This is a genomic window from Thermococcus sp. P6, assembly GCF_002214525.1.
Taxonomy (GTDB): domain Archaea; phylum Methanobacteriota_B; class Thermococci; order Thermococcales; family Thermococcaceae; genus Thermococcus.
Genome location: NZ_CP015104.1, coordinates 57,672 through 112,523, shown reverse-complemented (window position 1 = coordinate 112,523; position 54,852 = coordinate 57,672). Strand labels below are relative to the sequence as shown.

Genomic DNA, 54,852 nt, shown 5'->3' with positions numbered 1-54,852 from the left:
TTCTTCGAGGAGTGAATCCGGAATGAAGACATGCCAGGCCATTTCCGTCATCCTTACGCTATGCTAACTTCAACGCTGAAGGGGGGTCTATGGAGAGCCTTTAAAAGGCTTTCGAACGCTGCAACCCTTTTTTGAGTTCGAGGGTATACAATTTTTTTGCAAAAACCGGCGTAAAGATATCCGGGGTGATGCCGTAATAATCTATTATGAATATACCCAAAACCCGCGGGGATCTATGGGGAGAGAAAGGTAAAAAAGCTCAGCGCTTCATGGTGGAGAGAACCTTTGTGGTGATGTCGTTGCCTTCCCTGTCGTAGATCCTGTAGTAGGCTCCGTAGGGGAGCTTCATCCTCGCCCTGTGCATGGCACCGAGGGCGAAGTTAAGGTGGTCCTCGTTGACCCAGACGCTGAGTATCTTCTGATCCTTTCTGACGCGGGCGGCAAGGCCTATGGGCTTTCCAAAGGGCCTGCGCATACCGTTTCCGTAACGGTCTGCCTTCCTTCCCGTTGCCATCGGGTTCTCCCTGAGAACCTGGAAGGGATAAACCCTGATCTTGAAGTGGTAGTTGCTCCTTCCAACGTTCTTCTGGAGGTATCTGTTCACCTGAATACGCAGGGCCTCAAGGGCGTTCTGCCTTATCTGCATGGCCTGCTCAGCGTGCAGACTGACCTCGTATTCGAACTCTGCCGAGAGGTTGCCCATGTCGAAGATCGTTATCTTCGGACCGGGCGCACCGCGTATGTATTCCCTCCTCGTGTAAGCCGGTTTGTCAACGTCCCTATCTATCTTGGCCGGTCTAAGTCCCATAATCTCACCTCCGGATGAGCGTAAGCCGGTCTAAACTTAGCTTGGCGTGGCTTTTATAAAAGTTTTGGAGGTCACCCCCGGGATCTTTCCCCCTTGACCCCAAGGGCCTCCCACAGCAAGAGCAGGGATACGGGAGCAAAAGTCAAAAGGGCCAGATTCATGGAAACGAAGAGGCGAATCTCCCCGAGGGAGTAGGCAAAGCCAAAGAGCATCCCCCCGAGGAAGGTGGATAGATTCTGAACCGCATTGATCCCTCCGATGGCAAGGGAAGAGCGATGGTAGGCAGAGAGAACCTTTCTCGATATCGGGCGGAAGCTCTGAAAGGCGAAGAGGGCCAGAAATATCCCGAGGAAGACCGTTGGGGTGGTCTTTATGGCCGCGAGGAGGGGTGAGGCTGCCGCCATGGTTGATGTTAGAATAACCGTTCTCCTCTCGTTTCCGACGTCGGCCATCCACGAGATGGGGTAACTCAAAATCGCCGCTAAGAAACCCGCCCAACCGATAAGGGCTGCGGTGGTTGATTTTTCCATTCCAAGGGCCTCCGAGACGTAGACGTAGGTTATCTCGCCGGAGGTGAAGGCCACTATCATGGCCATCAGTGATGCCATGATCAGGATTTTCCCCGGATCAAGGGCCGGAGCTTCTTTTCCATGGGTTTTCTCCCTTCTCGGGACTATCCGGTCGTGGAGCAGGAGGTAGGCGAGGGCCATAACCGCCCCCGTCAGGAGAAAGAAGATCGAGGAGATCCACATCTGAGCAGTCAATCCGAGGTCAACCGTGAAGGCGTAGACGTAGTTCCCGAGGAGGGAAGCCACGCTACCGAAGAGGAAGTACACCGCTGTGACCCTCGCCCTCATCTCCTTAGGCGTTGCGACGGCTATCACGAACTGGGCCATCGGCCAGCTCAGACCGTTGAGGAACCCGTTCAAGAGCTTTACACCGGCCACCTGAACCCACGTCGAGGTAAGGGGATAGAGCTGAACGGTCAGGGCGTTCCCCATCATAGCGAGGGAACCTATGTAAACGAACTTCTTACCCCTTTCGAGGATCAGCCCCCCGAACAGGGAAGAAAGGGCCCTCGCGATGACGAAGGACATCGAGACTATCGAAACGGAAAGCATGGAAGCCTTTAGTATGTCGCGGGTGTAGAAGGCAACCGCCGGGGTTGCCAGACGGAAGGCCACCGTCCCTGTGAAGGCCGAAACGACGAGCAACGTTATTCCGGCGAGACTTCTGGACTCCATTAGATCACCTTCTGAACGTTCACGTGATGCTTTTAAACTTAAGCCCCCGGGAAGTTTGAGGTCTAAGGGGCGAATCCTTTTTATATCCCTCGTCAACCTTCAATTGAGGTGAACGTTGATGGAACTCCGGTTCGACATGGAGTATGAGGAAGCTTACAGGGAGGTTTACGAGATCGTCAGACCGAAGTACAGGCTCTTTACGGCCGGCCCCGTCGCCTGTTTCCCCGAGGTCCTCGCGATAATGGGAGTTCAGATGTTCAGCCACCGTTCGGCCGAGGCGAAGGAGGTTCACGTTGACACCCTCTCACGGCTTAAGGAGTTCCTCGAGGCGGAAAAGGGAGAGGTAATCCTCTTCCCGAGCTCCGGAACGGGCTTCATGGAGGCTGCCGTCAGGAACACCGTGCCGAGGGGGGAGAAGGTGCTGGTAACCACCATAGGGGCCTTCGGAGACAGGTTCAGGGACGTTGTCGAGACCAACGGCAGGAAGGCGGTCGTTCTTGAGAAGGAACCCGGGAAGGCCGTTAAACCGGAGGAGCTCGACGAGGCCCTCAGAAAGAACCCCGATGTCGTTGCCGTAACGGTAACCTATAACGAGACCTCGACCGGCGTGCTCAATCCCCTGCCGGAGCTGGCGAAGGTCGTTAAGGAACACGACAAACTCCTCTTCGTCGACGCCGTCTCTGCAATGGGCGGGGCCGATATAAAGTTCGATGAGTGGGGAATCGACATCGTCTTTGCCAGCTCCCAGAAGGCCTTCGGCGTCCCGCCCGGACTTGCCGTGGCCGCGGTAAGCGAGCGCGTTTTCGAGATAGCCGAGAAGATGCCCGAGCGCGGCTGGTACTTCGACCTTCCAAGGTACAGGAAGTTCAACGAGAAGAAAAAGGGAACCCCCTCGACGCCCCCGCTTCCCCAAATTCTGGGCCTGAACGTGGTTCTCAGAATGATAGAGAAGATGGGAGGTAAGGACGTCTGGCTCGATATGTACAGGAAGAGGAGCGAGAGGATAAGGGAAGGGGTCAGGGAGCTGGGCCTCGGAATACTCGCGGAGGAGGGCTACGAGAGCCCGACCATTACGGCAGTCGTCGTTCCAGAGGGGATGAAGGGCGTCGATGTCTACGAGGCCATGCGCAGGCGCGGTTTCGAGCTTGCCAAGGGGTACGGAAGCGTCGCCGAGAAGACCTTCAGGATAGGCAACATGGGTTACATGACGTTTGAGGACATCGAGGAGATGCTCGAGAACCTGAGGGAGGTCATAGAAGAGCTCAGGGGCTGAGCTTTCATCTCTTCCCCTTTTTAGAACCCTTAACCCACGCCGGCGCTAAGAACCAAAAAAGCAGGAGAAGGCTAAGCGATAGCCCTCAGTTCCCCGTCCTCCACTTTGTATATGCGGTTTACCTTCCTCATTCCGGTTCTCCAGTCCCTCCAGAGCTCCACAACGATGTCAAACCTGCCGAAGGTCTCACCGCTTATTCCGAGCCAGTGTTTGACCTCCTCCTTTATGTCGTCCGTGAGGGCAAGGGAGGTCACGATGAACGCGTAATCCTCTATGAGCTCCCGGAAGATCCTGCTAACGTCAACCGTGTGGACGGTGTCGATGACAACGTAATCCGGATTCAGAGCCCTGATCTTTGAGATAACCTTCGATGTGCGCTGCTCCAGAGGTTGACCATCGAAGCTGGTGTCTATCAGGATTACGTTTGGCCTGAAGGCCTTGAACTCGCCGTAAGCCGTTACAACAGCCACCTTCCGGTCGTCGGGTATGAAGTGAATAAGGGCCTCCACCAGCTTGGTCTTTCCCGAACGACTGGAGCCAACGATCAGTATATCCTTTCTGGAGAGGATTGCTTCCTTCAGCCTCTCGAGCCCTTCGGGGGTAGCGGAGCCGTAGCGTACGAGGTCCTCCGGCTTGAATAGGTACACTCCCATGGTTTGCCACCGTGTAGGGTACCCTGCGGACGTTATAACTGTATCGTCAGGTACGGATGGAGGTTCCCCTTATTTATTGTCGTTTGTTCAGATTTAGCCAATATTTAACGTCTTATTCTGACCAAAATCCAATAATTTTTGCATAAAAGTCATAAGGGAATGGGAGAACCGGAGTCGGTGATGCCAATGAACGCCCTGCAGATCGTTACCAGAGGGATCGAACCTATCATGGAGGTCCAGACGAGGGTCGTAAGTTACATGACGGACTATATGGTGAGGAGAGGGTTCAGATGGCTTCTTCCGGTAATGCTCAGCTCCGTCACGGATCCGCTCTGGCCGGAGCCGTCCGCCGAAAGGGTCATGAGGCCGCCTGAGATCCGGGCTTACGGTTCAAGGCTTCGCCTCACCCACAGCATGATACTCCACAAGCAGATGGCCGTCGCCATGGGGGTTGACAGGCTCTTCGTCCTCTCGCCGAACGTGAGGCTCGAAGACCCCTCGGCCGACGACGGAAGACACGCCTACGAGTTCACCCAGCTCGATTTCGAGATGGCCGGTGCGAGCATGGACGACGTTATGGCACTCATCGAGGGGCTCTTCAGGGGCCTCTTCCTTGAGATGAGGGAGGTAGTGGGTGAGGTGTTCGGCAGGGAGGTGCCGGAGGTAAGGACCCCCTTCAGGCGCTTCACGATGGAAGAAATCAGGGAAGAGTTCGGCGATGAGGAGAAGGCGAGCGAGGCGATGGATGAACCCTTCTGGATAGTCGATATACCGAGGGAGTTCTACGACAGGGAAGACCCGGAAAAGCCGGGCCACTTCAGGAACTACGATCTGATCCTTCCCGAAGGTTACGGGGAGGTCTCGAGTGGCGGCGAGAGGGAGTGGGAGTACGGGGTCATAGTCAGGAAGATGAAGCGGGCCGGGTTGGACCCCGAAGCCTTCAGGCCATACCTCGAGGTGGCGAAGGCCGGCCTTCTAAAGCCCTCCGCCGGAGCGGGGATAGGGGTGGAAAGACTCGTGAGGTACCTTGTGGGTGCAAAGCACATCGCTGAGGTCCAGCCCTTCCCAAGGATACCGGGCGTTCCCGCGCTTATCTGAGTTTCCCTTTTCTTCGGCGGGGTAGCCCGATTACTCGAGGATTCCAAGGTGCTCGAACTTCTACGGCAAAAGGCATATATAAAAGGGGGAACTACTTGGAGTACCGAAGGAATCGTAAGGTGGTGAAGTTGCGGCTCCTGAAGCGGATCTTCCGGAGGGGGGAGAACACGGAGGTGGCCTCGAGGGAACCCGTGGGCAGGTTCAGGGTCGAGGAATCCCTTAAAACCCCCTCCGGGCCGGTTCTCGTGGGGGAGGTGGTCGAAGGGCTCATATACCCGGGCTACAAGGTGAGGGGGAAGGGAGTAAGCCCTATAATGTGGATGGAACTCGACGGCCGGAGGGTGGACTTCGCGGTTGAGGGAGACAGGGTTGCCATAACGCTTGAAAAATGGATTCCCTGTGAGGAGGGGGAGGAGCTTGAGGTTTACAGATCGTGAGGTGATGGCATGATAATCTGGGACAACCACTTCCACGTTGATCCCTTCAAGGGGCTGTTCCTCGATTCCGTGAGACAGTTCCACAGGGCCGGCGGGACGCATCTGGTGGTGGTTTACAAGAGCGCCCACGACTACGGCTTTGGTGGAGCGAGGGCGGAGGACTTCATGAGGGCCATGGACTTTCACCTTGAACTCGTCGAAAGGATCAACCGGGAAACGGCCGTGAAGGCTTTTGCAGCCGTTGGCGTTCATCCCGCCGAGTTCGTCCATCTGGCCGGAGAGAAGGGAATCGATTACGCAAAAAACGAGGTCATGAAAGCCCTTGAATATGCGCAAAAGCTCTGCCTCGAGGGAAAGGCCATAGCCATCGGTGAGATAGGCAGGCCCCACTACGAGGTCCCGGCGGAGGTATGGGAGGCGAGCATCGAGCTGATGAAGTACGGTATGAGTCTGGCCAGAGAAGCCGACTGCGCGGTTCAGCTCCATACGGAGAGCTTTGACGAAGCCCGGTTCAGAGAACTGGGGGAGTACGTCAGGGAGGTTGGGATAAAACCCTTCAGGGTCGTCAAGCACTTCTCGCCACCGCTCGTCAAAATAGCGGAGGAGGTCGGCGTCTTTCCGAGCATACCGGCGAGCAGGAAGAACATCAAAGCCGCGATAGAGCAGGGGAACAGGTTCCTCATGGAGACCGACTACATAGACGACAGAAACCGGCCGGGGGCCGTTCTCGGTCCAAAAACCGTGCCAAAGAGGACGAAGGCCTTCCTCCAGAACGGGCTTTTCAGCGAGGAAGATGTTTATAAGATCCACGTGGAGAATCCAAAAAAGGTCTACGGGATTGAGCCCGGGGACTAAACTTCCGCCCTTCTTACGACCCTTATGACACCGGGTTTGCCGGGTTCTCCCTCCACCTCGAAGGTCCTCCCGAAGAACCGCTCCGTGACCCAGACGTTCGTAAGGAGATGGTTCGTGATCTCGCTGACGCCGACCTCCCCGCCGGCGAAGGCAAGGAAGGGAACGATCTGGTCCCCCAGGAACCTGTCGAGGGCTCTTCCGGGTTTTAACTGTTCTATGAGCTCATCCGCCGCTTCCCTTCCGACCGTTTCCGCCGGTTTGCCCCTTTTTCCGAGGGCGTCCCCACCGAGCCTCAAAGAGTCGGTTTCGGCCCACACCACTATCCCGCTTCCCGGCCCGAGGGAACGCGAGACCTCTTTAGATATCTCAACCGGAACGTCGTAGAGCTCCTTAATCCTCTCTTCGGCAGCCCTCGCCTGTCTTTCGGCCACGTGGGAGGGAAGGTTCGTGGCGTGACTTATCCCCCTTACGTACTTTATTCTGCCCCATTCGAGGGCCCTGAGGGGTTTCCGCTCTTCCCAGCGTTCAACCTTCCCGGTAACGAGGCCACCACCTTCAGGATAGTGGCCGCGCCGTTTTAAGCTGAGCTCCACCTCAAGGCCCATCCTTCCGAGCGCGTGCAGTGTTACGTTCTTCAGGTAATCCACCGGAGGACTCCACGGGACGTCGGTTCCGCCCGCTACCTCGAAACTCCCGCCGGTGAAGGCCATGGCCGGGAGAAGGGCCTGAAGGACGAGCGTTACGCTTCCGGCGGTCTTTATCGGAACCCTGATATCCCTTGGACAGGGCTTCCCGGGGATGAACTCGAGGAAGGTAGAACCAACGCTCGCGCCCCTGACCCTTGCGTTGCTCAGCTCCTTCAGTGCCAGAATTCCGTGGAGGTGCTGGGGTCTCAAACCGGGTTTTGGCCTTCCGGCCCTTATTCTGGAAACCCTGACGGGTCTTCCGGTGATAACCGAGAGGGCCACGGCCGTCCTGAGTATCTGTCCCCCGCCCTCCCCGTGGGAACCGTCTATCTCAACCCACTCCATCCTCTCACCTTAGGGTAAAAGGAAAAGACCATCTAAAAACCTGACGAAACCCTTTTAGCATTATCCCGGAACTTCGGATGGTGGGGACATGGACGGGCTCGAATTCTGCGTGAAAAGCCTTAGCTATCCTCTGGGAATGGTGCTGGAGGGCCTTGAGAGGAGGAAGGGGGCCAGGATAAAGGTCGGAAAATGCGTTCTGGATCTCCCGGAGCTTCCGTTCCCGGCCCTCTGCTACCTCACCACCGTAGCCCTTTTCGATGCCCTTGACATGGTGAATAAAAAGCGTCTTCAGGACGATTACGCTGCCGTTGAAAGGTTCCGTAAAAGGCTCCTCAATTCCAGAGCCGGGGAGGGGCTGAGACCCTACCTCGAAAGCCCGGGAAGGTACGTGTCCCCCGGGGAGAGGGTTTCAATCGACTGGCTGGAGTTCGAGAGGAGGAGGGGAGCGATCGTTCAGGACCTTGAGAGGATCGTGGAACTCTGGAAGTCCAGAAGCAGAAGGGACTTCCTCGAAAGAACGGCGTTCCTCTCGGAGGTAACCGCTGATCAGGGCCTTCTCATCCTTTATCTGGTGGGTGAAGAAAAGCTGCGGGAACTCGTGAGTATGGCCCTCGGCAGGCACAACCGGGAGTTCAGGGAGAAGGTGCATCTCCACTTCAAAGCTCTCCGAGGTTGAGCCTCACCGCAAGGCGGAGGGCTTCATCGGGGGAAAGACCTCTGCGGTCCATCAGGGCCTTAACGAGGTCCGCGAGGGCCTTCACGTTTCTCAGGTTGAGCCTCTCGGGAGGATAGCCGGCGAAGTGGTCCGGCTCAACGTGGAAACCCAGCCTCTCCGAAAGCTCAGCTACAAACTCCTCCACCGTGAGGGGAGGGAGGCGGACGATGGCCGGGAAATCCAGAGAGGAGTAGGTTTCTGCGTTCTTCGTCTCCACCACCACCGGGGAATCCCTTTCCTCCCTGAGGATTCTCCAGAGTTCCCCCGGATCGGGCTCCCTGAGGAGTATGGAGCCCTCTGGAACCACCTCCTCGAGCTCGATACCCCTCAGGTTCTCCACGATGACGTCAACCCCGAGGGAGAGGACATCAAGGGCATTGAAGTCCCCCTTTCTCTCCTCTCCCCCGGGTTTTCTGGAGAGCTTTTTGTATAGGTCCTCGCTGACGAGCGTGAACTGGTAGAGCCTGTCGACGCCTTCGAGATATAGAACTCCGTTGGAGAGGAGCTTCAGCCCGAGCCGGCCAAGGAAGGAACTCAGCTCTGCCTCGCCCGCCGTGGTTATGGCCTTCCTGTCCCCCACTTCCTCGATACCGCTGCTCACTATCAAGTAATCGCTGGGGAAGAGGCCCCCTGCGTTGAAGAAATCTCTGAGGGTTTCTCTGGCCCTTTCCTCGCTGACCGCGTAGACCTTGATGAACTCCACGCGTTCATCCCTGTCAACGCCCACCATCACGACCGCATCGGTCCTCTCCTTCGGGACGAGAATATCCCCGGGATCCATGAGGTTCCTCCCCTACCGTTAGAGGCTCATGGCCCCTAAGAGCTCCCCGGTGTCGAGGTTGACTATCCTCACTTCCCTCTTCCTCGTGTCGAGGAAGGCCACGCTCCTGACGCCGGTGACGTAACCGCAGACCTCCCCCGGGTTAACGAGTACCGTGCGCCCCTCCTCGCGTATCTCGTAGCGGTGGGTATGGCCGACCACGACGACGTCGTAAAGGTTGCTCCTCGTCAGTGCACGGACGATGCGCTCGTCCGTTCCATGGGTTACCACGATCTTCATACCGTCCGCTTCCACCTCGAGTATCTCGTCGTATATTCCAAGCGCCTCGTAGAGGCCCTTCCTTTCGCCGTCGTTGTTGCCAAAGACCCCCTTTAACGGGGCCTCGAGCTTTCTAAGCTCTTTTGCAACGAAGGGCGCCACGAAGTCGCCCGCGTGGAGTACCAGCTCGACGTTGCTCCCGTTGAACAGGTTGACGGCCTTCCTTATGGCCGGCAGGTTGTCGTGGGTATCGCTCATTATCCCTATCAGCATGCTCTCACCGGGATGTATTTGCAGTAATGACTTATAGGGTTAACCGTTCCGGATGCCTATAAAGTTAAAAGCATTCGATGATACCATCCTTAAGACGGTGATGGTATGTTCACGGGCAGGGCGAGAATAGCGGTCAAGGTCCTCAGGCCCTTCGGCGACTGGAGTAGCGGGGACGTGATTCTGGTCGAGGACTGGAAGGCAAGGGAGCTCTGGGAGAGCGGGGTCGTGGATGTGGTGGATGAAACGGATAAGGTGATAGGCGAGATAGACAGGGCGATAGCAGATGAGATGAACAACGAGCCCCTGATGCCCCTGCCGGCGGGACTGTACGACAGGGCCGGGTTCTACATCTACTACCTCGAGAACTACGTCAAAAGGAACGCCGGGGAAGGGATAGAGACGATAAACGTCAAACTGACGAAGCTCGCCAACCTGAAGAAGAAGCTGGAACATCTGAAGCTGATCCGCTTCAACAAGATACTGAAGGCCGTCCTGCTGAGACCCGGCAGTCTGGAGCTCCTATCGAGGCTATCGCCCGGGGAGAGGAACGTGTACCTGCAGCTTTCAAAGATCAGAAACGAGTGGCTCGGTGAGGAATGATGGAAAGGGAGGAGATGATAGAGCGTTTCGCCCGCTTTCTGAGGGAATACGTTAGCGACGACGGGGACGAGGTTTACCTTAACAGGCTCAGGGACCTGCTCACCCTGACTCCGAAGCGCTCCCTGACGATTGACTGGACGCACCTCAACTCCTTCGATCCGGAGCTGGCCGGGGAGCTCCTTAAGAACCCCGAGGAGAGCATACTCGCGGCCGAGGATGCGATCCAGATAATCCTCCGCGAACCACCCCTCCTGAGGGAGGAGGAGTTCAAGGTTCACGCAAGGTTCTACAACCTTCCCCGGACTCTCCTCGTGAAGGAACTGGGGAGCGAGCACATAAACAGGTTCGTTCAGGTTGAGGGCATAATCACCCGCGTGAGCGAGGTGAAGCCCTTCGTCGAGAGGGCCGTCTTCGTATGCAGGGACTGCGGTAACGAGATGGTGAGACTCCAGAGGCCCTACGAGAACATAGTTCGGCCGACCAAATGCGATTCCTGCGGTTCGAGGAACATAATCCTCGACGTCGAGAAGAGCGGGTTCCTAAACTTTCAGAGCTTCCGCCTTCAGGACAGGCCGGAGAGCCTCAAAGGGGGCCAGATGCCACGTTTTGTCGATGCGATACTCCTCGATGACCTCGTTGACACGGCCCTTCCGGGAGACAGGGTTCTGGTCACCGGGATCCTCAGGGTCATCCTCGAGCAGAAGGACAAGAGGCCCATCTTCCGGAAGGTTCTGGAGGTAAACCACATAGAACAGATCAGCAAGGAGATAGAGGAGCTCGAGATATCACCGGAGGACGAGCAGAAGATCCGGGAGCTTTCCCGGAGAAAGGACATAGTGGATGCCATAGTGGATTCCATAGCCCCGGCCATCTGGGGCCATAAGACCGTCAAGAAGGGCATCGCTCTGGCGCTCTTCGGCGGCGTCCAGAGGGTCCTGCCGGATGGCACGAGGCTGAGGGGCGAGAGCCACGTCCTGCTCGTCGGGGACCCCGGCGTTGCCAAGTGCGTTGACCATGACACAAGGGTCCTCCTCGCGGATGGAAGCCTGAGAAAGATCGGTGAAATTGTCGAGGAAGCGGTTGAGAGGGCGAGGAGAAGGGGGAACCTCGGGAAGGTCGATGACGGCTTCTACGCACCCCTTGACCTCGAGCTTTACGCCCTCGACGCCCGGACGCTGAAGGTCAGGAAGGTCAGGGCGGATCTGGCGTGGAAGAGGACGGCCCCGGAGAGGATGTACCTGATAAGAACCCTGAGCGGGAGGGAGATCAGGGTAACGCCGACCCATCCCTTCTTCACGCTTGAAGGGGGCAGCTTCAAGACGAGAAAGGCCCGGGAACTGAAGGTGGGGGACTTCATAGCCGTGCCCGGAACCCTGCCGGTAGAGGGTAAATCCGGAAGGTACTCCAGCACACCTTCCGCGCCGCTTAAAGGGGAGGAGCTTCCCCCGGAGCTCTTCGTCGCCGGAAGGGAGGAACTGAGGGAGTTCCTGAGGGGCTACTTCGAGGAAAGGGGAAGCCTGAGGGAAGGAAGTATCGTGGTGGAAGACGGTGTAGAAACCCTCAAAGGAATAATGCACCTGCTCCTGCGCTTCGGCGTGAAGTCCCGGATCCGGGAGATTAAAACCGGCGGAAAAACCTCCTACCGGCTTTCCATATCCGGAGAGGATGCGATCCTGTTCATGGAGAGGATAGGGTTCCGCAGGCTTTCCAGAGCCGAAGTCCTCGAAAGACTACCTCCGGCTCCAGGGAACGAGCTGGAGGACCTCATCCCGGGGGTTGAAGAACTCCTCGAGAAGGTGGGGGTAAAAGGGAAGGCACCGGGCAAAAGGGAACTCAAAAGGATCGTGGAAAGGCTTGGAGAAAAGAAAACCCCCGAACTTGGATTCCTCAAACTCCTCGCTGAATCGGACATCTTCTGGGATAGGGTTGTGGAGAAGGAGGAATACGAACCGGAACGCCCGTGGGTTTACGACCTGCAGATTCCGGAGCACCACAACTTCATAGCCAACGACGTGTTCGTTCACAACAGCCAGATCCTCCGTTACGTGGCCAACCTGGCACCAAGGGCGATTTACACGAGCGGCAAGAGCAGTTCGGCCGCCGGTTTGACCGCGGCAGCCGTCAGGGACGAGTTTACAGGCTCGTGGGTGCTGGAGGCGGGGGTTCTGGTTCTCGCTGACGGCGGCTTCGCCCTCATAGACGAGTTCGACAAGATGAGCGAGAGGGACAGGAGTGCTATACACGAGGCTCTGGAGCAGCAGACGATAAGCATCTCCAAGGCCGGCATAACTGCAACGCTCAACGCAAGGACAACCGTCATAGCGGCGGCGAATCCAAAATACGGACGTTTTAACCGCCATAAATCCCTCCCGGAGCAGCTTGAACTGCCTCCAACGTTGCTCAGCCGTTTCGACCTCATCTTCCTCCTCCTCGACGAGCCCGATGAAAAGGTCGATTCGAGCATAGCCGAGCACATCCTCAGGGTGAGGCGGGGAGAGAGCGAGGTGGTGACGCCGAAGATACCCTACGACCTGCTCAAGAAGTACATCGCCTACGCGAGGAAGAACATCCACCCGGTTATGAGCAGGGAAGCGATGGAAGAGCTGAAGAGGTACTACGTCAGGATGAGGAAGGGCTTCAGGACATCCGGGGATGAGGAAGGGGTTCAGCCGATCCCCATAACGGCGAGACAGCTCGAGGCCCTGATAAGGCTCAGCGAGGCGCACGCGAGGATGAGGCTGAGCGAAACCGTGGAGAGAGAAGATGCCAGGGCCGCCATAGGAATAATCGAGGAGATGATAGGGAAGATAGCCGTTGACGAGGAGGGAACGCTTGACGTCTCCATACTCGAGGTGGGGAAGAGCTCCAGAAAGATAAACAGGATAGAGCGTATCATCGACATCATAAAGAAACTCGAGAGCGAGGGCGAGTTCGGGGCCCCCGAGGATGAGGTGATAGAGGCGGCCAAGCAGGCCGGCATCGGCTCGGAGAGCGAGATAAAGAAGCTCCTGAGCGACCTCAGGCGTGATGCCCGGATATACGAGCCGAGGGCCGGGTTCTACAGGGTGCTCTGATTCCCCCCACTCCAAAAGGTTATAAACGCAACCCCGGAGTTAGGATGGAGGTGAGGAAAGTGAGCGAGAAGGAGGTTGACTTTTACGATTTCGAGGGTCTGCTTGAGAAGGCTTACGGGGAGCTCCCGGAGAACGTCAGGCATCACGATTCCCGTTTCGAGGTCCCGGCGGCGGTCGTTACGATAGCCGGAAGCAGGACGATAATCGAGAACTTCGTCGATGTGGCGGAGGCTATGAACAGGGACCCCAACCACCTGCTCAAGTTCATACTGCGCGAGGTCGGCACGGCCGGCGCCCTCGAGGGAAGACGTGCGATCCTTCAGGGACGCTTTACGCCCTACCTTATAGGCAACAAGATGAAGAGGTACCTCAAGGAGTACGTCATCTGCCCGGTCTGCGGAAGCCCGGATACAAAGATCATCAAGCGCGGGCGCTTCCACTTCCTGAAGTGCGAGGCCTGTGGTGCCGAAACGCCGATCCAGCACCTCTGAAGCCTTTTTTCTTTTCCGGAATTTCGCGGGTATGAAAACTCTTTTAAACTTTACAAACTACAAGTGGGTTGATACTCTAAGGGTCAGGGGGAGTTCTCATGACAATGGAGGAAAAGGTCAACGACCTGTACGAGAGAAGGAAGAGGGTTATGGGTATGGGTGGCGAAAAGGCCATCGAGAAGCAGCACGCCAAGGGCAAGCTTACCGCAAGGGAGAGAATAGAAAAACTCCTCGATCCCGGAAGCTTCGTTGAGACGGGCATGTTCGTGAAACACCGCTCGACAGAGTTCGGAATGGAGAGGCGGGAGCTCCCGGCGGACGGCGTAATCACCGGCTACGGCACGATCGACGGGAGGCTCGTTTTCGTTTTCGCTCAGGATTTCACCGTCATGGGCGGTTCCCTTGGGGAAATGCACGCCATGAAGATCAAACGGATCATGGAGCTCGCCATGGAGGCCGGAGCCCCTGTTATAGGCCTCAACGACTCCGGAGGGGCGAGGATTCAGGAGGGCGTTGACTCCCTCAAGGGCTACGGTGAGATATTCAAGATGAACACACTGCTGAGCGGGGTGGTTCCACAGATAACGGCTATCATGGGCCCGTGTGCCGGTGGGGCCGTTTACAGCCCTGCGATAGGGGATTTCATCCTCATGGTGGATAACCCTGCCAGCTTCATGTTCATCACCGGTCCCCAGGTGGTCAAGGCCGTAACAGGGGTTGAGGTTACCCCGATACAGCTCGGCGGTGCCATGGTTCACGCCCAGCGTTCCGGACAGGCCCACCTTATCGGGAAGAGCGATGAGGAGGTCCTGATGCTCATAAGGAGGCTCGTGGGTTACCTTCCGTCCAACAACATGGAGAAGCCGCCGAGGGTTAAGAGCAACGACCCCCCCTTCAGGAAGACCCCGGACCTCTACTCGGTGGTACCCGACGACCCGAACAAGGGCTACGACGTGAGGAACGTAATCCGGGAGATCGTGGACAGGGACGAGAACGGAAACCCGGATTTCCTCGAGATACTGCCCCACTTCGCCCCCAACGCCGTCGTCGGGTTCGGAAGGATGAACGGCCGGACGGTGGGTATAGTGGCCAACAACCCGATACACCTTGCGGGTGTTCTGGACATAGACAGCTCCGACAAGATCGCCCGCTTCGTAAGAACCTGCGACGCCTTCAACATTCCGATAGTCACCCTCGTTGACGTTCCCGGCTACCTGCCCGGCACCCAGCAGGAATACGGCGGGATCATAAGGCACGGTGCGAAGGTCCTGTACGCCTACTCGGAAGCCACGGTCCCGATGGTTACCGTGATCCTCAGAAAAGCCTATGGAGGGGCCTATCTGGCGATGGGAAGCAAGCACCTCGGTGCGGACTTCGTCTTCGCCTGGCCGACGGCGGAGATAGCGGTTATGGGACCCGAGGGGGCCGCAAACATCATATTCAGGAAGGAGATAGCGAACGCCGAGAACCCCGAGGAGGTCCGCCAGAAGAGGATAGCCGAGTACCGCGAGCGCTTCGCCAACCCGTACGTTGCCGCCTCGCGCGGTTACATAGATGACGTTATCGACCCGGCCGAGACGAGGGCGAAGGTGATAATGGCACTCGAGGCAATGGAGAGCAAGCGCGTCAAACTGCCCCCGAAGAAACACGGCAACGTACCCCTGTGAGGTGTGAGAAATGGTGTCCATGGCGGAGTTCATTGAGGGGCTGGACATAACCGTCCTCGGGGTGACGGTGGTCTTCATCGTCCTCAGCGTACTGGCACTCGTCCTTTACTTCGTTGGATGGCTGGAGAGACGGCTTGTAGAGAGGGAAGCGCCTGGACCTGAAGAAGGGGAGGTTGAGGCCAAGGTGGAGGAAAGGGCCTCCATACCCCCAAAGGACCTCGCGGTAATAACCGCCGCGATTCTCGCCTATGTCTCCGAGAAGGCCTCACAGCTCAGGCCCCTGCCCTTTAGGAGGAAGGTTTCAGACGCCTGGCGCCTCTACGGCGTCCAGTCTGCAATGAAGGACGTTGAGGACTTCAACTACGAACTTGGGGAGTGGTGAAGATGAAGGTTAAGGTCATCTACGAACTTGGGGAGTGGTGAAGATGAAGGTTAAGGTCATCGTCGATGGCGTTGAATACGAGGTTGAGGTTGAGGAAATCGAAGCCGGAAGGTTCAGAGTGGCCTTTGATGGAAAGGAGTACAGCGTTGAGGCAAAGGACGTGGGGATCAGCCTTGGAGCCATCGGTCCTGCCCCCGCTTCTGCCCCAGTTACGGCTCCTTCTCCTTCTCCGGTTCGGGAGTCTCTTTCGGTTCCGGAGCCGGTTCAGGCTCCTTCCCCGGCGGGAGAGGGTGTTGTTACCGCTCCAATGCCGGGTAAGATACTGAGGATTCTGGTGAAGGAGGGGGAGAGTGTTAAGACTGGCCAGGGGTTGTTGGTCCTCGAGGCCATGAAAATGGAAAACGAGATTCCAGCGCCGAGGGACGGGAAGATTAAGAGAATCCTCGTGAAGGAAGGAGACACCGTAAACACCGGCCAACCACTAATAGAAATAGGGTGATGGTAATGACTGGAATGGAGCAGGCGATAATGGACTTCCTCAACAACTTGGGACTGCTGCACCTCACGGTCGGCAACCTTATAATGATACTCGTGGGTCTGACGCTGGTCTACCTGGCCATCAGGTACGAGATGGAGCCCCTCCTGCTGCTCCCGATAGGCATCAGCGCGGTTCTCGTTAACCTGCCTCTGGGCCACCTCGTCAACTGGCCCGTGGCACCCCAGCTCCCCCCCGGAATGGAGGACAACGTATTCGCAACCCTGGGTTATTTGAACCAGCATTACGGCCCGCCGGGGCTCTTCGACATAATCTACTACCTCCTGATAAAGACCGAGATAGTGCCGCTGTTGATATTCTTCGGTCTCGGAGCGATGACGGACTTCGGGCCGATGATAGCCGATCCAAAAACGGCACTCCTCGGTGCGGCAGCACAGATAGGCGTTTTCGTGGCCCTGCTGACGGCGGTTCTTCTGGGTTTCACCCTGCCGCAATCAGCTTCGATAGGAATCATAGGCGGTGCGGACGGACCGACGACGATATACCTAACCACCAAGCTCGCCCCCGAGATCCTCGGGGCAACCGCTGTGGCAGCTTACTCTTACATGAGCCTCGTCCCGTTGATCCAGCCCCCCATTATAAAAGCCCTCACAACGAAAGAGGAAAGGAAAATAAGAATGGAACAGCTCAGACCGGTTTCCCGGAGAGAGAAGATACTCTTCCCGATAGTCAGCATGACAGTCATAGCACTACTCGTTCCCACGGCAGCGCCCCTCATTGGAATGCTCATGATAGGCAACCTCTTCAGGGAGAGCGGTGTAGTTGAGCGTTTGAGCAAGGCGGCACAGGAGGAGCTCATGAACATCGTCACCATATTCCTCGGGCTCGGCGTGGGCTCGACGATGAGGGCGGACAGCTTCCTCACGGCTCAGACCATTGAGATCCTTGGGCTCGGGATAGTGGCGTTCGCCAGCGCCACCGCCGGTGGAGTGCTCCTCGGAAAGGTTATGATGAAGCTCTCCGGAGGAAAGATAAACCCGATGATCGGTGCCGCGGGAGTTTCGGCCGTTCCGATGTCGGCAAGGGTCGTCCAGAGGATGGCCAGCAAGGAAGACCCCGGGAACTTCATACTAATGCACGCCATGGGTCCGAACGTTGCCGGCGTCATAGGCACGGCCGTTGCGGCTGGAGTGCTTCTGGCCGTTCTCGGGTGATCGTCCTTCACATTTTTTCATAGAAAGTTTAAAATAGGGAGAGATGGCCTTACCTTAAGGCGGTGATGAGAGGTGCGTGTGAAGACCCTGATGACAGCGGACCCGGTTGTCATAGAGCTCCCGGCAACGAGGAACTATGCCCTCAGCCTCTTCAAAAAGCACAGGGTGAGGTCGTTTCCGGTTATCAACAGAAACACCAAGACCCTCGTCGGGATCATAAGCATAAAACGTGTTCTGCTCCACCCGGACGAGGAGCAGCTTGCCATGCTGATAAGGAGGGAAGTGCCAACGGTCAAACCCGACGATGACCTCAGGAAGGCCGTCAGGGCCATGCTCAGGATGGATTACAGGCGCGTGGTGGTGGTCGATGATGAGGGGCACGTTCAGGGAATCTTAACCGTCGGGGACATCGTAAGGCGCTATCTGGCCAAGAACGAGAAGCTTAGGGATGTGACCATCGAGAACTACTACCAGAAGTACACGGGCGTCGTGTGGCAGGGAACGCCGATAAAAGCAGCCCTCAGGGCCCTCCTCCTGTGCAACGCCATGGCGATCCCTGTTATAGACGACGAGGGTAACCTCGTGGGAATGGTGGACGAGACGGACCTTCTCAAGGACAGCGAGGTCGTCAGGATTATGAAGCAGACCACCCTCTCGGCATCGAGCGAGGAAGAGTGGGTGCTGGAGAGTAACCCCACGCTCCTCTTTGAGAAGGCGGAACTCCGGCTGCCCAAAAAGCCCGTCTCCGAGATAATGAGCCGTGAGCCCATCGTGGCAACGCCCCACATGAGCATTTACGACGTCGCCCAGAAGATGGTCCAGTACCGTATCGAGCAGCTGCCGGTTATACGGGGAGACGACGAGCTGGTCGGAATAGTCAGGGACATCGACATAATAAAGGTAATCCTCGAAAAGTGATCCTCCCCTTGAAGGTGGTGCCGTTGAGGGAGGTGAGGCTCTCAATTTTTGGTTTTGGTAACGTCGGCAGGGCTCTGGCGGGGGTTCTGCTCGAAAAGGAACCCTTCTTCCGGGAGAGGTACGGGCTGGATTTCAGGGTCGTGAGCGTGGCCGATACGAGCGGTCTCGTGTGGCTTCCGGAGGGAATAGACCTCAGAGAAGCCCTCCTCGTCAAGGAGAACTTCGGAAAGCTCTCGGCCTGGACGAACGATTACGAGGTCTACAGTCTCAGGCCGGAGGAAGCTGTGAGGGAGATCGAGGCCGATCTCGTGGTGGACGTCACCGGAGACATGAGAGCTCATGTGTGGCACCTTGAAGCCCTGAAGGAAGGGAAGGGGGTCGTTACGAGCAACAAGCCACCTCTGGCGTTCCACTACTCCGAGCTGGTTGGGGAAGCGGAGAGAAGGGAACTGCCCTACCTCTTTGAGGCCACCGTGATGGCCGGAACACCGGTTATAGCCCTTCTCCGTGAGAACCTCCTCGGGGATACAGTGGAGGGAATCGAGGCCGTTTTAAACGCCACGACGACCTTCATACTGAGCCGGATGGAGGAGGGGATGACCTTCGAGGAAGCCCTGAGGAAGGCTCAGGAGATGGGCATAGCAGAACGCGATCCCACCGCGGACGTTCTCGGGATGGACGCGGGCTACAAAGCCACCATCCTCCACTGCGTGGCCTTCCATCCCCTTACCTTCGGGGAAGCCAGCGTTCGCGGTATAACGGGTGTAACGCCGGAAGAGATCGAGCGTGCCCGGGGAAGGGGGAACACCGTGAGGCTCGTGGCGAGCATCAGGGAAGGCAGCGTAACCGTGGAGCCGAAGGAGGTTTCCGGCGAAAGCCCGCTGGCGGTGAAGAGCTACGAGAACGTGGCGATAATAAAGACGGACCTTCTCGGAGAGCTCGTGATAAAGGGCTCGGGCGCGGGATTGAAGGAAACGGCCAGCGGTGGGGTGGGTGACATCGTAAAGGCCTCCCTTCAGCTGCCGAAAGGGTGAAGGAGTATGGAGCACGTTATAGCGATCCATCAGGTCTACGCGGAGCTGATATTCCGGGGGCTTAAAACCGTGGAGCTGAGGAAGACCAGAACGTTCGATGAGGGTGACACGGTCTTCCTTTACATCGCCCGGGGAAACGGAAGGGAACTGGTGAACACCTTTGAAAAGCTCGGCCTGCACAGGGAGCAGGTTCTAACCGGGAGGGGAACCATAGCCGGGGGCTTCGAGGTTGGGGAGGTAATGAGGGCGGACGTTGAGACCCTCTGGGAAGTGAGCGGGGAGGAAAGCGGTTTGACAATCGTCCACGGAGAGGGGGGAAAGCGCTGGCTTGAGGGATACCTGAAGGACCACGGCTACGCCTTCACCATAGAGAGGCCCTTCCTTTTCAAAAAGCCCCTGAGCAGGGAAGAAATCAGGGAACGCTACGGGGTTAACGTGGAGGGAATAATCCACATCTCGGGCAGGACGAGGAAGCCCTGGGTAAGGGCCCTGCTCGAGGACCTCCTCCTCAGGGAAAGGGTTTACCTCTGATCCCTTTCTTCGGAATCCACGATAACGTACGGGCCGAGGCTCAGTTTTTTGATCTCCTCCTCCGTGAGGAGCCTGCTCCTGACCTTCTCCCCTACCAGGGCACTGTTGCCGAGGGGATCCATTATCCTGACGGTGAGCGGTTTTCTGCCTTTTTTGACCTCTTCTATGTACCTGAGGAGCTCCTCAATCTTTTCCACCGCTTTTTCCTCTCCCTCCTCTTCCTTGAAGTGGGAGGTCATTATCAGGGTCTCCCTGACGCGCTCAAGCAGGCCCTCAACGTTGGTCACGAAGCCCTCAGCAGCAGGCCCGGGCTCTATCTTAACACCTATCTCCTCCAGCTCGATGGTTCCGCTCTTGCTCCTGACGACCCTCGTGAAGAGGTCCCTCTCCTCCTCAACCCTAACGCTGTAGAGCTTCGGTGGCCTGTCCTCAAGGGGAATAACATCGGCGTTCCTGTAACCGCATTTCTCGCAGATTATCGTGCTCTCCATAACCTTTCCGAAGTAGGGTATCTCATGAACGTGCTGAAAGGCCTTGAGGGTTCCTTTACCACCGCAGATCGGGCAGTCCCCGAGCCGGATCTCCTGAATCTCGTCTTCCATCCACACCACCGAGAAAAGATAGGAGGGCCCCTTAAAAACCATGGGGTAAAAAGAAAGCCTCATTTGGCTATCTTGATGTCCGCGGGCAGGAGGATAAGTTTTATCTCCGTCTTGCAGATCATGGCAGCCTGACCACCGAGGGCACCGACCATGCCCTTTACCTGCTCGGCAACCTTTTCAAGGACCTCCGGCTTGGCTTCCAGCGGGCTCAGGTCGACTATAACGACGTTGCCCTCCTGAAGCTCACTGGAGATCCTCTCAAGGTCGGCGTAGCTCGTAACGACTATCTTCTTGAGGTACCTGATCTGGGGTTTGGCTATCTCCTTGGCAAGAACATCTTCCTCAAGAGGAACGACCTCCACATCCCGTCTGGGAGCGACCTCCTTTTTCACCGCCGCGGGCAGCTTCTTTCTGGCCTTTCCATCCTTCTTTTTAAGGCTGTCAAACAGTCCCATACCATTCCCCCCGGATTAATCGTAATGCTGGATGGGTTTGGGCATTGGTGTTTATATCTCTTTCTGAAATCCCCTTTGAACAAAAAAGGAAAGGGTCACTCGCTCCCAACCGCCTTCAGAACCTTCTCCCTTATCTCCGCGGCCTTCCTGATCGCCAGATCGACGGCGTACATGACCTCCTCGAGCTTGAAGCTTCCCCCTTCGCCCTTCTGGACGGAGGAGATCATGCCGTTTTCGTCGGTGGTGATCGTTATCCTGCCGTCCATGACGCGCTCCTCCTCGAGCGTTGGGTCCACAACGATGTTCTGGCCGATCTTGGCCATGGTGACCGGGATTGGAATCCTCCCCACCGGCAGGGGTTCGTATTCCTCAAGAACCTGAAGCTCCTCCTTCTCAGGGTCGTAGGTCACCTTCGGTATTTTCGTGCTCAGAAGGGCCGCTATGGCGCCTATTCCACTCGCATCGAGGAGGTTCCCGTCGTGGTCGAGCACGTGAACGTCAACGAAGATCACCCTGACGAGCTTGCCGGGAACTATGACGAGCTTCTCCAGATCCACGGCGTTACTTTCCCTTATCCCCCTGTCAACAACGCGGGCCAGCTCAATGGCGTTCTCGTCAGGTGGTCCGGCTTCAAAGGTCGGCGAGGCAAGGGGGACGAGCTCAACGTTCGTCGTTATAACCCCCCTGTCCGGGAGATCCGGGAAGGGTTCTCCAACGTCGACCTTTATGCCTACGAGAACCTGAGTGTTGCCGAGCTTCACCAGAGCTGATCCCTCAGCCTTCTCGATGACGTTGACCTCTACCTCCAGATCGCGGTAGTCCTCGAGACCGCGATTGTCCACCCTCGCCCCTTCCCTGAGAAGGTTCAGGACGTGGTCGCGCATTATACCGGCCATGATCTCCATCTCACTCACCTCCAACGACCTCCTCAGCCACCTTGAGGTACTTGGCCCTCAGGGCATCCCTCTGCTTCTGGTAAACCGCCTTAGCTCCCTTGATGGCAAGCTTCACGGCTTCGATGAACTCCTCCTTGTTCAGGTAGCCATCCATCTGAAGGAGCGTTATGTCGTTCTTCAGGGGCATTATGGCCACGGGAACGTCGGCCTCGCCGTAGTTATCCTCGTCCTTGTTGAGGTCGAGAACGATCTCACCATCGATTTTGCCCGCGGCGCAGGCACTGACGAGGTCCTTCATTGGTACACCGGCATCGGCCAGAGCCAGTGAGGCGGCCGTTATCCCCGCGACCCTCGTTCCTGCATCGGCCTGAAGTATCTCGATGAAAACGTCTATCGCCGTCCTCGGGAACATCTCGAGGATCAGGGCCGGTTCAAGGGCCCCTCTTAGGACCTTGCTTATCTCGACGCTCCTCCTGTCGGGTCCGGGTTTTTTCCTTTCCTCAACGCTGAAGGGGGCCATGTTGTACCTTACCCGGAGTATGGCCCTGTCCAGCCTCTGGAGGTGCTTCGGATGGATCTCCCTCGGCCCGTAAACGGCAGCTAAAACTTTGTTCTTACCCCACTCGACGTAGGCGGAACCGTCAGCGTTTTTAAGAACACCAACCTCCATACGTATGGGCCTGAGCTCGTACTTCTTTCTTCCGTCAAGCCTCTTCCCGTTCTCATCTATGAGCTTTAAACCCTCTGGTCTGCCCATCATTGTGCTTCACCCTTTTGCCTTTCCTCAATCTGGGGTATCTCCTCTATCACTCCTTTATTCTTCAGATCCTGAAGCCGGGTCATGAGGAACTCCTTTACCCGATCGGTAAGTCCCCGAGTGTGGCTCTCCCTGTCAACCTTGAGAACGGCCTCTATCGCGAGCCTCTCGAGTTCCTCGTTTCTACCGCTGACCCATACCCAGCCGTTCTGACCCACTATTATCCTCGTGTTAGTGAGCGTTTTGATCATGTTGATCATCGAACCGCCCCTGCCTATGAGCCTCGGAACCTTGGAGGGCGTTATCTTGACTATCTGACCTCCCCTTAGGGGACCACCTCTGAAGGGCATCCCCTTCGTTGTGAGGTCTATCTGTTTTATCTCGTTGTAGGCCTTTATCCGGGCATAGATGATGTCGCCTATGTCGAATATCTTCCTCAGGTCGGTCTTCGTGATGTCTATACGCTCTTCCACGGCGTCCTGAATGCGCAGGCTGGCCTCGTAGGGCGCCCCTATGTCCACGTCCCAGCTGGAGAACCTGACGTCGATTATCTTGCCGAGAACGTTGTCGCCAACCTCGGGCATGTAGGGGCCCTCGAGTGGGATGACCCTTATGAAGTCTCCTCTTACGTCCACGAGGCCGATGACCGTGGAGTATATCCTGTTGCCCTCTTTAAACGTCCCCTTTCCGTTTTTAAAAGGTCCCTGAGCCAGCAGGGTCCCAGGAACCACAAGTTCCCTGCTCTTTACAAAAATCCTCCTCATAGTCCCTTCCTCTCTATCAGTTTGGTTACAGCGGTGCCCTTCGTAAGGGCGTTAAGCTTCTCATAAAACTCCCCCTCGAGTCCTCCGGGGACCTCGATCAGGAACATCCACGAACCGTCGCTGGCCCATTCCTCGCGCTTTATGGTTCCGAATTTCCTTACCTCGCCGTAGGTTTTGCCAACGTAGTCCGAAGGCACCTTAACGGCTATGACCTTCACCTCGAGCTTTATCGGAAGCAACGGTCTTATGGCCCTGATGACGTTAGGAACCTGAGCATCCGCATCCTTGAAGGGGTCAACGTGAACCCCCGCTTCCTCCATCGCCCGGAGGATTCTATCCACGGGGTGAGGATAGCCGGTTCTCGGGTCAACTGCGTGCCTGTGGATCGTCATCGCTATGTAGCGCCTCTTTTCCTCGAGCATCTCCTTCCTCTGTTGTGCCGTCAGCTGGACGTTGCCCTTTCTGAGTATTATCTTGGCGACCTCGTAGGGGTCGCTCGTCCCGAACACCTTCTCCATCTCGTGCTCGCTGGCCTTGTCTCCCTTGTGGGCGTCCTTAAAAACATAAGGGGTGGCGAGGATCTCCTCCACCGGAACGTCCCTACCCTCCTTGAAGTCCCTCGCAAGGTATGGATCAACGAGTATCTCGAACGTCTCGCCGTGCGTCTTGAGACGGGCGATGACAGCTTTATCAACGCTTATGGGCATCGCCCGTCACCTCAGTAGTTCCTGTCGAGTTCGGCGTAATCTTTGGAGTTCTCCTCGACTTCCTCCCCTTCTGACTCTTTGAGGATCTCATCGAGATACCTGGAGAGCTCGTCCCTGCCGAGCTTCTTCCAGCGCTTGTCAGCGGTGGTTATGTAAGCCACCTCTATTGAGTTGACACCCGGCTCCTCGAGGGTTTTGGCGAGGCCCCTTATGGCCAGTTTTACGGCCCCTTCCATGTCGAGGTCTTCCCTGTAGTGCTCCTCGAAGATGGCCATAATGGTGTTCCTTCCGCTGCCTATGGCAACGGCCTTCCACTCGAAGTAGGCCCCGCTCGGGTCGGTCTCGTAGAGCTCGGGCTTGTCGTTAACGCCCGCCATGAGCAGGGCCGCACCGAAGGGCCTTACACCCCCGTACTGGGTGTGGGCCTGTTTAAGGTCGCAGATCTTCTTCACCAGAACGGTGAGCGGAACGGGTTCGCCGTAGGTGAGGCGGTAAACCTGAGCCTCAAGTCGGGCCCTGTCAATGAGGACCCTCGCATCGGCTATTATGCCGCTGGGGGCGGCGGCTATGTGGTCATCTATCTGGAAGATCTTCTCGTAGCTTCTCGGCTCGATGAGCTTGCTGGTTATCCTCTTCTCAACCGCGAGGACAACGCCGTCCTTCCATTTAACCCCGACGGCGGTTGCACCCTTCTTAACGGCTTCTCTGGCATAGTTCACCTGAAAAAGTCTTCCATCCGGGCTGAAGACGGTAATCGCCCTGTCGTAGCCCGCCTGTGGTGGTACAAACGCCATTTCACATCACCTCTAAACTTCATCCTATCCTTTCACTCCCTTCATCAATTCCCGATGGTCTAATTAAGCTTTTCTATTCATTCCTGAGGGCGAGTATGGCCATCCTTCTTGCAATCCTTCTGGCGAATTCAAGGGGGACGAAGGCGATCACGAAGAACACGAGGGCCAGAATCAGGGAGCTCTCCCCGAAAGGCCGAAGGATCATCGTGGCAAAGGCCAGCAGGAGAATCCCCATGCCGATCGCGAGGAACCTCCTGTAAGTCCTCTCCATAACCTCAAGCCTTTTCTCCATCGATCCCACCGACCTTCCTATCCACGAGGGGGTTTTAAGTCTTTGGTGTTACCTAATAGCTGTGGGCATTGGCCTTCCCGAGAAGCTCCAGCAGTCTCAGGAACTCCTCGAGCTCTTCCTTTGAGAAGTGCTCCTCGGCCTCGCTCTCCGGGTCGAGTTCGCTCAAACGTTCTCTGGCTCTGGTAAGGTCCTCAAGGTCCTTCTGAAGTTCAAGCGAGCGCTGGATGAACTCGTAACTCGTGTAGGGACTCTCAAAGCTCCTGCTCTGATTGGCCAGAACCGCTATCCTGAGGTGCGTTATGGTGCGATCGACCAGTTCGATTAGTTCTCCAACCTTCATCACCTCATCCTTATCACTCCGGGTATTTAAACCTCTCCGGCACATCGGAGGGGGATCCGGGAAATTTTTCGAAAATTTTTCGATAAACCCCTCCTCCTCCCGGAACATAGGGTTTTAACCTCCCGGACGAAACTCCAGCGGTGGTGATCGTGGAGCAGGCTAACTCTTATCCCTCAGGTTCCTACGTGAAACCGAAAAAGCACGGGATGAAGCTTCTCATGGGGAACGAGGCCATAGCCTACGGGGCCCTCGAGAGTGGCGTCGTTTTCGCCACCGGCTACCCCGGAACGCCCTCGACCGAAGTGGTGGAGACGATAGCGAGGCTTAAACCGGAAGTGTTCGCGGAATGGGCACCGAACGAGAAGGTGGCCCTTGAGGAGGCCGCGGGTGTGGCCTACACAGGCTTAAGGGCCCTCGTGACGATGAAGTGCGTTGGCCTGAACGTTGCCGCCGATCCCCTGATGAGCCTCGCCTACTCGGGCGTTGAGGGTGGACTGGTGATTCTCGTCGCGGACGACCCCGGACCGCACACCTCGCAGACGGAACAGGACGATCGTTATTATGGAAAGCTCTCCCTTCTGCCGGTTCTCGAGCCATCGGACCCACAGGAGGCCCACGATATAATCATCTACGCCTACGATCTGAGCGAGAGGTACAGGGTGCCTGTTATACTGCGGACTACCACGAGGGTAAACCACACCACAGCTAACGTCGAGGTGGGGGAGTTCGTCGATCTGAAACGGAAACCCGTCTTCAAAAAGGACATAGAGAGGTACGTGAGGGCCAGCATGGAGGGGAACAGGAAGAGGCACGGATGGCTCAACGAGACCCTGAGAAGAATCGAGGAGGAGTTCAACTCGATGCCCTTCAACAGGATCGAGGGGAGGGGAAGGCTCGGGATCATCGTTGAGGGCGCCCCCTACGGCTACGTGAAGGAGGTTCTGGGGGAACTCGGGGAGGACTTCAGGGTTCTCAAGCTCTCAACGCCCCATCCGCTCCCGAGGGAGCTGGTCCTCGGATTCCTCCGGGAGGTTGAGGCGGCCATAGTGATCGAGGAGGGAGCCCCCTTCGTTGAGGAGGAGGTCAAGGTGGCCGCCTACGAGGCCCGTCTGGGGGTGCCGATCTACGGCAAAAGAACCGGCCATCTTCCGCTTGAGGGCGAGCTAACGCCGTCCCTCGTCAGGAATGCACTTCTAAAGCTCATCGGAAAGGAGGCAGAAAGCTACGAGAAACCCGAGGCGGTCAGGCTGGCCGAAAGCCTCGCCCCGAAGAGGCCGCCCGTTATGTGCCCCGGCTGTCCCCACAGGGGAAGCTACCGTGCCGTCCTCGATGCCCTGAGGGAGCTCCGCCTCGGCCGTTACTCCGTTCCGGTTCACGGGGACATAGGCTGCTACGCCCTGTCCCTGCTTCCACCGCTTGAGGCCATCTGGACGGAGTACGTTATGGGAGCTAGTATAAGCCTCGCCGGCGGCCAGAGCGTGGTTATGAACAGGAAAATAATCGCAACCATCGGCGATTCCACCTTCTTCCACAACGGGATCCAGCCCCTGATAGATGCCGTCTACAAGAACCTTAACGTTCTGGTGATGATACTCGACAACAGGACCACCGCCATGACCGGCCACCAGCCCCACCCCGGAACGGGCGGGAGTGAGACGGGCAGGAGGTTCAACGAGATAGACATCGAAGCCCTCGTGAAGGCCCTCGGGGTTAAGTACGTCAGGACGGTGGATCCCTACGACCTCAAGGCCACGAGGGAGGCGATAAAGGAAGCCATGAAGGTCGAGGGGCCGGCGGTCATAATAGCCAGAAGGGAGTGCGTCATTCCCGTGATAAGGCGCGGGGAGGTGGGGGAGCCACCGGTTGTCGTGGAGGACAGGTGCACGGGCTGTAAGGCCTGCATCCTCCTGACGGGCTGTCCGGCCCTCGTTTACGATGCCGGCACCGGGAAGGTCAGGATAGACCCGCTCATCTGCACCGGCTGTGGCCTCTGCAACCAGCTCTGCCCCTTCGATGCCATAAAGTTCAGGGACGAGCTGGAGGGCTGAGCTACTCCCTCCACACCTCGAGGGTCATAAAACGCCTCACGAGGGGGTTGGGGTAGAGCTCCCACGCCACTCCAGTAGCCTCTGCCTCGATCTCACCGAAGAGGCCTCCCTCCCTCGGGTCAAGGCTCTCGCCGTGGATCTTTCCCCCACGGATCTCCACTTTCATGTACCTCGGAAGGCCGACGATAACCCTGCCGTGCTCCCGGGCGTAGTCAAGGGCCCACTTTGCCGTGTAAATCCCCGCGTAAATCTCGGCTATCCTGACGGGAACGCTCGGCTTCCCTATCGCCACTATCTCGATCCCGGTGTCCTCCCAGAAGCCCTTTGCCAGAGGCTGAAGTTCCCTTGCAAGGTCCCTCCAGACCTCCTTTCCCCTCTCGCTTATGTTCAGGGCATCCACGGTCGGTTCGTCCAGTTTCCTGACCTCTATTCCGCCAATGGTCGAGTCGAGGTGGATAACGTCCGGTTTTACCCTGCGTGCGAGCTCGACGGAAAGAAGAAGCTCCTCCCTGATGGCCTGCCTTCCGCTCATGTCGTAGCTGAAGGGATCCGCGTACCTGACGGTTTTCAGCGTCGCCGTTCTGTAGGGCTTCTCAACTAAAACGGCCGCGGTCGCTATCAACCCCACCGGTTCGTAGTCCTCCGTGAGAAGCGCTCCACCCGTGTCGGCTGAGACGATCCTCATAACGACCACCGTTAACGACCAATTACCAATATACCATGAGCGACAACCTTAGCCGGGTGATGGCTTTGAAAGGATCAAAAGGCACGGTTTATGAAACTTTGGGTTCCTACGTGGATTCCCTCTGCAACTCAACTTTCCTCGGGACGGCAAGGGGGAGGGCGGCTCTCCACGAAAGGGGAACCCATGCCTTAACTCCCCGTGGGGCCGTTCTCAGCGTTTTCTACTCCCGTGGAACGCTGGAGGTAACTTCCATATGGCGGGAAAGAGAAGAGAACGGGGCCTTTCTTCTGAGGATGGCTCCTTCGGGTATCTCGATCAGGGGGAGGGAGCTTACCTTAACCTTCGACCTCCCCGACGGTGGATACGTAACCGTAACCTTCCATGGAAACGAAGGACTCTCGAAGACCCTCAGGGGGGCCGTGGGAGACTGCATTAGGGAAAAACCCGAAAAGGTCACTTCTCTGGAGTTAGAATCCTCCATGACGGAAAGGGAGCTCAAAGCGAACCCCGATGACCTCCAAAGGAGCTCAAAAGGTCAGTTACCTCAGCCCTCAGGGACCTTAGCGTCTCCCCATCGGGGGCGGTGATTCCAGCGTAGCGGGATATGAGAGCGTAAACCCCGGGATGTTTGCCCTTCAGGATTCCCGCCATTTCTTCAGCCGGCATGAGGATTCCGGTGTCGAGATAGACGAGCAGGGCCCCGATGGTGTAGAGGGCGTCCATGTAGGCCTTGTGGGCCAGGTCGAACCTCTTCTCCTCGAAATAAACGTCACCCACCCGCAGGTAAGCCAGCGCTTTTTCGATAAGTTCCTCTTCCATCTTCACCACCGATCAGGTTTATAAGGGGGAACCTGATAAACCCATCGAAGGACGATGAGGGTCGAAGGTTTCGTCTGGCTGTCCATCGTGGTCCTGATACTCTACCTCGCGTGGGGAACGGTAAGTCCCCTGATAACCCCCATATTCTTCGGCCTCATCCTCGCCTACGCGGTCCATCCCCTGCACAGACTTCTGAGATCAAGGGCCGGAAAGAGGGCCTCGGCGGTGATCCTGACCCTCGGGATGATTGGCCTCGGCGGGGTTCTGACCCTTGGGTTATTCACCGTAACCTACAGGGTTGCCTTCTCGCTTTACCGGAACGTCGAGGTTTTCTTTGACTGGCTCATGGCCCTGCCCCTTCCCGGGGACCTTCTCGAATTCGTCCAGAACTTCTCCGATCAGCTGATCCCGAGGCTCTCGGAATACGTATCGGAGTGGAGCCTCTCCATTCCTGCCTACCTCCTCCAGCTCGTGGTTTTCCTCTTCACCTTCTACTACGCACTGGTCTTTTCGGAGGAGATAGTAGCGGAGATAAGAAGCCTGATACCCGAGGAAAACCGCCGTCTCGGTGAGGAGCTCCTCGAGAGCCTCAACAAAACGCTCGGGGCGCTCGTGAGGGCATGGCTTGTGCTCAACATCCTAAAGGGCTTCCTGATGACGCTCGGCTTCCTGATATTCGGCGTTTCCGACCTCTACACGGCCATAGTTGCTGGGTTCCTGACCTTTGTGTTCTCCTTCGTTCCGCTCTTCGAGGGCTGGATGATATGGCTCGCGGCCGGGATCTACTTCGCGAGCAAGGGAATGTACTTCCACGCGGCTGGGATATCCCTCTACGGCTTCCTGCTGGTTTCCCCCATGCCGGATTACACGATAAGGCCCATGATGGTGGCGAGGGATACCGACCTCGACGAGACCCTGGTCTTCCTCGGAATGGTGGGCGGGACGTGGGCCATGGGCGTTAAGGGACTCATAATCGGCCCAATAGCCCTGAACCTTCTCCTCGTTATCCTGAAAGAGTGGAAGAGGGTCGTGGCTAAAGAATCCTCACGCCAGCCCGCTCAAGCTCCTTCAGGGCCCTCTCCTCGTCCAGTGGCTTAATCCCCTTAACAGCATCCCTCAGGAGATATGTCTCAAAACCGCGTTTTACAGCGTCCAGAGCCGTGGCCCTCACGCAGTATTCGGTCGCAACCCCGCAGATGTAGACGCGCTTCACCCCGTGTTTTCTGAGTATCTCCTCAAGATCCGTCCCCTCAAAGCCCGAGTAGGCCTCCTTATCCGGCTCCGTAGCCTTCGAGATCACTACAGCGTCCGCCGGTAGCTCAACCACGAACTCCGCCCCCTCGGTACCCTGAACGCAGTGCTTCGGCCACGGCCCGCCCCTCTCCCTGAAGCTGATGTGGTTTTCCGGATGCCAGTCGCGGGTGGCAACTATAAGGGCCCCCCTCTTCATGAACTCCCTTATGTAGTCGTTGCACCTCGGGATTATCCTGTCTCCACCGGGAACGGGCAGGGCTCCCCCGGGCATGAAGTCGCGCTGCATGTCCACAACTATCAGGGCCTCCTCCGGCATATCCTTCACCCGTGGGGGGTTGGTAAGAAGGGGTTAAACCGTTTTCGGGTCAAAGCTCGAGCACATCCCTGAACCGGGACATGTCGAGCCCCATGCTCATACCGAAGAGGTAAGCCAGAAGCTTCTCATCGAGATCGCCGTAGCGCTCGCGCATTCCCCTTATGCCCTTCATCACCTCGTCCCTCTCCCACCCAAGGGAGGCCGAGATGTACTCCACCATCTCCTCGAAGGGGTCTCCCCCTTCATCCTTCAGCATGGACCCGTTGACGAGGAGCTTTCCTTCCCGTTCTGTTAAGAGGCCCTTCTTTATGGACTGTTCTATAAGCTCCTTGGCGGATTTAACGTCCATCAGGCGGAGGCTGAAGGCGAGTATGCCAACGAGCTCGCTACGGGTGAACTCGGCCGAGCCCTTGTACTCAACGGCCCGTTTGAGCGGGTGCAAGCTATCACCTAACCTTTTTAGGACGCCGGAATAAATAAACCTTTGCCCGTTAGTGCTTTAAACCACCGGTGAAACTCATCCGGGGGATGAAGATGGAACAGAGAACCCACAGGCTGGCTTCGGAAAGGCTCGTCGGGAAGCCGGTGAGGATAGAAAAAGGTCTGTCCGAGGTAGTCCTGAAGACGTCAGGGGAGATGGCGGTTGACGAGTACGGCCTCGTCCACGGGGGCTTCACCTTCGGGCTGGCAGATTACGCCGCCATGCTCGCGGTGAACGAACCAACCGTCGTTCTCGGAAAGGCTGAGGTCAGGTTCCTGAAGCCTGTGAAGGCGGGAGAAACCCTCAGGGCCAGGGCCGAAGTGGTTGAAGATCACGGCCGGAAGAAGATCGTCAGGGCGGAGGTCTTCAACGGAAAGAACGAGCGGGTCTTCGAGGGGACCTTCCACTGTTACGTCCTCGAAAGGCACGTGCTCGAGTAGGGGGAACCGCGGATGGAGGAGGAGAAGAAGATCTTCGGCATTAGCTGGAACGTTTTCCTGCTTGGAATAGTCAGCTTTCTCAACGACATGAGCAGCGAGATGATAGCACCGATCGTGCCGGGCTACCTCATGGAGGTCCTTCACACCGGGAAGCTCCTCGGCGGTTTCGTCATGGGGGCCATAGAGAGCACGAGCTCGCTCTTCAAGGTGGTCTTCGGTTACGTGAGCGACCGCTTTAAGAAGAGGAAGGCCTTCGTCCTCACGGGCTACGCCCTCTCGACCCTCTCGAAGGGAGCCCTCGCATTCACCCGCTACTGGTGGGACTTCCTCCTGCTCAGAACCCTTGACAGGATTGGCAAGGGGATAAGAACCGCCCCGAGGGATGCCCTCATAGCCGAGTCGAGCGAGAAGGGCAGGACCGGAAAATCCTTCGGCTTCCACAGGATGATGGATACCCTCGGAGCCGTGGCGGGACCTCTGGTGGCGATAGGCCTGATCGAGCTCCTAAAAGGGATCCCGCCCGAGAGGGCCTACCGCTACGTCTTCCTGCTCTCGGCCATTCCCGGGACGCTTGCCGTCGCGGTGATACTCCTCTTCGTGAAGGACAGGGGAAAGGAGGTCAGGAAGAAGATTCAGGGGGTCTCGGCCCTGAGGGACAGGAACCTGCTGCTCTTTCTGGTAGTGGTTGCCGTCGGCGCCCTCGGGAGGTACAGCTACGCCTTCACGCTCTGGAAGGCTCAGGAGCTCGGCTACTCCATCGTCCAGGGCATGGCTTTCTACGCCCTCTTCAACCTCATCTACGCCCTCTCCGCGTATCCAATAGGGAACTACTCGGACAGTTTCGGCAAGAAGAGGATGGTAACCCTCGGCTTTGGGATCGCCTCCATGGCTGCACTGAGTTTCGCCTACGCGCGGGACCTCTACACCCTGATGGGAGCCTTCGTCCTCTACGGGGTTTACATAGCGATAGAGGACACCGTTCCGAGGGCCTACATGGCGGATCTGGCAAAGGACTACGAGAAGGGGACGGTCATAGGGGCCTATCACACGGTCTTCGGCGTGCTCGTGTTTCCAGCATCTGTCATAGCGGGCTTTCTGTGGACGAGGTTCTCGTTAACGGCAAGCTTCCTCTTTTCCGCCCTTATGAACGCCGTCGCCATGGTCCTGATGATCCAGATAAGGGAGTGAAATACTGAAAAAAGGAAGGTCAGCCGCCGAGCTTCTCCATCTCCTCTTTTCCTATGAGAAGGGGTCTTTTAGCTTCGATGACGTAGCTCAGCTCCCACTTAACTTCTCCACGGCTCATGAGCCGGGCGTAGCGTTCAGCAATCTCCCGGGCCTCTTCAAGGGAGTTTCCCTCGACTATCCTCCTGACGTACCACTTCATCTCCCCGTAGCGAAGCCTGAACTCCGCCATGTACACGGGCACCACCGGGAAGGGTTGGGGGTAAGGCTATAAAAACCTAAGGCTCCATCGCCCTGTAGATTCCATCCTCCGCGGTGGCCTCAAAGACCTTTCCGCCCTCCTTCGTCTTCAGCTCGACGATAATCCGGTGTGGCTCCCTCTCGACCTCCTCCTCGACCTTCCTCGTGCTGAGCACCTGTATGAAGGCATCCCCCAGCCTTTCGAATTCAAACACCAAAACATCGTCCTCCCAGCGGTGGCCCCTGTAGGAAACGCCACCCATCCGGAAGGTGACTTCGAGAACGATCCTCACGGTTATCCCTCCGTTTACCTCTGGACGGGTCTTTTAAAAACCTGCCCATCAGCCCTTCCTCCTCAGCTTCACCACCTGCTTTGCGAACTCCTCGAGGACCTCCTTCCTCATCCCCTCGAAGAACTTTATCGAGCCCGCGTAACTGTGCCCGCCACCCTCGACTCCAGCGCTCGGCAGGGCCTCCTGCAGTCCGGGGATTATCGCGTTTAGGTCGAAGTCGTAAGCTCCCATCCCATCGCTTGCCCTGACGACCGCAAAATCCGGACCGTAGGCGAGCGTCAGTATGGGGGAATCCTCCCCGTACTTCTCCTTGAAGTGGTCGTGGATGAGGCCCGAGAGCTTGCCGGGGCTGGGGTAGGAGAACTTCGGGGCAAAGAGCTCTATGTCTATCGTGTTGAACCTTATTCCATTGGGGAGGACGACGCTCTTAACGTGCGGCAGGGAAGCCCTCAGCGCCCTCTCCTGCTTCTCCTTCACCTCGGGGTAGATGGCGTTGATCAGCTCGCGGTGCCTCTGAAGGTTGCCCGTGAGGAGCAGTATCTCGTCTATTATCCCGTGCCCGTCCATGAACTTCCAGAAGTAGGCCTCGTGGTCGATAACCTCGGCTATCCTCTTTAGATCCTCCACGTCGAGGCCCTTTGATTCTCTGGCTATCTTGAGATACTGATGGAACTCGGGAGCATCGCTCCTGTCCCCCGTTCCGGCTATCGCCGGCAGGTGCTTTATCCTGTCCTCAACAGCCGGGTTCACGAAGCGGGCCACCTCCGTCGCCAGCATTCCAGCAGTGAGCTCGTAGTAACCGCGCTTTACGTGGTGGGGGTTCACGTGGACGTCCACGTAATCATCGACCCTCGCCCTGTCATCGCTCACCCACTCGCGGGGATCGTGGTGGTCTATGACCACTATTGGAACGCCGTAGGCCCTTATGCGCCTGTAAGCAGGAATGTCCTCGCTCGTCCCCCCGTTGTCCACCACCACTAAGAGGGGGAGGGGATCCCCGAACTTCTCATGGTCCTCGATCATGAAGATGATGTCCTTCAGGACGTCCTCCAGCTCGTAGAAGGGCGCTTTGCTCGGCCTTCTCTTGAAAAGCTTCCACCTTGCCCCTGAATCGGGAGAGACCTCCTCGATGAGGGGAACTATGGCGTACTCAAGGGCCAGACCCGAAACGTACCCGTCGGTATCGGCGTGGTGCCTCAGCAGTATAGGCCTTCCCTCGTAGATCGCCCTCCTTATCATGAAGGCAGCCTTCGTTATCCTCGGCTTTAGCTTTTCGAGGACCTCGCTCTTAATCAGGAAACCAACGTCCTGCGGCTGAGCGCGTCTGTCGAGTTCCGCTTCTATGCGCTTCTTTACCTCGGCAGCATCTGCTCCCCATAGCCTCGCCATGTCTATGGTCTCTATCTGTATCTCCCCCGAGTGAAAGGCCACTTTACCTGTTATCTCGACTATGTCGCCGACGTTGATGTTCGGGTAGGCCCTGACCCCCGAGGCCTCGAAGGCAGCCGCCCACGTTATGCCCGTTCCGTCGGTCACCGTGAAGACCGTCGGGCCCCCGGTAACCTGCACCTGAGTAACCCTGCCGCGGAGCCTGACCGTCTGACCCGCCATGTCCCTGCTGAGCTCGCCGATGGGAGTAACGGGAAGCTCCTTCCGCACGAAAACTTCCCTGTAGTGCTTGAGGGCCGATTCTATGAGGTCTATCTCCGCCCTGTCAGGTTTGACGTCGAGGACCTGAACGAGGATCTCCTCCCCCGGCCTGTAGTCCCTGCCTCCAAGGAGGTCCTTTCTCCTTATGAGGCCCCTCAGGTGGGGGTTAAGCCTTACGAAGACGCCGAAGCGCTCCACCCTGTCGATCTTCCCCTTGTAGACGTTCCCGATCTCGATGTCCTCAACGTCGCAGGTCTTGTCCAGAACGTAGACCACCTTATACTTCCTCAGGCACTCGGGACAGACCCACGTGGTTTCCATACCCGGTTCCCACGGCCCCTTGACCTTTCCGCAGATGTCGCAGGCGATCACCTTGCCCGTTCCCCCGCACGTCGGACAGGTGTCGTAGACCGGGACGGTCCCCCTGCCGTGGCACTCCGGACAGGGTATCTCGTCAACCTCCTCCTCAACCCCTATGTAATCGAGGTTCCTGTAACCCTTAAGCTTCTCACCGACCTTGAAATCAGCTGGCACGTAACCCCAGCCCCCGCAAACGGGGCACTCCTTCTCGCCCGTCTTCACCTTCCCGGTTCCGTGGCATTCGGGACAATCCTTAACCACCATGAGCATCACACTCCAGAAACTCTCACCGGCGGAGCTACCGTTCATGACTTATAACCTTTCCCCCGAAAACCTTTCCGCTGCAGTTCCCGTTATCCGGTGAAAGGTGGTCTGGAAAAAGGATATAAGCACTTCGTGAGATGCCCCTTAGAGACGTTACGGCCTGCGGAAGGTTCGCCCGAAACGTGGTGACGAACATGATATTTCCCGACGGTGAGCGGTGATGGAGAGGGCCACTTTAAGAAAGCTCTTCAGCCTTCTGGCATTTGTGGTATCCCTGATCTACCTCTACAGGAGCGTGGAACCCGGCGAACTGCTCATTGCCTTAAGAGGAGCCCGCTATGGATACCTCCTTTTTGCGGGCGCGCTCTCCCTTCTGAACGTTCTTCTTAGTGCGACCAGGTGGTACATCGTCCTGAGAAGGGTCCAGAACACGGACTTTAAGCGGACGGTTCAGGCCTTCGTCAGCGGTTACTACCTGATGGCCATTCTTCCGCCCACGCTGGGACACATGGCAAAGGTCAAACTCGTGGGCGGGGACTACTTCAGGGCCCTCTCCTCCCTCACCTTCGGGATGGCCGCGGAGACGGTGGTTGTGCTCTCTCTAGCGTTGATCTTTTTGGATTTTACAAAGCTCGGGCTCCTTGGCCTGAGTCTGATAGTCCTGGCGTTCATCTACGACGGGGCCTTCAACAGGACGGCACTGGCCTTCTTCGATCTCCTGGAGAAGCTGGGGGCGGGGAGGATCTCCAGAAAGCTGAGGGGATGGTGGAGGAGGGGATACACTGCCTGGAAAAGGGCCCGGGAAGCCAGATCCAGCCTCCTTGCGGTGTTTTTATTCTCGGCTCTGGGGATACTGCTTCAGATTTTCGGCCTGATCATCGTGGGAAAAGCCTTTTCACTGGAGATCCCCTTTGGCCGGGCGTTCTACGCCTTCGTTATCAGCGTTGTTTTTGCATCGTTGAGCGGGATACCCTCGGGAATAGGCGCAAACGAATCCGGGATCCTCGTCGGAATAGGTTCGTCAACGAAGGCCTTCCTCACGGCCTTTTCCTACAAGTTCCTTTTCCAGTACGCCTACTCGATAGCGGGCGCCTTTGTCTTCTACAGGATGCTGAACAGAAGGGGTGATGGGAATGAGGATAGCACTGGTTAGCGACTGGTATTACCCGAAGATAGGGGGAGTGGCCTCGCACATGCACAACCTTGCCCTGAAGCTAAGGGAGGGGGGGCACGAGGTAGCTATAGTGACAAACGACCGGGAAACGGGGAAGGAAAAAGAACTCGAGGAGAGGGGAATCGAGCTGGTGAAAGTCCCCGGAATAATGGCCCCGCTGCTCGATGTAAACGCAAGCTACAGCCTTAAGTCTTCCAGGGAGCTCAACGTGTTTTTAAAGGACTTCGACGTCGTCCACTCGCACCATGCCTTTACCCCCCTCGCCTTAAAGGCCGTGAAGGCCGGGAGAAGCATGGGAAAGGCCACCCTGTTGACCACCCACAGCATATCCTTTGCACACGACTCACGCCTCTGGGAGGCCCTCGGCCTTACGATCCCCCTGTTCAACTCCTACCTCAGGTACCCCCACAGGATAATCGCGGTAAGTAAGGCCGCCAGAGCCTTCATCGAGCATTTTACAGAAGGGCCCATCTCCATAATTCCGAACGGGGTGGACGACGGCCGTTTTACTCCCGCCCGGGATAAGGAGGAGATAAAGGCAAAATTTGGGGTCAGCGGAGACGTGGTGCTGTACGTGAGCCGCATGAGTTACAGAAAGGGGCCCCACGTGCTCCTCAACGCCTTTTCCAGCATAGACGGAGCGACCCTCGTGATGGTGGGCAGCGGTGATATGTTGCCCTTCCTGAAGATGCAGGCAAAATTCCTTGGAATTGAGGACAGGGTAATCTTCACGGGCTATCTGGACGATGAAGAGCTCCCGGAAGTTTTCAGGATGGCGGACGTGTTCGTCCTGCCATCGACAACGGCGGAGGCCTTTGGGATAGTGGTTCTCGAGGCTATGGCCTCCGGAGTGCCGGTCGTGGCAACCAGCGTCGGCGGAATCCCCGAGGTGGTAAGGGAGAACGAGGCCGGATTGCTGGTCCCTCCCGGGAACGAGTTCGAGCTCGGAAAGGCGATCCGGAAGCTGCTGGAGGACGAGAAACTCAGGGAATTTTACGGCAAAAATGGAAGAAGGGCCGTTGAGGAGAAATACTCCTGGGACAGGGTGGTCGTTGAGGTGGAGAAAGCCTACGAGGAGGTTCTTTCGGGTTTGTAGAAAAAGAAAAATAGCTCAAGAACCTTCCATAAACTTCTCGACGGCCAGCCTGGTCTCGACGTAGGTCTTTCCGGCGAGGATTATGACCCTGTAGTTCGGGTTGTTTGGGTTCTTGAGCTCCTTTACCACGTAACCCTTCTCCATCACCTCTTCCCTGATGGAATCCACGGCATCCTTTCCATAGACCTTCTCAAGAACCTCCCAGGCCCTGTTGCTTACCCATCCGCCAACTATTATGACGTTCCTGTCAGAAGGAAGGGCCGTGAGCTGGGTATCGTTGATTATGAGCTCGTGGACGTCATCCGTGGCCTCGATCCTGGGAGCAGTTATGGAAACCGTCTTCGTAACCGTGGTAACGCGGACGAAGCGGTAGGCCTCAACTCCGGTTACGATTCCGTTCTCCTTCGTGAAGATCGGCTCTATCTCGAGCCCCCAGTTCGTGGGAAGCCTGAGCGAGGAGCCTTCTCCAACGAAAACCCTTCCGAAGCCTTCGCTCTCGTTAACGTGAAGGTAGAGGATGTAGAGGTTGTTCGCTGGATCGATGTCCCAGACCCACTGACCGCTGTAAACGTCGCCGTCCCTGTACTCCCGGGCCTTTTCGTAGTAGATGTAGTCGTAGATAACGCTCTTGGTTCCGCCCACGCCGATGAAGAAGCTGGTCGGGGTGAAGACGAGAAGGCTCTTAACACCGCTCCCGAGGAGTTCGTTTATCCTGCTCTCCGGGTACGTGCTGAAGGGCTCGAAGTCCTCGTTCCCGCTGGCATCGACGTACATGACGTAGTAGTTGTCCTTGGCCATCGTTTTCTGCTTCAGGGTACCACTTGGATAGGTCAAGTCGATGAGCATCTCCTCCTGATTAACGTTTATGTCCACGAACTTTATCTTCCAGCCCCCGACGCTGAGCGTGTCCCCGAGGGAGCTCGAGGTCCCGCTAACGTTATCGTAGGAGTAGAAGTACATCCTGTCCTTACCGTCGACCGTCGTGGAGACGATTCTGTAGTCGCCCCCAACGTTAAGGGGCGTCGTGTTCTCGTTGAATACTATCTCCACGCTCCTGTCCCCGAATTCGGCGGATTTCTCTGTCGAGTTGAAATCCACCCGCGAGAAGTTGACCCTGATGACCAGCGTGTCCCCGACGGGCTGATCGCCAACTTTGAGCCCGATGTCGGGCATGTCTGTGGGATTAAGGCTGTACGTTTGATTCCCGTCTGCGATGGGCACGCTGTGATACTCAACGGGCACCGAAACGGTCTTCGTGTAGGTCCCCTGAGAAACGCCCTTAAGGACGAGGAAGGCACCGAGCCTTGAACCGGTTATCGCGTCCTCGCCTATGTGTAGAGGGGTACCGTTCACTATCTTGGTTGTGGGGAGGACTATCACCGTGTTGGAGGAGTTCATACCGCCGACCGCCGCGTTCATCGGCGTAAGTAACAGGCCGAGAATCAACAGACCCGCAAATGCAACCAGAACCCTTTTCACGTTTACCACCCCTCTCAGGTCCATCTCAACATTTATATAATTTCCCCGTGAGTCGATTCCGCGATGATGAGTGAATCCAATGCTGACGGATGATGAACCCCCAACCTGAGCACGAATCGATGCGGTGAGTGGAATGAGAGTCGTAACCGGAAGCAGATTCGAGGCCTTCGTGGATGAAAACGCCCTGCTCTTTCCGGAGTACAGAAAAAACCGCGATGAACTTGTGGAATTCGTGGATTCTCTAACCGGGGAGGAAACGGTTGTTACCGCAAGCCTCGAGCTCGTGGACTTGATCTCTCGAAAGTTCAAACAAAGCGAGGAAAACGTTCTCGTCTATTCTGACACGGGGAAGAGCGTTACGCTGAAAGAGACCTACGAGCTGAGGAAATACCTCGACTTCGACGTCCGTGGTGGCTTTTCCGGTGAGGAAGGGGAAACCACCGTTCTGTTCGTGGAGGGCAAAACGGACGCCAAGTTCTTCAAGGCGGTCTTCAAGAAGCTCTTCGAGTTCAGGGAAAGCCGCGAAGTTCCCCTGAGCCTAAAGTTCATCGAGAGGGTCTTCGAGCGCGATAACTTCGACCTGCTGAGACGGGAGGATAGCTACCTCGCCGTGATCCCGAGCGAGGGTAATTCGGGAGTCGTTAGGAACCTCGGCAACTTCCTCAGGGCCATGGAAGCGTTCGATTTCCGGGTCGATAGGGTGGGGGTGGCCGTTGATACAGACGAGGACAGAAAGAGCGCCCTTTCCTCGATAACCGGAAGGCTCTCGGGTTTTGAACACAGAAAAACACCCCATGGCTATTCCGTGGGGGAAACCGAGGTCATACCGCTGATAATCGGTCTGCCCTTCGAGGACGAGGCGATCGAATGGAAGAAGCCTGCCATTGAGGATCTGATGCTCCACCTCGTCTCCAGAGAGGGCCTTCTGGACAGGATAAAACCCGGACTCAAGACATTGAACGAAAGCCTCGGAAGAAAGCTTGGACCCAAAGAGGTAATGTACCTCGTCCTATCGGCCTACGGGCACTGGGGGAATCTCGAGGGATTCTACGAACTCTTCGTAATGCGTTCCCGGTTCAGGAACCTGAAGGCCGTCCTCAGGGAAGCGGGCCTTATGGACGACCTGATCCGTCTGGCAGGCTGGAGGAGGAAGTGACGGTGATAAAGCTCGTCTCCTTCGACGTATGGAATACCCTGCTGGACATCAACGTCATGCTCAGGGCCCTGGGAGAGGAGCTAAGCGGACTGATGGGTCGGGACGTGGGGGAGGAGATCGCGCTCGCCCGGGCGAGGATAAAGGACATCAGGGCTTCCGGAAGGGGTGATCCCTCGAGGGCCCTCGAGGAGAGTCAGAGGATACTGGCGAACCTGCTTGGCACGGAAGTTGAGAGCGTCAGGAGGGCCGCCGCGAGGGCGGTGCTGAAAGCTGGCGGGGAGATGGTCCTCCCCGGAGCGAGGGAGACCCTCAAAGCGATCAGGGAGAGGGACCTGAGGATCGTGGTAACGGGAAACGTTATGTTCTGGCCGGGTTCCTACACGAGGCTCCTCCTTGAAAGGTTCGGGCTCATGAGGTACGTGGATGGAGCCTTCTTTGCCGACGAGGTGCTCGCCTACAAGCCGATGCCGGAGATGTTCAGGAAGCCACTGGATGCCTTCGGGGTGAAGCCCGGGGAGGCTGTACACGTCGGGGACACCTACGAGGAGGACTTCACGGGCGCTTTGAAAACGGGTATGTGGGCGGTCTGGATAAACCCCCGTGCGAAAAAGGTTAGGAGAATCCACGAGAGGGGCTTCGAGGTGCCCGAAGTGGGAAGCATCCTTGAGGTGCTCGAGGTTCTCGGGGAACGTGGTTAACCCTTCTTTCCCCTTTTGAGCCACGCCCCCAGCCCGACCTGTCTCGTCTTCTGATACCTCAGATCCTCCTTCCTGTAGCCGAAGGCTCTGAGGATCCTTTCAACGGCCGGCAGAACCTGATTTTCAATGTAGTAATCCGCGTCGTATTTGTGTTTTACCGGATCGAACTCCTCGAAGGGGATCGCCCTGTCCCCTATCCTTCCCGAACCCCTGAGGACGATGTAGCTTATGACCGTCCCGGGACGTATCTTCACGCCCCTCTCGGCCAGGCGTTTGGCTATGGCCACGTGGGGTCCCGTTGCCTTATAATCCTTCAGTTCCCTCGTTATTTGCTCGTGGATTACCAGTTTCTCGGGTGGAATTTCGTACTTACTGAGTTTTTCCGTGACCTCCCTGACGATCCTTACAGCCTCTTCAACGTCCCCGTGCTTCAGTATGGCCTCCAGAACTTTGGCCTGAGTTTCCTTCGCTATCTCGCTCCAGTCGCGCCTCACAACCTCGAGGCCCCTCGTGGTTATGTGCCCCTCCTCGTCAATGAGGGCGTACTTCTTTTTGGTGACGAAGAAGCCCCTCATGTAGAAGCCCTCGTACTCGAGCTCGAGCATTCCGGGGAGCTTTTTGTTTATGTGCTTCAGGAATTCCAGGGCCCTCTTCTTTATGACCTCCGGTTTTTCACCGGGTATCGTTGCAAAAAAGCCATCCGTATCCGCGTAGAGCACTTTGAACCCGAATCCCTCCGCCTCTTTAATCGTGGTCTCTATGTAGTGCCTTCCCCACGCCGTGACGCTCTCGGCGCACTCCTTTGAATACCAGCGCGCCTTTGGATAGCCCATGTAGCCGTAATAGCTGTTCGCCAGAATCTTCAGTGCCCTCTGCCTGTAGTCGAGCATCTTCCTCTCCACGGGGTCGATCGTGGCCTTCATCTTCCTCTTAACCCTCTGTCGGGTCTCTATGAGCTCCTCCAGTATGCTCGGGATGAAGCCCTTGAAGTCCCCGCAGAAGCGATAGCCAACGACCGGGGCCACGTGATAGTTCTTGCACTCCCTTTCGAGCGTATCGGGGGAAACGTTGTGCGTGACGATTATGGAGGGGTAAAGGGAGTTGTGAGTCAGTACTCCGTTGGCAAAGTAGTAAGGACTGCCTTCAAGAGTCAGGTCGTAAACCTTGCCCTCATAGTACTCCTTCTCCACAGCGAAGTCGCTGAGCCTGTAGAAAGAGTTGTTTTCGAGCCCCTTCATTTCCCTGTTCTGAATGGCCTCCCGGAGCATCTCTTTCTTGCGGGAGCTGATAAATCCGGCGAAAATCTGGAAGAGAATCAGGCCATCCCTGCCCGTTATCTCAAGTATGTGCCTTGTGAGGCGCTTTCCATTCTCCGTGTACTGATACTCGTAAGTACTGTAGGGAATTCCGAGCTTATCCAGAAGTTTTGAAATCAACTCGAGTTTCCATCTGTTGTCTCCCCCTTGGCTAATGACGACACTTCTGCGAACACGGTTAACAGTTCCATCGCCTTCTGAGAAGCCCCTGATGATTGAAGGTGCATGCAGATTCTCAATGTTGTTCATCAGTTTTTCAATTTCAAGGTAAACCCTCTTCTTTGCAACCCGGATCGCTATCCCGTTTGTTTTTCCCTTCCTTACGACCGAGGGGGTAACCCCAAAGAGCTTCTCAAAAATGTAGGTAATCCTATCAAGGAACTCCTTTTCATGGGCTCCAATCGTTATTTCAACCCGATACTGGTGGGACACACGTCTTTTGGCACGCGACGAGTCAAAGTACTCAACATCTTTTCTGAGTAGCGTTCCCTCCGCAAGCAGTATGCCCACGAGTTCCCCCTTCAGGATCTCCTCTTCATCCACGCTGGCGGACTCAAGGTCGCCCACCCTTTGGAAGAGGGGAGTCATGATTATCCGTCCCTTAACTCTGTGGGTCAAAAAGGAGCTGGCGAGGCTGTCCCTTATCCTTGTCTGTCTCTCGTTTTTAGTAACAACAGGTATCCTGTGGTTTGGAGTGCACCTGAGCCCGTTGATTTTTATTAACTCTCCCCTGTAATCGTACTCCCACACTTTTTTAACACGCTGCCACCCGTTGATTCCAAGGACATAGTCCCCCTCCCTGACCTCACTTATGTTAACGGGTCCACGGCCTTTTACAATAACTTTTGTATCGGCCGGATGACATCTAAAATCTAAATAAGCTATGCCCTCCCAGAGTCCCTTCTCGGGTTCTTTGACGTAGCCGCCGAGATAGGTGCTCCTCAACCGTTTTTTGTATTCCTCAGCGTCCGGCTTGTTCGGTGCGAGCTCGTTCCTCTCGTAAGCCTCCCTCAGGAGGTACCACTCCACGAGGTTGCCCGTGCTCGACCTCGACACGTCCCAAACGCTCTGCCCTACGAGCTTCGCCAGTTCCACCTCCATCGGGAAGAACTCCCTTCCGAGCTCGTATGTGGTCTTTGCGTCCTCCATGGAGTACCGGGCGACCCTCTCGAGCCCCTCCCCGGTTTCCCACGCCGTCGCTATCTCCTCCGCATAGACCTTCTCCTTAGGCTTTCCAAAGATGGCCTCGTAGACGGCCTCGAGCGTGTATGTTGGCAGGTTCAGGGTGCGCCTTATGACCGGGTAGAGGTCGAAGTGTATCCTGCCCTTGACCTTGACGGCGAAGCGATCGCCCATCCTCTGAATTTTTGGTTCGCTACTGTCCCTTCCGAGGATGAACTTCAACCCGAGCTTCTCGGCGCGTTTTTTTATGTAGGCGAAGTCGAAGTTGTCGCCGTTGTAGGTCACGAGAACGTCCGGATCCTTCTCCTTAACCAGCCGAAGGAAGCGTTTGATCATCTCCTTTTCGGTGGAGACGACCTCAACGTAGGGGAGATCGATCTTCTTCCACGTAATCACCCTCGCGCCGCTCTCATCGGCGTAGCTTATCATCAAAATCTCGCCTTCTCCGAATTCATCTCCCTCATGGTAGAGCGTCTCTATGTCGAAGGCCATCATTCTGAGCTCTTCGTTCCCTTCCATGGGCACGAGGCCCTTGTCTATGAGGTAGCGCTTTGCGAAGGGTATGTCGTACTCGTATATCTCCCTAACGGCGGGATGGTTCCTTATGATGTCTCTAATTGCCGGAACGTCCTGCGGATGCTCAAAAACAAGCTTCCACACCTCTATCGGTCTGCCCAGAAACTTACGCCGGACCTTCTCGACGCGCTTTATCCCCACCATCTTTCCGTGCCTCTCGGCGGTTATGCTTTTAACCTCATCCACAGCAGAATCATCCTCTACAAGGGCGTATATGTAGGGTTCAAAGTCCCTGTCGTAGTCTATCCTGAACTCCCCGTTCTCCTTCCTGAATATTCTTATGACGGGCTTCCCATCTTCGGTAACGTAATCAACGTCGAGGATCATGCAACCACCTAAGGATTATCGAGCTTGGTATTAATAAACTTCGCCGCTTAAGTCCTTCACCATCCCGGGGAGATCCGTCAGTGCGTATAACGAGGCCTCTGGCGGAACGTCACATTTTTAAACCTCCTCCCGGAGCCAACCCCATGGAGCTGTTTTACAGGGTGCGCTTTCAGGAAGTGGTCGCCGATGCGTTGAGTTTAGTCGAGGAGCGTGAACTCTCATCAAAGCACGCCCTTGAGAGGGTTTTCAGGCGGGTAACGGGAAGGGATAGTGAGAAGGCCCGGGGACTGGCCCACGCGTACGTTTTCGAGATAGAGAAATGGAGGGCCAGGATAGATTTCATAATAAACTCCGTTTTGAAGGGCTCACGTCTCGAAGATCTGGATCCCTATCTGGCCAACCTCCTGAGAATAGGCACCTTCGAGATCCATTTCAGAAAGGTTCCCCCCGCCGTAGCCACGGATTCGATAATAAGGGTCGTTAAGGAGCGCTTCGATCTCGCTACCTCAAGGTTCGTCAACGCGCTCATGCACTCGATAGAGAAGTTCGATGTCGATGAAGCGCTCAGAAGGCTCAGGGAAAGGGACAGGATTGAGTGGCTGAGCGTCCGCTTCTCCCATCCGAGGTGGTACGTCGAGTACACCGTGGCCCTTCTGGGCTACGACGAGGCGGTGAGGCTTTTCCTGAGCAACAACAGGCCCCAGAGGTACTACGTCAGGGCGAACACCCTCAAGACCGACGTGGATTCTCTGAGGGACTACCTCGAGGAGAGGGGCGTTAGAACGGCCCTGACCCCTGTTCCGGACGTTCTGAAGATCCTCGAATACAGAAAGCCAGTAACGAAGCTCGAATGGTACAGGGAAGGAAAGTTCGTAATTCAGGATCTGGCGAGTGCCTACGTTGCCCACGTCCTGAAACCGGAACCCGGTGAGAGGGTTCTTGATCTGGCGGCGGCCCCCGGGAGCAAGACGTTCCATGCGGCGGCCCTGATGGAGAACAGGGGCGAGATAACGGCGGTTGATTACTCCTACGACAGGCTTATGAGGATGAGGGAGAAGATGAGGCTACTCGGTGTGAAAAACGTCAAACTCGTCCACGCGGACGGCCAGAGCTTCAAAGGAAGGGAGAAGTTCGACAGGGTAATCCTCGACGCCCCCTGCTCGAGCTCCGGAACCTACAGGCAGTTTCCCGAGGTGAAATGGCGCTTCGATGGGGAGAAGATACGGAGAATCATAAACGTGCAGCGCAACATGCTCCGCAACGCGTACGAAAACCTGAGGGAAGGGGGGGAGATGACCTACTCGACCTGCTCGATAAGGATCGACGAGGACGAGGAGAACGTCCTCTTTGGCGTTAAAAAACTTGGATTGGAGCTCGTCCCTTACGGCTTCGAATGGGGCGACAGGGGGTTCCTCGAGATCGGTGAGAGGGTTTTCAGGACGTGGCCCCACAGACACGACTGCAACGGCTTCTTCATATCAAAATTGATGAGGACCGATTGATCCTTCATTTAAGGGGTTTCCTCCTCACCTGTCCCCCCGGCTTCTCCTCCTCAAAGACCTCTGCGGTAAAGCGGTAGACCCTTGTATCCTCGTCGAGCCAGCAGTCCGGTGGAAGGCCGGCTTTCCAGCACGTTTGACTTAGAAATTCCTCCTCGTCCCAGCCCCACTCTACAGGCACCTGGGGGAGGAGCAGGCCCGAGTAGATGCCCTTCTCCACTATCAGACCGTCCCTGCCGACCTTCACCTTGAGCGGCCTCTCCACCGGCGGACCCTCGATTAGCTCTGGCGGGGTTAGAACGCTCACCTCAACCACCAGATCGTCGAGCTCGTCCTCCCTCACCGGCGGAAAGCGAGGATCCTCCGAAGCGGAGTAGATCGCTGCCTTTATCGTGGCCTCGGCCAGCGGGTAGATCGGTAACGGAAAGCCTATGCATCCCCTGAGTGCCCTCTCGGGGGGTAAGCCGTGCCTGTTAAGGGTTACGAAGACCCCCATCTTCTCCATCAGCTCCCGGGGGGTATCTTCGGGTGGTTTTATGACCCTCCCGTTCCTCACGTACTCCTCCACGGCCCTTCTCGCGAGCCTGACGAGGAACTCCCCCCACTCATCCCTTATCCTGTACATCGTCCTCACCGTGGGGCACTACACGTCGATGGTTATTTACCTTTCCCATAAAGCTTAAAAAATTGCCGAAGGAAGATAAGGCAGGTGCCGAACATGGTCATCGTGGAGTTCGTGATAGTTCCCCTCGGGGAGAAGAGCCTGAGCGGGTACGTTGCCGAAGTAGTAAAGCTTTTAGAGAGAAAGGGTGTTAAATACCAACTGACCCCAATGGCAACTATAATCGAAGTCCCAACGGTCAGGGAAGCCTTCGAGATCGTGGAGGAGGCCCACGAGCTGATGTTCAGGCTCGGCGTGGAAAGGGTCTCAACAACCGTCAGGATAGACGACAGGCGTGATGTGGAGAGAAAAATGGAAGATAAGGTAAAATCGGTCATGAAAAAGGTAAGAGGTGGTTAACATCAGGGCCCTGATTCTTGCCATAGACAGGGACGACGACTTTGGGGAAAAGGCCGGTGTCGGTGGCCCGGTGATAGGAAGGGAAGCCTGCATCGATGCCGCCCTGAAGCTCAGTCTGGCCGATCCAGAGGACAGCGATGCCAACGTAGTTTACGCGGCTGTGAAGCTCTACGACGAGCTTAAGGAGAGCGGTGAGTTTGAGGAGGTTGAAGTTGCCCTCATAACCGGGCACCCGAAGGTTGGGGTTAAAAGCGACCTTGAACTGGCGAGGCAGCTGGGGGAGGTCCTGAAGGTCTTTCCGGCGGACGGGGTCATAACCGTCACCGATGGGGCCGAGGACGAGCAGATCCTTCCCATAATCACCTCGAAGGTGCCCGTGATAAGCTCCCACCGCATCGTCGTCAAACAGAGCGAGAGCATAGAAACGACCTACTACATACTCTACCGATACATGCGGGAGATTCTAAGCGATCCGGAGGTTGCAAAGGTGGTCCTTGGTATTCCGGGTATGATACTGCTTCTCTACGGGATAGCGAGGCTCATAGGCGTCTGGTATCCCAACAGCGTTAAGATGGTATCGGCCACTATAACCGGAACGATACTCCTGCTCGTGGGCGGGTACTTCTTCACCAAAGGCTTCAACTTCAACGTAAGGGAAACCCTCTCAAAGCAGTTCCTGTTCGTGATTTCGGTTGTAACCGGGATCCTGATAATCGCCGGTGGCGCCATAAACGCCTACTTTAGGCTTGAGGAGTACGCGAAGGCCATAATAGGTGGGTGGCCCGGAACACCCCTTCTGGCAACCCTGATCTACATAAACGCCATTGGTACCTCCCTCGTCCTTGGAATCTCCGTTATGATAGCCGGGAGGGTCGTGCAGGCCTACCTGAGAAAGGATCACCACATCTGGTATCACATTTCAGGCCTTCTCATGATGCCTTCCATCTGGGTAACGATAGACCTGACCACGAGGTACGCGATGGCCATACTCACCCTGTCCGACATAGACGTCTTTGCAAAACTCCTTGTTGCGGTCCTTGACATTGCCCTCGCGGTTATGATCGGGGCTTACGTGAGAGGAAAAGTCAGGGGATGGAGGAGAGTTGAAGCTGGAGCGAGCGCTTGAGGAATACGGGAAGAGAAAGAGAAGGGCCGAAAAAGAGGTCGAGGAGATAAGGAAGGCCTACAACCGACGCCTCGAGAAGAAGGTGGGAAAACTCCTGAGAATGATAGACGAACTGGAGAGGAGAGAAGTTCCGAAAAACGTCGCCGGGAACATCAGAAGAATAGTCACCTCCGAAAAGCGGAACTACGTTAGAGCCCTTAGGAACGGGCTGACGGGGATAAACGACATAGAGGACCTCGGAAAACGTCTGCCGAACCTTGCGAAGCTCCACGTGGGTCATGGAAGGTATCTTCTGGAGATCTTTGAGAAGGAGGTCTACGGGATAAACCGTCTTCTCAGAGAGCTGAACGAGGATTACGCGGAATATCTCGGCGAAATCGCCAAAAAGAACCTGCCGGACCTCAGGCTGGAGGAAATCATTACCGAAGAAAAGGAAACCAGAGAACGTATTTCAGAGCTTGAGAGGGAAACTCTGGCCCTCAAAGGGGAACTGGAAAACAGGAAGAAGGAACTGGAGGACTTTTATCGCCTGCAGGGACTGGAGGAGCTTGAAAGGGAAATGGAGGACCTATCATCGTCCATCAGAAGTGCCGAGATAGACCTCCGCTCGAGGGCCTCGAAGCTTCAGAAACCCCTCAGGAGAATGCGCTTGAAAGATGAAATAGCCAGCCGGTTCGTGGAGGACAGCGGGGTGGCCCTTGAAAGGCCCGACGAATTCGTCTCCCTGCTCCAGAGGGTCTATCCCGAACTGGAGGCAAAGTACAGAAAGAGGGCTAGGTGGTTGATGGAAAACCTCAAAGAGAAATCCGGGGAGATCAAAAGGAAGAAGGAGAGGCTCCACGAACTGGAAGAGAAACGCAGGGAAATCCTTTCCGGGGGAGAAGAGCGGGAAAGGGGGATCTGGGAGCTTCAGCACCTCCTGGAGGAGAAGGCGGTCGAGTTGAGGAAACTGAAGAACCGGCTGGAGCACCTCGAGGAGGAACTACGGGAAAGCCTCTCAAAACTCGAAAGTATCCTCGGGCAGGATATCGAACGATAGGTTTATGAGTTAGGTTTTCCTAATTTCTGCGGTGGTGACCGTGTTCAGAATGGAGAGACTCCGATTCGGTACGGCCGGGATACCCCTGTCAACCCCGAAACGCTCGACGATAAACGGTATAATTCAGGTTCGAAACCTCGGTTTGGATGCTATGGAGCTTGAGTTCGTCAGAGGGGTTAACCTGAAGCCGGAACTTGCGAAGAAAGTAAAGTACGTTGCCAGAAAGCATGATGTTGTGCTCACGGCACACGCTCCGTATTACATCAACCTCAACGCAAAGGAGAAGGCCAAGGTGGAGGCGAGCAAGAGGAGAATAATCGAGAGCGCGGAGAGGCTGCATCAGGCGGGTGGCTGGAGCGTCGTCTTTCACGCGGGTTATTACCTCAAACAGAACCCCGAGAGGGTTTACGAGAGGATAAAGGCGGAGCTGAAAGATGTCGTAAAGACCCTTCAGGAGGGGGGCGTTGAGGTCTGGGTAAGGCCGGAGATAACGGGCAAGCCAACCCAGTTCGGTAGCCTGAAGGAACTCGTTAAACTGAGCGAGGAGCTCGAGATGGTTCTGCCGACCATAGACTTCGCCCACTGCCACGCCAGAAACGGGGGGAAGTTCAACACCGCAGAGGAGTGGCGAGAGGTGTTGAGCTTTATGGAGGACCGCCTCGGCAGGGATGCACTCGACAACATGCACATCCACATAAGCGGCATAAACTACACCTCAAAGGGTGAGAGGAACCACCTGAACCTTCAGGAGAGCGATATGAACTGGGAGGACCTAATGAGGGTTCTCAAGGAGTTCAGGGTGAAGGGGGTTGTGATAAGCGAGAGCCCGAACATCGAGGGAGACGCCCTCCTGATGAAGAGGAAATACGAGGAGATAAAGGTCTGATCCATTTTCTCCCGGGCGCTTCATCGACCTCAATCAAAATTTTATAAGGTGAAGGTTCCAGAAGAGGATGATGTCGAGGCTTTCGAAGATCTTCCTGCTGGTTCCCATAACGTTCCTGCTGGTCTTCTTCTACCTTCCCTTAGCCAGCATACTGAAAACGGGCCTCTGGGATGGTGGTTTTACCCTTCGTTACCTCCTCTCGGTTCTTTCGAACGAATACCACCGGAGGGTCATCCTCTTCACGATAAGCCAGGCCATCGGTTCAACGCTCCTGACCCTTTTACTGGGCCTTCCCGGGGCCTATATCTTCGCGAAGTACGACTTTCCGGGAAAGGGGCTCGTAAAGGCCATTCTGACGGTTCCCTTCGTCATGCCGAGCGTTATGGTGGCCCTGGGGTTCATACTCCTCTTCGGGAAGAGCGGAATACTGACGGACATCATAGGGCGGGACCTGGGGATAGTCTACTCGTGGAAGGGCATACTCCTCGCCCACGCCTTCTACAACTTCCCCGTGGTGGTGCGCATGGTCTCCTCCCTGTGGCAGAGGGTGAACCCGCACTACGAGGAGGCCGCCATGTCGCTGGGGGCGAGGGGGTGGAGGCTGTTCTGGAGGGTTACCCTGCCGCTGATCTCGCCGGCCATCTTTGCCTCGGCGATGCTCACCTTCGTCTTCTGCTTCCTTAGCTTCTCGATTCCCCTCATAATCGGGGGTTACCACTACGCCACGATGGAGGTGGACATATTCACCTCGATAATGGTCCTGCTCGACTTCAGAACCGGCGCCGCCGTGGCCATAATCCAGATAACCCTGAGTATGGGCTTCATGTACCTCTACCTCAGGGCCCTCGACGCCTACGCCCGGCGCGAGGAGCAGAGGGTTTTTAGAAAGCCGATTCCCTTCACGAGACGTGACTGGCTGAGCATTAAAGGCCTCCTTGTGGGCCTTTATTCCCTGATCGTCTTCATCTTCATAGTATCGCCCCTGCTGGCGGTTCTCTACGATTCCCTGCGCTTCAACGACTCATGGAGCCTTGAGAACTACAGGAGGATGCTCTCCCCGGAGTACAACCCGATGTTCGGGACCACAACGCTCGACGTCGTGAGGAACTCCCTCACCTTTGGTGCGGCGACGGTTTTTCTCTCGATTCTCGTGGCACTTCCCGTATCATACGCTCTCCACCGCTGGAACTTCAGGGGAAAGAGGCTTTTCGACGTTCTGATAATGCTCCCGCTGGGCAGCTCGGCCGTAACCCTCGGCCTCGGCTACATACGGCTCTTTCACGCCACGCCCCTCTACTTCACGCCGTGGATAATAATCGCGGCCCACACGGTTATAGCCTATCCCTTCGTCCTGAGGGCGGTCTCAACGTCCCTGAAGAAGATAAAGCCGAACCTCCGGGAGGCGGCCCTAAGTCTTGGGGCAAAGGAATGGACGGCCTTTCTCAGGGTGGAGCTCCCGCTGGCCCTCGGAGGGGTCATCGTGGGGGCGATATTCGCCTTCGCAATGAGCATAGCCGAGCTCGGTGCCACCTACATGCTCGCCAAGCCAGAGTACACGACCATGACCGTGGCGATATACAAGTTCCTCGGATCGAGACAGTTCGGTCCGGCCTCGGCACTGGCGGTTCTCCTCATGGTTGTCTCGACCTTCGCATTCCTGATAATCGAAAGGGTCGGTGAAGAGGCATGGTTCGGGTAGAGCTGAGGGGTATCGTGAAGGAGTGGGAGAGTTTCAGGCTTGAGATCGATCTAAGCGTGAAGGACGGCGAGCTTCTCACCCTTCTCGGCCCGAGCGGTTGCGGGAAAACGACAACCCTCAGGATAATAGCCGGGTTCGAGAGGCCCGATAGGGGGGAGGTGCTCTTCGACGGGCGGCCCGTTAACGATCTACCGCCTTACAGACGGGGAACTGGGATAGTCTTTCAGGATTACGCCCTGTTTCCACACATGACGGTTTTCAAGAACGTGGCCTTCGGTCTCGAGATGAAGGGACTCCCGGGGGGCGAAATCAGAAAGAGGGTTAAGCGGGCCCTCGAGCTCGTCGGACTGGAAGGCCTCGAAAACCGCTATCCAGAACAGCTCTCGGGGGGCCAGCAACAGCGCGTGGCTCTGGCGAGGGCGCTGGTGATAGAGCCCGAGGTTCTCCTCCTCGACGAGCCGCTGAGCAACCTCGATGCGAAGATAAGGGAACGCCTGAGGGGAGAGATAAGGATGATCCAGCGCGAGCTCGGAATCACGGTAATCTACGTGACCCACGACCAGGAGGAGGCCATGGCGGTAAGCGACAGGATAGCCGTTATGAACGTCGGAAGGGTTGAGGATGTTGGTAAACCTCTGGAGCTCTATTACCACCCGCGGACCGAGTTCGTGGCCCGGTTTCTGGGCCTGAGCAACATACTCGACCTTGAGGCGAAAGGGGGGATGGCCTGCGCCGGAAAGCTGTGCTTCAAGGTGGGGAAAAACGGTCCGGTTAGGATATTCTTCCGGCCTGAGAGCGTCTACTTAAAACCCGGCGATGGCGCGGAGGTTCTGGACCACGAGCTTCTGCCCGGCAGGGTAAGGTTAAAGCTCGGAGTGGGCGACGAGGTTATCATCGCGGAGCGCTTTTTGAGTGAGCTTCCCTTCGACGTTGAGGCCCTTCCTGATAGGGTCGGGGTTGAGGTGAGGCACTTCTCGGTTCTCGAGTGATACCTCCTCTCAATTTTTGACATTTTTATGTTATAAAAACCTTTAAAAAAACCAGTTTTTAGCAGAGAGCAGTTAATCAATGGGGTGGTGCTCATGGGGTGGTTTGAGGACTACTTCGAGTTTGAGAAGTACAACACGGACATGAGAACCGAAGTGCTCGCCGGAATAACGACCTTCATGACGATGGCATACATCCTCTTCGTTAACCCGGCCATACTCAGCGATGCCATGGGTAAGGAGGCCTTCAACTCACTCGTAGCCGTCACGGCCCTCGCCTCGGGCTTTGCAACGATCCTAATGGCCCTATACGCTAAAAAACCCTTCGCCCTTGCCCCGGGAATGGGGTTGAACGCCTACTTCGCCTACAACGTGGTCCTGCATATGGGCTACGACTGGCGCGTCGCCCTCGCCGCGGTTTTCGTTGAGGGTCTGATCTTCATAGTTCTCAGCGTTACAAAGGTCAGAAGTGCCGTGATCCACGCCATTCCGATAAGCCAGAAGTACGCCGTCGGTGCCGGAATAGGTCTCTTCCTGACCCTCATAGGCCTGAACGACGTCGGCCTTTTAACCGCCTCCGTAACCGAGGCCGGGGTGCTTAACTCCACGGGGCTTAACGACGCTGCCCTGCTCAGGGGGGAGACCCTTCTCTTCTTCTTCGGCCTGTTCCTTGCGGCCCTTCTGATTTCCCTCCGCATCAGGGGGGCACTGCTCATATCGATCCTGACGACAAGTGTCCTCGGCTGGATAACGGGTTTCGCCCCGTGGCCTGACCACGTATTCTCGACCCCGGAACTCAGCTACACCTTCATGAAGATGGACCTTAAGGGACTCCTCAACGTCGGGGCCATAGGGGTTATCTTCGCCTTCTTCATGGTGGACTTCTTCGACACGCTGGGAACGGTAACGGGGCTGAGCGCCAAGGCGGGCTTTCTGACGAAGGACGGGAAGGTGCCCGATGCCGAAAAGGTTCTCCTCACCGATGCCGTGGGAACAACGGTTGGAGCCATCCTCGGAACATCTACGGTTACGACCTACATCGAGAGTGCCGCTGGAATAGAAGAGGGCGGAAGAACCGGGATGACGTCCCTCGTTACAGGCCTGCTCTTCCTCGGCATAGGACTGTTCATAGCACCTCTGGCGCAGGCCATACCCGCCTTCGCAACGGCCCCGGCCCTCGTCATAGTGGGTTACTTCATGATAAGCGCCGTCAAGGAGATCGACTTCTCAGACCACACCGAGGCCATTCCGGCGTTCCTCGTGCTCGTTACTATACCCTACACCTACTCGATAGCCCACGGCATCGGCGTCGGGTTCATCAGCTACACCCTGCTGAAACTCTTCAGCGGACGGGCAAGGGAGCTCCATCCGCTCATGTACGTTCTGGCGGCGGTGTTCGCGATTTACTTCGCCTACCTCGGAGGGCTCTTTTAACCGCGTTCCTCCCTTTGAACTTCCTCCCCTTTTCTATTACTAACGAACCTCTCAAGGACGTCGGGACACTCCTCCCTGATGAACCTTGCGAAGTCCCTTATCCTTTCGACCGTTATCTCGCTAACGTAGTGCTCGAACTGGCAGGCGTCCTTCTCGGCCGTCTCCCGTGGGACGCCGAGAATATCGGCGAAGAAGCTCGTAAGGAGGAGGTGCTTTGAGTATATCTCACTGCCCACGCGCTTGCCCTCTTCCGTGAGAAGTATCCTGTCGTACTTCTCGTAATCCACGAGTCCCCTCTCACTGAGCCGTCTAAGAGCATCTACGACACTCGGGGGCTTTACATTCAGCATTCTGGAGATGTCCTTGATCCTTATAACGCCCTTGTTCCTGTACAGGATGTACATCGCCTCAATGTACTCCTCTTCCCTCTTGCTCAGGTTCAAAGTCATCACCCTGTTAGGTTACCCAAAAATATTTAAGTAGTTTTTGCATCGAGGAAGGGCAAAGCTTATAAGAGCGTTCCTGCATTTTTCCCCGGGGTGTGGGCCGGTAGCTCAGCCTGGTTAGAGCGCGGGGCTTTTAACCCCGTGGCCGCGGGTTCGAATCCCGTCCGGCCCGCCAGAAAAAAACCCTTCTTCGAACCTTTTTCAGAAGTCTGGAAGACAGCGTTAAACGCGGTCAAG

General features: G+C 56.5%; 60 protein-coding genes and 1 tRNA gene (2 of these 61 running past the window's edge). 33 read left to right on the top strand and 28 right to left on the bottom strand.

All coding sequences use genetic code 11. From position 1 onward, the window contains the following. The 3 genes from A3L12_RS00585 to A3L12_RS00575 all read right to left on the bottom strand — a co-directional run. Positions 1–42 carry the 5' end (the start) of a putative RNA uridine N3 methyltransferase gene (locus tag A3L12_RS00585; RefSeq protein WP_088881805.1) on the bottom strand. It extends 726 nt beyond the left edge of the window, so 42 of the gene's 768 nt are visible here — the first part of the coding sequence; it begins with the start codon at positions 40–42; the stop codon falls past the left edge of the window. Positions 43–259: 217 nt separating this feature from the next. Further along, positions 260–808, bottom strand: coding sequence for a 50S ribosomal protein L16 (locus A3L12_RS00580; protein ID WP_088881804.1), 549 nt, complete (start codon positions 806–808; stop codon positions 260–262). A gap of 71 nt (positions 809–879) precedes the next feature. Continuing rightward, positions 880–2,052 carry an MFS transporter gene (locus tag A3L12_RS00575; protein WP_088881803.1) on the bottom strand — a complete coding sequence of 391 codons (1,173 nt, stop codon included), beginning with the start codon at positions 2,050–2,052 and terminating at the stop codon, positions 880–882. Between the two features lie 118 nt (positions 2,053–2,170). Between A3L12_RS00575 and A3L12_RS00570 the strand changes: the two genes are divergently transcribed. Beyond that, the gene (locus A3L12_RS00570; RefSeq protein WP_088881802.1) at positions 2,171–3,325 is read left to right on the top strand and encodes an alanine--glyoxylate aminotransferase family protein; all 1,155 of its coding nucleotides are present in this window, start codon (positions 2,171–2,173) and stop codon (positions 3,323–3,325) included. A 71-nt stretch (positions 3,326–3,396) separates the two neighbouring features. Here the strand turns inward: A3L12_RS00570 and A3L12_RS00565 are convergent, their stop codons facing one another. After that, a complete protein-coding gene (locus A3L12_RS00565) occupies positions 3,397–3,978 on the bottom strand; it encodes a Flp pilus assembly complex ATPase component TadA (protein WP_088881801.1) in 582 nt (193 codons plus the stop codon). Between the two features lie 186 nt (positions 3,979–4,164). Here A3L12_RS00565 and A3L12_RS00560 point away from each other — a divergent pair, with 186 nt between their 5' ends. From A3L12_RS00560 to A3L12_RS00550, 3 genes are all read left to right on the top strand, one after another. Beyond that, positions 4,165–5,076 carry an asparagine synthetase A gene (locus A3L12_RS00560; protein ID WP_088881800.1) on the top strand — a complete coding sequence of 304 codons (912 nt, stop codon included), beginning with the start codon at positions 4,165–4,167 and terminating at the stop codon, positions 5,074–5,076. Between the two features lie 122 nt (positions 5,077–5,198). Continuing rightward, positions 5,199–5,513, top strand: coding sequence for a tRNA-binding protein Pbp11 (gene pbp11, locus A3L12_RS00555; protein WP_232462894.1), 315 nt, complete (start codon positions 5,199–5,201; stop codon positions 5,511–5,513). A 9-nt stretch (positions 5,514–5,522) separates the two neighbouring features. Further along, a complete protein-coding gene (locus tag A3L12_RS00550) occupies positions 5,523–6,368 on the top strand; it encodes a TatD family hydrolase (RefSeq protein WP_088881798.1) in 846 nt (281 codons plus the stop codon). On the opposite strand, the gene rtcA is transcribed toward A3L12_RS00550, so the two are convergent. After that, a complete protein-coding gene (gene rtcA / locus A3L12_RS00545; protein WP_088881797.1) occupies positions 6,365–7,399 on the bottom strand; it encodes an RNA 3'-terminal phosphate cyclase in 1,035 nt (344 codons plus the stop codon). The genes A3L12_RS00550 and rtcA overlap by 4 nt on opposite strands. 88 nt (positions 7,400–7,487) lie before the next feature. Between rtcA and A3L12_RS00540 the strand changes: the two genes are divergently transcribed. Next, entirely contained in the window at positions 7,488–8,075 is a 588-nt protein-coding gene (locus A3L12_RS00540; RefSeq protein WP_088881796.1) for a hypothetical protein, read from the top strand. Here A3L12_RS00540 and A3L12_RS00535 read toward each other — a convergent pair. Both A3L12_RS00535 and A3L12_RS00530 read right to left on the bottom strand, forming a co-directional pair. Beyond that, on the bottom strand, positions 8,056–8,895 hold the full coding sequence (locus A3L12_RS00535) for a hypothetical protein (protein ID WP_088881795.1): 840 nt from the start codon (positions 8,893–8,895) through the stop codon (positions 8,056–8,058). The genes A3L12_RS00540 and A3L12_RS00535 overlap by 20 nt on opposite strands. Positions 8,896–8,913: 18 nt before the next feature. After that, positions 8,914–9,426, bottom strand: coding sequence for a metallophosphoesterase (locus tag A3L12_RS00530; RefSeq protein WP_088881794.1), 513 nt, complete (start codon positions 9,424–9,426; stop codon positions 8,914–8,916). 105 nt (positions 9,427–9,531) lie between these two features. Between A3L12_RS00530 and A3L12_RS00525 the strand changes: the two genes are divergently transcribed. From A3L12_RS00525 to A3L12_RS00480, 10 genes are all read left to right on the top strand, one after another. Next, positions 9,532–10,026 carry a hypothetical protein gene (locus A3L12_RS00525; protein WP_088881793.1) on the top strand — a complete coding sequence of 165 codons (495 nt, stop codon included), beginning with the start codon at positions 9,532–9,534 and terminating at the stop codon, positions 10,024–10,026. Continuing rightward, positions 10,026–13,100, top strand: a complete 3,075-nt coding sequence (locus A3L12_RS00520; RefSeq protein ID WP_088881792.1) for an LAGLIDADG family homing endonuclease — start codon at positions 10,026–10,028, stop codon at positions 13,098–13,100. The genes A3L12_RS00525 and A3L12_RS00520 overlap by 1 nt, the downstream gene beginning before the upstream one ends. Positions 13,101–13,144: 44 nt before the next feature. Then, positions 13,145–13,591, top strand: coding sequence for a translation initiation factor IF-2 subunit beta (locus tag A3L12_RS00515; protein ID WP_088881791.1), 447 nt, complete (start codon positions 13,145–13,147; stop codon positions 13,589–13,591). Between the two features lie 98 nt (positions 13,592–13,689). Next, on the top strand, positions 13,690–15,258 hold the full coding sequence (locus A3L12_RS00510; protein ID WP_088881790.1) for a carboxyl transferase domain-containing protein: 1,569 nt from the start codon (positions 13,690–13,692) through the stop codon (positions 15,256–15,258). A 19-nt stretch (positions 15,259–15,277) separates the two neighbouring features. Then, the gene (locus A3L12_RS00505) at positions 15,278–15,640 is read left to right on the top strand and encodes an OadG family protein (RefSeq protein WP_088883181.1); all 363 of its coding nucleotides are present in this window, start codon (positions 15,278–15,280) and stop codon (positions 15,638–15,640) included. A 43-nt stretch (positions 15,641–15,683) separates the two neighbouring features. Next, a complete protein-coding gene (locus tag A3L12_RS00500) occupies positions 15,684–16,139 on the top strand; it encodes an acetyl-CoA carboxylase biotin carboxyl carrier protein subunit (RefSeq protein ID WP_088881789.1) in 456 nt (151 codons plus the stop codon). Between the two features lie 5 nt (positions 16,140–16,144). Next, positions 16,145–17,350 carry a sodium ion-translocating decarboxylase subunit beta gene (locus tag A3L12_RS00495; protein ID WP_088881788.1) on the top strand — a complete coding sequence of 402 codons (1,206 nt, stop codon included), beginning with the start codon at positions 16,145–16,147 and terminating at the stop codon, positions 17,348–17,350. 72 nt (positions 17,351–17,422) lie between these two features. Beyond that, positions 17,423–18,268, top strand: coding sequence for a CBS domain-containing protein (locus tag A3L12_RS00490; RefSeq protein WP_088881787.1), 846 nt, complete (start codon positions 17,423–17,425; stop codon positions 18,266–18,268). A 23-nt stretch (positions 18,269–18,291) separates the two neighbouring features. Next, on the top strand, positions 18,292–19,302 hold the full coding sequence (locus A3L12_RS00485) for a homoserine dehydrogenase (protein WP_088881786.1): 1,011 nt from the start codon (positions 18,292–18,294) through the stop codon (positions 19,300–19,302). A gap of 6 nt (positions 19,303–19,308) precedes the next feature. Further along, positions 19,309–19,833: an ASCH domain-containing protein gene (locus tag A3L12_RS00480; protein WP_088881785.1), complete on the top strand. Its 525-nt coding sequence runs from the start codon at positions 19,309–19,311 to the stop codon at positions 19,831–19,833. Here A3L12_RS00480 and A3L12_RS00475 read toward each other — a convergent pair. From A3L12_RS00475 to A3L12_RS00435, 9 genes are all read right to left on the bottom strand, one after another. Continuing rightward, positions 19,824–20,435: a ZPR1 zinc finger domain-containing protein gene (locus A3L12_RS00475; protein WP_088881784.1), complete on the bottom strand. Its 612-nt coding sequence runs from the start codon at positions 20,433–20,435 to the stop codon at positions 19,824–19,826. The two genes, A3L12_RS00480 and A3L12_RS00475, sit on opposite strands and share 10 nt — an antisense overlap. 59 nt (positions 20,436–20,494) lie before the next feature. Beyond that, complete coding sequence (sepF, locus tag A3L12_RS00470) at positions 20,495–20,890, bottom strand: cell division protein SepF (RefSeq protein ID WP_088881783.1); 396 nt, start codon at positions 20,888–20,890, stop codon at positions 20,495–20,497. A 95-nt stretch (positions 20,891–20,985) separates the two neighbouring features. Further along, positions 20,986–21,795, bottom strand: coding sequence for an exosome complex protein Rrp42 (rrp42, locus tag A3L12_RS00465; protein ID WP_088881782.1), 810 nt, complete (start codon positions 21,793–21,795; stop codon positions 20,986–20,988). 1 nt (position 21,796) lies between these two features. Beyond that, a complete protein-coding gene (gene rrp41, locus A3L12_RS00460) occupies positions 21,797–22,546 on the bottom strand; it encodes an exosome complex exonuclease Rrp41 (protein WP_088881781.1) in 750 nt (249 codons plus the stop codon). Beyond that, positions 22,543–23,307, bottom strand: coding sequence for an exosome complex RNA-binding protein Rrp4 (gene rrp4 / locus A3L12_RS00455; protein ID WP_088881780.1), 765 nt, complete (start codon positions 23,305–23,307; stop codon positions 22,543–22,545). The genes rrp41 and rrp4 overlap by 4 nt, the downstream gene beginning before the upstream one ends. Beyond that, the gene (locus A3L12_RS00450; RefSeq protein WP_088881779.1) at positions 23,304–24,014 is read right to left on the bottom strand and encodes a ribosome assembly factor SBDS; all 711 of its coding nucleotides are present in this window, start codon (positions 24,012–24,014) and stop codon (positions 23,304–23,306) included. Before A3L12_RS00450 ends, rrp4 begins: the two co-directional genes overlap by 4 nt. An 11-nt stretch (positions 24,015–24,025) precedes the next feature. After that, positions 24,026–24,808 (bottom strand): archaeal proteasome endopeptidase complex subunit alpha, encoded by a 783-nt coding sequence (psmA, locus tag A3L12_RS00445; RefSeq protein ID WP_088881778.1) that lies wholly within the window; start codon positions 24,806–24,808, stop codon positions 24,026–24,028. A 73-nt stretch (positions 24,809–24,881) separates the two neighbouring features. Continuing rightward, a complete protein-coding gene (locus tag A3L12_RS00440) occupies positions 24,882–25,100 on the bottom strand; it encodes a hypothetical protein (RefSeq protein ID WP_088881777.1) in 219 nt (72 codons plus the stop codon). Between the two features lie 52 nt (positions 25,101–25,152). Further along, positions 25,153–25,440 (bottom strand): hypothetical protein, encoded by a 288-nt coding sequence (locus A3L12_RS00435; RefSeq protein WP_088883180.1) that lies wholly within the window; start codon positions 25,438–25,440, stop codon positions 25,153–25,155. Between the two features lie 206 nt (positions 25,441–25,646). Here A3L12_RS00435 and iorA point away from each other — a divergent pair, with 206 nt between their 5' ends. Next, positions 25,647–27,488, top strand: coding sequence for an indolepyruvate ferredoxin oxidoreductase subunit alpha (gene iorA / locus A3L12_RS00430; RefSeq protein WP_088883179.1), 1,842 nt, complete (start codon positions 25,647–25,649; stop codon positions 27,486–27,488). 1 nt (position 27,489) lies between these two features. Here iorA and A3L12_RS00425 read toward each other — a convergent pair whose 3' ends face one another. From A3L12_RS00425 to A3L12_RS00415, 3 genes are all read right to left on the bottom strand, one after another. Next, positions 27,490–28,173 carry a DUF4152 family protein gene (locus A3L12_RS00425; protein WP_088881776.1) on the bottom strand — a complete coding sequence of 228 codons (684 nt, stop codon included), beginning with the start codon at positions 28,171–28,173 and terminating at the stop codon, positions 27,490–27,492. A 220-nt stretch (positions 28,174–28,393) separates the two neighbouring features. Then, positions 28,394–28,606: a hypothetical protein gene (locus tag A3L12_RS00420; RefSeq protein ID WP_157726678.1), complete on the bottom strand. Its 213-nt coding sequence runs from the start codon at positions 28,604–28,606 to the stop codon at positions 28,394–28,396. A gap of 62 nt (positions 28,607–28,668) precedes the next feature. Next, positions 28,669–28,998 (bottom strand): hypothetical protein, encoded by a 330-nt coding sequence (locus A3L12_RS00415; RefSeq protein ID WP_394335078.1) that lies wholly within the window; start codon positions 28,996–28,998, stop codon positions 28,669–28,671. Between the two features lie 48 nt (positions 28,999–29,046). Here A3L12_RS00415 and A3L12_RS00410 point away from each other — a divergent pair, with 48 nt between their 5' ends. Further along, positions 29,047–30,090 carry an AI-2E family transporter gene (locus tag A3L12_RS00410; RefSeq protein WP_088881773.1) on the top strand — a complete coding sequence of 348 codons (1,044 nt, stop codon included), beginning with the start codon at positions 29,047–29,049 and terminating at the stop codon, positions 30,088–30,090. Here A3L12_RS00410 and A3L12_RS00405 read toward each other — a convergent pair. Both A3L12_RS00405 and A3L12_RS00400 read right to left on the bottom strand, forming a co-directional pair. After that, complete coding sequence (locus A3L12_RS00405; RefSeq protein ID WP_088881772.1) at positions 30,026–30,562, bottom strand: nicotinamidase; 537 nt, start codon at positions 30,560–30,562, stop codon at positions 30,026–30,028. The genes A3L12_RS00410 and A3L12_RS00405 overlap by 65 nt on opposite strands. Positions 30,563–30,611: 49 nt before the next feature. Next, positions 30,612–31,004, bottom strand: a complete 393-nt coding sequence (locus A3L12_RS00400) for a DUF2240 family protein (protein WP_088881771.1) — start codon at positions 31,002–31,004, stop codon at positions 30,612–30,614. Positions 31,005–31,096: 92 nt separating this feature from the next. Between A3L12_RS00400 and A3L12_RS00395 the strand changes: the two genes are divergently transcribed. After that, positions 31,097–31,483: a PaaI family thioesterase gene (locus A3L12_RS00395; RefSeq protein WP_088881770.1), complete on the top strand. Its 387-nt coding sequence runs from the start codon at positions 31,097–31,099 to the stop codon at positions 31,481–31,483. A gap of 12 nt (positions 31,484–31,495) precedes the next feature. Continuing rightward, positions 31,496–32,671, top strand: a complete 1,176-nt coding sequence (locus A3L12_RS00390) for an MFS transporter (protein ID WP_088881769.1) — start codon at positions 31,496–31,498, stop codon at positions 32,669–32,671. A 19-nt stretch (positions 32,672–32,690) separates the two neighbouring features. On the opposite strand, the gene A3L12_RS00385 is transcribed toward A3L12_RS00390, so the two are convergent. The 3 genes from A3L12_RS00385 to A3L12_RS00375 are packed head-to-tail and all read right to left on the bottom strand — an operon-like array spanning position 32,691 to position 35,475. Continuing rightward, complete coding sequence (locus A3L12_RS00385) at positions 32,691–32,906, bottom strand: hypothetical protein (RefSeq protein ID WP_088881768.1); 216 nt, start codon at positions 32,904–32,906, stop codon at positions 32,691–32,693. 40 nt (positions 32,907–32,946) lie between these two features. Continuing rightward, entirely contained in the window at positions 32,947–33,201 is a 255-nt protein-coding gene (locus A3L12_RS00380) for a hypothetical protein (protein WP_088881767.1), read from the bottom strand. Positions 33,202–33,249: 48 nt separating this feature from the next. Continuing rightward, complete coding sequence (locus A3L12_RS00375) at positions 33,250–35,475, bottom strand: DHH family phosphoesterase (RefSeq protein ID WP_088883178.1); 2,226 nt, start codon at positions 35,473–35,475, stop codon at positions 33,250–33,252. A gap of 220 nt (positions 35,476–35,695) precedes the next feature. On the opposite strand from A3L12_RS00375, the gene A3L12_RS00370 reads away from it, so the two are divergent. Both A3L12_RS00370 and A3L12_RS00365 read left to right on the top strand, forming a co-directional pair. Continuing rightward, a complete protein-coding gene (locus A3L12_RS00370; protein WP_088881766.1) occupies positions 35,696–36,628 on the top strand; it encodes a lysylphosphatidylglycerol synthase transmembrane domain-containing protein in 933 nt (310 codons plus the stop codon). Continuing rightward, positions 36,609–37,745, top strand: a complete 1,137-nt coding sequence (locus A3L12_RS00365; protein ID WP_088881765.1) for a glycosyltransferase family 4 protein — start codon at positions 36,609–36,611, stop codon at positions 37,743–37,745. Before A3L12_RS00370 ends, A3L12_RS00365 begins: the two co-directional genes overlap by 20 nt. A 15-nt stretch (positions 37,746–37,760) precedes the next feature. On the opposite strand, the gene A3L12_RS00360 is transcribed toward A3L12_RS00365, so the two are convergent. Next, positions 37,761–39,233: an S-layer protein gene (locus tag A3L12_RS00360; RefSeq protein ID WP_232462893.1), complete on the bottom strand. Its 1,473-nt coding sequence runs from the start codon at positions 39,231–39,233 to the stop codon at positions 37,761–37,763. 124 nt (positions 39,234–39,357) lie between these two features. Between A3L12_RS00360 and A3L12_RS00355 the strand changes: the two genes are divergently transcribed. Together A3L12_RS00355 and A3L12_RS00350 are read left to right on the top strand one after the other, a co-directional pair. After that, on the top strand, positions 39,358–40,380 hold the full coding sequence (locus A3L12_RS00355) for a DUF3226 domain-containing protein (RefSeq protein ID WP_088881763.1): 1,023 nt from the start codon (positions 39,358–39,360) through the stop codon (positions 40,378–40,380). Between the two features lie 5 nt (positions 40,381–40,385). After that, a complete protein-coding gene (locus A3L12_RS00350; protein WP_088883177.1) occupies positions 40,386–41,078 on the top strand; it encodes an HAD family hydrolase in 693 nt (230 codons plus the stop codon). Here the strand turns inward: A3L12_RS00350 and A3L12_RS00345 are convergent. Continuing rightward, positions 41,075–44,479, bottom strand: a complete 3,405-nt coding sequence (locus A3L12_RS00345; RefSeq protein WP_088881762.1) for a DNA polymerase domain-containing protein — start codon at positions 44,477–44,479, stop codon at positions 41,075–41,077. The genes A3L12_RS00350 and A3L12_RS00345 overlap by 4 nt on opposite strands. Positions 44,480–44,622: 143 nt before the next feature. Between A3L12_RS00345 and A3L12_RS00340 the strand changes: the two genes are divergently transcribed. Continuing rightward, positions 44,623–45,981: an RsmB/NOP family class I SAM-dependent RNA methyltransferase gene (locus A3L12_RS00340; protein ID WP_088883176.1), complete on the top strand. Its 1,359-nt coding sequence runs from the start codon at positions 44,623–44,625 to the stop codon at positions 45,979–45,981. A gap of 4 nt (positions 45,982–45,985) precedes the next feature. Here A3L12_RS00340 and A3L12_RS00335 read toward each other — a convergent pair whose 3' ends face one another. After that, positions 45,986–46,603: a TIGR00296 family protein gene (locus A3L12_RS00335; protein ID WP_088881761.1), complete on the bottom strand. Its 618-nt coding sequence runs from the start codon at positions 46,601–46,603 to the stop codon at positions 45,986–45,988. A gap of 93 nt (positions 46,604–46,696) precedes the next feature. Here A3L12_RS00335 and A3L12_RS00330 point away from each other — a divergent pair, with 93 nt between their 5' ends. From A3L12_RS00330 to A3L12_RS00300, 7 genes are all read left to right on the top strand, one after another. After that, entirely contained in the window at positions 46,697–46,999 is a 303-nt protein-coding gene (locus A3L12_RS00330; RefSeq protein ID WP_088881760.1) for an MTH1187 family thiamine-binding protein, read from the top strand. Next, positions 46,992–48,125 carry a DUF373 family protein gene (locus A3L12_RS00325; protein ID WP_088881759.1) on the top strand — a complete coding sequence of 378 codons (1,134 nt, stop codon included), beginning with the start codon at positions 46,992–46,994 and terminating at the stop codon, positions 48,123–48,125. Before A3L12_RS00330 ends, A3L12_RS00325 begins: the two co-directional genes overlap by 8 nt. Next, the gene (locus A3L12_RS00320) at positions 48,103–49,164 is read left to right on the top strand and encodes a hypothetical protein (RefSeq protein ID WP_088881758.1); all 1,062 of its coding nucleotides are present in this window, start codon (positions 48,103–48,105) and stop codon (positions 49,162–49,164) included. The genes A3L12_RS00325 and A3L12_RS00320 overlap by 23 nt, the downstream gene beginning before the upstream one ends. Positions 49,165–49,204: 40 nt before the next feature. Then, positions 49,205–50,050: a deoxyribonuclease IV gene (locus A3L12_RS00315; RefSeq protein WP_088881757.1), complete on the top strand. Its 846-nt coding sequence runs from the start codon at positions 49,205–49,207 to the stop codon at positions 50,048–50,050. A gap of 67 nt (positions 50,051–50,117) precedes the next feature. After that, entirely contained in the window at positions 50,118–51,749 is a 1,632-nt protein-coding gene (locus A3L12_RS00310) for an iron ABC transporter permease (protein ID WP_088881756.1), read from the top strand. Further along, complete coding sequence (locus tag A3L12_RS00305) at positions 51,737–52,738, top strand: ABC transporter ATP-binding protein (protein WP_088881755.1); 1,002 nt, start codon at positions 51,737–51,739, stop codon at positions 52,736–52,738. Before A3L12_RS00310 ends, A3L12_RS00305 begins: the two co-directional genes overlap by 13 nt. Before the next feature lie 93 nt (positions 52,739–52,831). Beyond that, positions 52,832–54,169, top strand: coding sequence for an NCS2 family permease (locus A3L12_RS00300; protein WP_088881754.1), 1,338 nt, complete (start codon positions 52,832–52,834; stop codon positions 54,167–54,169). Here the strand turns inward: A3L12_RS00300 and A3L12_RS00295 are convergent. Next, complete coding sequence (locus A3L12_RS00295) at positions 54,166–54,612, bottom strand: metal-dependent transcriptional regulator (protein WP_088881753.1); 447 nt, start codon at positions 54,610–54,612, stop codon at positions 54,166–54,168. The genes A3L12_RS00300 and A3L12_RS00295 overlap by 4 nt on opposite strands. A 100-nt stretch (positions 54,613–54,712) precedes the next feature. On the opposite strand from A3L12_RS00295, the gene A3L12_RS00290 reads away from it, so the two are divergent. Together A3L12_RS00290 and A3L12_RS00285 are read left to right on the top strand one after the other, a co-directional pair. Next, positions 54,713–54,790, top strand: a tRNA-Lys gene (locus A3L12_RS00290). Then, positions 54,757–54,852: the 5' end (the start) of a hypothetical protein gene (locus tag A3L12_RS00285; RefSeq protein ID WP_198300049.1), read on the top strand. Its footprint extends 303 nt past the window's final position; 96 of the gene's 399 nt are visible here — the first part of the coding sequence; it begins with the start codon at positions 54,757–54,759; its stop codon lies beyond the right edge, outside the window. The genes A3L12_RS00290 and A3L12_RS00285 overlap by 34 nt, the downstream gene beginning before the upstream one ends.

What these genes read in the sequence shown, in the direction of transcription:
- A3L12_RS00335 (WP_088881761.1), bottom strand. Translation starts at nt 46,603, where the DNA reads ATGTACAGGATAAGGGATGAGTGGGGGGAGTTCCTCGTCAGGCTCGCG.
- A3L12_RS00390 (WP_088881769.1), top strand. Translation starts at nt 31,496, where the DNA reads ATGGAGGAGGAGAAGAAGATCTTCGGCATTAGCTGGAACGTTTTCCTG.
- A3L12_RS00435 (WP_088883180.1), bottom strand. Translation starts at nt 25,440, where the DNA reads ATGAAGGTTGGAGAACTAATCGAACTGGTCGATCGCACCATAACGCAC.
- A3L12_RS00340 (WP_088883176.1), top strand. Translation starts at nt 44,623, where the DNA reads ATGGAGCTGTTTTACAGGGTGCGCTTTCAGGAAGTGGTCGCCGATGCG.
- A3L12_RS00330 (WP_088881760.1), top strand. Translation starts at nt 46,697, where the DNA reads ATGGTCATCGTGGAGTTCGTGATAGTTCCCCTCGGGGAGAAGAGCCTG.
- A3L12_RS00305 (WP_088881755.1), top strand. Translation starts at nt 51,737, where the DNA reads ATGGTTCGGGTAGAGCTGAGGGGTATCGTGAAGGAGTGGGAGAGTTTC.
- rrp42 (WP_088881782.1), bottom strand. Translation starts at nt 21,795, where the DNA reads ATGGAGATCATGGCCGGTATAATGCGCGACCACGTCCTGAACCTTCTC.
- A3L12_RS00570 (WP_088881802.1), top strand. Translation starts at nt 2,171, where the DNA reads ATGGAACTCCGGTTCGACATGGAGTATGAGGAAGCTTACAGGGAGGTT.
- A3L12_RS00410 (WP_088881773.1), top strand. Translation starts at nt 29,047, where the DNA reads ATGAGGGTCGAAGGTTTCGTCTGGCTGTCCATCGTGGTCCTGATACTC.
- A3L12_RS00505 (WP_088883181.1), top strand. Translation starts at nt 15,278, where the DNA reads ATGGCGGAGTTCATTGAGGGGCTGGACATAACCGTCCTCGGGGTGACG.
- iorA (WP_088883179.1), top strand. Translation starts at nt 25,647, where the DNA reads ATGAAGCTTCTCATGGGGAACGAGGCCATAGCCTACGGGGCCCTCGAG.
- A3L12_RS00565 (WP_088881801.1), bottom strand. Translation starts at nt 3,978, where the DNA reads ATGGGAGTGTACCTATTCAAGCCGGAGGACCTCGTACGCTACGGCTCC.
- A3L12_RS00425 (WP_088881776.1), bottom strand. Translation starts at nt 28,173, where the DNA reads ATGAGGATCGTCTCAGCCGACACGGGTGGAGCGCTTCTCACGGAGGAC.
- A3L12_RS00420 (WP_157726678.1), bottom strand. Translation starts at nt 28,606, where the DNA reads ATGCAGTCTCCCACGGCCCCCCTGAGGGTCTTCGAGAGTCCTTCGTTT.
- A3L12_RS00515 (WP_088881791.1), top strand. Translation starts at nt 13,145, where the DNA reads ATGGAGGTGAGGAAAGTGAGCGAGAAGGAGGTTGACTTTTACGATTTC.
- A3L12_RS00370 (WP_088881766.1), top strand. Translation starts at nt 35,696, where the DNA reads ATGGAGAGGGCCACTTTAAGAAAGCTCTTCAGCCTTCTGGCATTTGTG.
- A3L12_RS00540 (WP_088881796.1), top strand. Translation starts at nt 7,488, where the DNA reads ATGGACGGGCTCGAATTCTGCGTGAAAAGCCTTAGCTATCCTCTGGGA.
- A3L12_RS00300 (WP_088881754.1), top strand. Translation starts at nt 52,832, where the DNA reads ATGGGGTGGTTTGAGGACTACTTCGAGTTTGAGAAGTACAACACGGAC.
- A3L12_RS00550 (WP_088881798.1), top strand. Translation starts at nt 5,523, where the DNA reads ATGATAATCTGGGACAACCACTTCCACGTTGATCCCTTCAAGGGGCTG.
- A3L12_RS00530 (WP_088881794.1), bottom strand. Translation starts at nt 9,426, where the DNA reads ATGCTGATAGGGATAATGAGCGATACCCACGACAACCTGCCGGCCATA.
- A3L12_RS00495 (WP_088881788.1), top strand. Translation starts at nt 16,145, where the DNA reads ATGACTGGAATGGAGCAGGCGATAATGGACTTCCTCAACAACTTGGGA.
- A3L12_RS00395 (WP_088881770.1), top strand. Translation starts at nt 31,097, where the DNA reads ATGGAACAGAGAACCCACAGGCTGGCTTCGGAAAGGCTCGTCGGGAAG.
- psmA (WP_088881778.1), bottom strand. Translation starts at nt 24,808, where the DNA reads ATGGCGTTTGTACCACCACAGGCGGGCTACGACAGGGCGATTACCGTC.
- A3L12_RS00480 (WP_088881785.1), top strand. Translation starts at nt 19,309, where the DNA reads ATGGAGCACGTTATAGCGATCCATCAGGTCTACGCGGAGCTGATATTC.
- A3L12_RS00375 (WP_088883178.1), bottom strand. Translation starts at nt 35,475, where the DNA reads ATGGTGGTTAAGGATTGTCCCGAATGCCACGGAACCGGGAAGGTGAAG.
- A3L12_RS00575 (WP_088881803.1), bottom strand. Translation starts at nt 2,052, where the DNA reads ATGGAGTCCAGAAGTCTCGCCGGAATAACGTTGCTCGTCGTTTCGGCC.
- A3L12_RS00560 (WP_088881800.1), top strand. Translation starts at nt 4,165, where the DNA reads ATGAACGCCCTGCAGATCGTTACCAGAGGGATCGAACCTATCATGGAG.
- A3L12_RS00440 (WP_088881777.1), bottom strand. Translation starts at nt 25,100, where the DNA reads ATGGAGAAAAGGCTTGAGGTTATGGAGAGGACTTACAGGAGGTTCCTC.
- rtcA (WP_088881797.1), bottom strand. Translation starts at nt 7,399, where the DNA reads ATGGAGTGGGTTGAGATAGACGGTTCCCACGGGGAGGGCGGGGGACAG.
- rrp41 (WP_088881781.1), bottom strand. Translation starts at nt 22,546, where the DNA reads ATGATGGGCAGACCAGAGGGTTTAAAGCTCATAGATGAGAACGGGAAG.
- A3L12_RS00520 (WP_088881792.1), top strand. Translation starts at nt 10,026, where the DNA reads ATGGAAAGGGAGGAGATGATAGAGCGTTTCGCCCGCTTTCTGAGGGAA.
- rrp4 (WP_088881780.1), bottom strand. Translation starts at nt 23,307, where the DNA reads ATGAGGAGGATTTTTGTAAAGAGCAGGGAACTTGTGGTTCCTGGGACC.
- sepF (WP_088881783.1), bottom strand. Translation starts at nt 20,890, where the DNA reads ATGGGACTGTTTGACAGCCTTAAAAAGAAGGATGGAAAGGCCAGAAAG.
- A3L12_RS00355 (WP_088881763.1), top strand. Translation starts at nt 39,358, where the DNA reads ATGAGAGTCGTAACCGGAAGCAGATTCGAGGCCTTCGTGGATGAAAAC.
- A3L12_RS00450 (WP_088881779.1), bottom strand. Translation starts at nt 24,014, where the DNA reads ATGCCCATAAGCGTTGATAAAGCTGTCATCGCCCGTCTCAAGACGCAC.
- A3L12_RS00310 (WP_088881756.1), top strand. Translation starts at nt 50,118, where the DNA reads ATGATGTCGAGGCTTTCGAAGATCTTCCTGCTGGTTCCCATAACGTTC.
- A3L12_RS00500 (WP_088881789.1), top strand. Translation starts at nt 15,684, where the DNA reads ATGAAGGTTAAGGTCATCGTCGATGGCGTTGAATACGAGGTTGAGGTT.
- A3L12_RS00475 (WP_088881784.1), bottom strand. Translation starts at nt 20,435, where the DNA reads ATGGAAGACGAGATTCAGGAGATCCGGCTCGGGGACTGCCCGATCTGC.
- A3L12_RS00365 (WP_088881765.1), top strand. Translation starts at nt 36,609, where the DNA reads ATGAGGATAGCACTGGTTAGCGACTGGTATTACCCGAAGATAGGGGGA.
- A3L12_RS00525 (WP_088881793.1), top strand. Translation starts at nt 9,532, where the DNA reads ATGTTCACGGGCAGGGCGAGAATAGCGGTCAAGGTCCTCAGGCCCTTC.
- A3L12_RS00405 (WP_088881772.1), bottom strand. Translation starts at nt 30,562, where the DNA reads ATGCCGGAGGAGGCCCTGATAGTTGTGGACATGCAGCGCGACTTCATG.
- A3L12_RS00535 (WP_088881795.1), bottom strand. Translation starts at nt 8,895, where the DNA reads ATGGATCCCGGGGATATTCTCGTCCCGAAGGAGAGGACCGATGCGGTC.
- A3L12_RS00345 (WP_088881762.1), bottom strand. Translation starts at nt 44,479, where the DNA reads ATGATCCTCGACGTTGATTACGTTACCGAAGATGGGAAGCCCGTCATA.
- A3L12_RS00580 (WP_088881804.1), bottom strand. Translation starts at nt 808, where the DNA reads ATGGGACTTAGACCGGCCAAGATAGATAGGGACGTTGACAAACCGGCT.
- A3L12_RS00510 (WP_088881790.1), top strand. Translation starts at nt 13,690, where the DNA reads ATGACAATGGAGGAAAAGGTCAACGACCTGTACGAGAGAAGGAAGAGG.